Origin of the sequence: Citrobacter sp. RHB25-C09, from assembly GCF_013836145.1 — a bacterium.
Taxonomy (GTDB): domain Bacteria; phylum Pseudomonadota; class Gammaproteobacteria; order Enterobacterales; family Enterobacteriaceae; genus Citrobacter_A.
The window spans coordinates 4,088,761-4,146,431 of sequence record NZ_CP057483.1 but is presented as its reverse complement, the minus strand read 5'-3'; the positions used below and the strand labels follow the sequence as shown (position 1 = coordinate 4,146,431).

Annotated in this window: 43 protein-coding genes, 6 tRNA genes, 3 rRNA genes, 1 pseudogene and 1 riboswitch (2 of these 54 only partly in view); of the genes and pseudogenes, 38 read left to right on the top strand and 15 right to left on the bottom strand. The window is 53.6% G+C overall.

Annotated elements, in window-relative coordinates:
- On the bottom strand, positions 1–1,012 hold the 5' portion of the coding sequence (gene cytR / locus HVY19_RS19580) for a DNA-binding transcriptional regulator CytR (RefSeq protein WP_181682237.1). It extends 14 nt beyond the left edge of the window; only the first 1,012 of its 1,026 coding nucleotides appear in the window; it begins with the start codon at positions 1,010–1,012; its stop codon lies off the left edge, out of view.
- A gap of 156 nt (positions 1,013–1,168) precedes the next feature.
- Positions 1,169–3,367, bottom strand: a complete 2,199-nt coding sequence (gene priA / locus HVY19_RS19575; RefSeq protein ID WP_181682236.1) for a primosomal protein N' — start codon at positions 3,365–3,367, stop codon at positions 1,169–1,171.
- Positions 3,368–3,622: 255 nt separating this feature from the next.
- On the opposite strand from priA, the gene rpmE reads away from it, so the two are divergent.
- Complete coding sequence (rpmE, locus tag HVY19_RS19570) at positions 3,623–3,835, top strand: 50S ribosomal protein L31 (RefSeq protein WP_012907796.1); 213 nt, start codon at positions 3,623–3,625, stop codon at positions 3,833–3,835.
- Positions 3,836–4,012: 177 nt separating this feature from the next.
- On the opposite strand, the gene metJ is transcribed toward rpmE, so the two are convergent.
- The gene (metJ, locus tag HVY19_RS19565) at positions 4,013–4,330 is read right to left on the bottom strand and encodes a met regulon transcriptional regulator MetJ (RefSeq protein WP_042325599.1); all 318 of its coding nucleotides are present in this window, start codon (positions 4,328–4,330) and stop codon (positions 4,013–4,015) included.
- A 277-nt stretch (positions 4,331–4,607) separates the two neighbouring features.
- Here metJ and metB point away from each other — a divergent pair, with 277 nt between their 5' ends.
- Both metB and metL read left to right on the top strand, forming a co-directional pair.
- Positions 4,608–5,768 carry a cystathionine gamma-synthase gene (gene metB / locus HVY19_RS19560; RefSeq protein ID WP_181682235.1) on the top strand — a complete coding sequence of 387 codons (1,161 nt, stop codon included), beginning with the start codon at positions 4,608–4,610 and terminating at the stop codon, positions 5,766–5,768.
- Between the two features lie 2 nt (positions 5,769–5,770).
- Positions 5,771–8,203: a bifunctional aspartate kinase/homoserine dehydrogenase II gene (gene metL, locus HVY19_RS19555; protein ID WP_181682234.1), complete on the top strand. Its 2,433-nt coding sequence runs from the start codon at positions 5,771–5,773 to the stop codon at positions 8,201–8,203.
- Positions 8,204–8,292: 89 nt separating this feature from the next.
- On the opposite strand, the gene HVY19_RS19550 is transcribed toward metL, so the two are convergent.
- Positions 8,293–8,664, bottom strand: coding sequence for a carboxymuconolactone decarboxylase family protein (locus HVY19_RS19550; protein WP_181682233.1), 372 nt, complete (start codon positions 8,662–8,664; stop codon positions 8,293–8,295).
- An 89-nt stretch (positions 8,665–8,753) separates the two neighbouring features.
- On the opposite strand from HVY19_RS19550, the gene HVY19_RS19545 reads away from it, so the two are divergent.
- The 3 genes from HVY19_RS19545 (at position 8,754) to katG (ending at position 13,053) form a co-directional block, all read left to right on the top strand.
- Positions 8,754–9,659, top strand: a complete 906-nt coding sequence (locus HVY19_RS19545) for a LysR family transcriptional regulator (RefSeq protein ID WP_181682232.1) — start codon at positions 8,754–8,756, stop codon at positions 9,657–9,659.
- A gap of 157 nt (positions 9,660–9,816) precedes the next feature.
- Positions 9,817–10,707 (top strand): methylenetetrahydrofolate reductase, encoded by an 891-nt coding sequence (metF, locus tag HVY19_RS19540; RefSeq protein ID WP_181682231.1) that lies wholly within the window; start codon positions 9,817–9,819, stop codon positions 10,705–10,707.
- Between the two features lie 165 nt (positions 10,708–10,872).
- A complete protein-coding gene (katG, locus tag HVY19_RS19535; RefSeq protein ID WP_181682230.1) occupies positions 10,873–13,053 on the top strand; it encodes a catalase/peroxidase HPI in 2,181 nt (726 codons plus the stop codon).
- 133 nt (positions 13,054–13,186) lie between these two features.
- Here katG and gldA read toward each other — a convergent pair whose 3' ends face one another.
- From gldA to ptsP, 3 genes are read right to left on the bottom strand one after another with little or no spacing between them, the layout of a single operon-like run.
- Entirely contained in the window at positions 13,187–14,290 is a 1,104-nt protein-coding gene (gene gldA / locus HVY19_RS19530) for a bifunctional L-1,2-propanediol dehydrogenase/glycerol dehydrogenase (RefSeq protein WP_181682229.1), read from the bottom strand.
- An 11-nt stretch (positions 14,291–14,301) separates the two neighbouring features.
- A complete protein-coding gene (fsa, locus tag HVY19_RS19525) occupies positions 14,302–14,964 on the bottom strand; it encodes a fructose-6-phosphate aldolase (protein ID WP_181682228.1) in 663 nt (220 codons plus the stop codon).
- 11 nt (positions 14,965–14,975) lie between these two features.
- Positions 14,976–17,477 (bottom strand): phosphoenolpyruvate--protein phosphotransferase, encoded by a 2,502-nt coding sequence (gene ptsP, locus HVY19_RS19520; RefSeq protein ID WP_181682227.1) that lies wholly within the window; start codon positions 17,475–17,477, stop codon positions 14,976–14,978.
- 309 nt (positions 17,478–17,786) lie between these two features.
- On the opposite strand from ptsP, the gene HVY19_RS19515 reads away from it, so the two are divergent.
- The 5 genes from HVY19_RS19515 (at position 17,787) to HVY19_RS19495 (ending at position 22,804) form a co-directional block, all read left to right on the top strand.
- Entirely contained in the window at positions 17,787–18,866 is a 1,080-nt protein-coding gene (locus HVY19_RS19515) for a PTS fructose transporter subunit EIIC (protein ID WP_181682226.1), read from the top strand.
- Between the two features lie 14 nt (positions 18,867–18,880).
- Positions 18,881–19,201: a PTS fructose-like transporter subunit IIB gene (locus HVY19_RS19510; protein ID WP_181682225.1), complete on the top strand. Its 321-nt coding sequence runs from the start codon at positions 18,881–18,883 to the stop codon at positions 19,199–19,201.
- A 103-nt stretch (positions 19,202–19,304) separates the two neighbouring features.
- Positions 19,305–21,602, top strand: a complete 2,298-nt coding sequence (locus HVY19_RS19505) for a formate C-acetyltransferase (RefSeq protein WP_181682224.1) — start codon at positions 19,305–19,307, stop codon at positions 21,600–21,602.
- The gene (locus HVY19_RS19500; protein ID WP_181682223.1) at positions 21,568–22,446 is read left to right on the top strand and encodes a [formate-C-acetyltransferase]-activating enzyme; all 879 of its coding nucleotides are present in this window, start codon (positions 21,568–21,570) and stop codon (positions 22,444–22,446) included. Before HVY19_RS19505 ends, HVY19_RS19500 begins: the two co-directional genes overlap by 35 nt.
- Position 22,447: 1 nt before the next feature.
- Positions 22,448–22,804, top strand: coding sequence for a PTS fructose-like transporter subunit IIB (locus tag HVY19_RS19495; protein ID WP_181682222.1), 357 nt, complete (start codon positions 22,448–22,450; stop codon positions 22,802–22,804).
- Here the strand turns inward: HVY19_RS19495 and HVY19_RS19490 are convergent.
- From HVY19_RS19490 to argE, 4 genes are all read right to left on the bottom strand, one after another.
- Positions 22,791–23,642 carry an AraC family transcriptional regulator gene (locus HVY19_RS19490; RefSeq protein ID WP_181682221.1) on the bottom strand — a complete coding sequence of 284 codons (852 nt, stop codon included), beginning with the start codon at positions 23,640–23,642 and terminating at the stop codon, positions 22,791–22,793. The two genes, HVY19_RS19495 and HVY19_RS19490, sit on opposite strands and share 14 nt — an antisense overlap.
- A gap of 154 nt (positions 23,643–23,796) precedes the next feature.
- A complete protein-coding gene (locus HVY19_RS19485) occupies positions 23,797–25,530 on the bottom strand; it encodes a phosphoethanolamine transferase CptA (RefSeq protein ID WP_181682220.1) in 1,734 nt (577 codons plus the stop codon).
- Positions 25,531–25,731: 201 nt separating this feature from the next.
- Positions 25,732–28,383: a phosphoenolpyruvate carboxylase gene (gene ppc, locus HVY19_RS19480; protein ID WP_181682219.1), complete on the bottom strand. Its 2,652-nt coding sequence runs from the start codon at positions 28,381–28,383 to the stop codon at positions 25,732–25,734.
- Between the two features lie 345 nt (positions 28,384–28,728).
- Positions 28,729–29,880 carry an acetylornithine deacetylase gene (argE, locus tag HVY19_RS19475; protein WP_181682218.1) on the bottom strand — a complete coding sequence of 384 codons (1,152 nt, stop codon included), beginning with the start codon at positions 29,878–29,880 and terminating at the stop codon, positions 28,729–28,731.
- A gap of 88 nt (positions 29,881–29,968) precedes the next feature.
- Here argE and argC point away from each other — a divergent pair, with 88 nt between their 5' ends.
- From argC to oxyR, 4 genes are all read left to right on the top strand, one after another.
- Positions 29,969–30,973 (top strand): N-acetyl-gamma-glutamyl-phosphate reductase, encoded by a 1,005-nt coding sequence (gene argC / locus HVY19_RS19470; protein WP_181682217.1) that lies wholly within the window; start codon positions 29,969–29,971, stop codon positions 30,971–30,973.
- 7 nt (positions 30,974–30,980) lie between these two features.
- The gene (gene argB / locus HVY19_RS19465; RefSeq protein ID WP_181682216.1) at positions 30,981–31,757 is read left to right on the top strand and encodes an acetylglutamate kinase; all 777 of its coding nucleotides are present in this window, start codon (positions 30,981–30,983) and stop codon (positions 31,755–31,757) included.
- A gap of 104 nt (positions 31,758–31,861) precedes the next feature.
- Positions 31,862–33,235: an argininosuccinate lyase gene (gene argH / locus HVY19_RS19460; RefSeq protein WP_181682215.1), complete on the top strand. Its 1,374-nt coding sequence runs from the start codon at positions 31,862–31,864 to the stop codon at positions 33,233–33,235.
- 346 nt (positions 33,236–33,581) lie between these two features.
- Complete coding sequence (gene oxyR, locus HVY19_RS19455; RefSeq protein WP_181682214.1) at positions 33,582–34,499, top strand: DNA-binding transcriptional regulator OxyR; 918 nt, start codon at positions 33,582–33,584, stop codon at positions 34,497–34,499.
- Here oxyR and sthA read toward each other — a convergent pair.
- A complete protein-coding gene (gene sthA, locus HVY19_RS19450; RefSeq protein ID WP_181682213.1) occupies positions 34,482–35,882 on the bottom strand; it encodes a Si-specific NAD(P)(+) transhydrogenase in 1,401 nt (466 codons plus the stop codon). The genes oxyR and sthA overlap by 18 nt on opposite strands.
- A gap of 198 nt (positions 35,883–36,080) precedes the next feature.
- Between sthA and fabR the strand changes: the two genes are divergently transcribed.
- Both fabR and HVY19_RS19440 read left to right on the top strand, forming a co-directional pair.
- Positions 36,081–36,731, top strand: a complete 651-nt coding sequence (fabR, locus tag HVY19_RS19445) for an HTH-type transcriptional repressor FabR (RefSeq protein WP_181684335.1) — start codon at positions 36,081–36,083, stop codon at positions 36,729–36,731.
- Positions 36,731–37,090: a YijD family membrane protein gene (locus HVY19_RS19440; RefSeq protein WP_181682212.1), complete on the top strand. Its 360-nt coding sequence runs from the start codon at positions 36,731–36,733 to the stop codon at positions 37,088–37,090. The genes fabR and HVY19_RS19440 overlap by 1 nt, the downstream gene beginning before the upstream one ends.
- A 46-nt stretch (positions 37,091–37,136) precedes the next feature.
- Here the strand turns inward: HVY19_RS19440 and trmA are convergent, their stop codons facing one another.
- Positions 37,137–38,237 (bottom strand): tRNA (uridine(54)-C5)-methyltransferase TrmA, encoded by a 1,101-nt coding sequence (gene trmA, locus HVY19_RS19435; protein WP_181682211.1) that lies wholly within the window; start codon positions 38,235–38,237, stop codon positions 37,137–37,139.
- Between the two features lie 114 nt (positions 38,238–38,351).
- Positions 38,352–38,546: riboswitch (cobalamin riboswitch) on the top strand.
- 64 nt (positions 38,547–38,610) lie between these two features.
- Here trmA and btuB point away from each other — a divergent pair.
- From btuB to birA, 9 genes are all read left to right on the top strand, one after another.
- Positions 38,611–40,449, top strand: coding sequence for a TonB-dependent vitamin B12 receptor BtuB (btuB, locus tag HVY19_RS19430; protein ID WP_181682210.1), 1,839 nt, complete (start codon positions 38,611–38,613; stop codon positions 40,447–40,449).
- Positions 40,394–41,245: a glutamate racemase gene (gene murI / locus HVY19_RS19425; protein WP_181682209.1), complete on the top strand. Its 852-nt coding sequence runs from the start codon at positions 40,394–40,396 to the stop codon at positions 41,243–41,245. Before btuB ends, murI begins: the two co-directional genes overlap by 56 nt.
- Positions 41,246–41,640: 395 nt before the next feature.
- Positions 41,641–43,182: ribosomal RNA gene (locus HVY19_RS19420) — 16S ribosomal RNA — on the top strand.
- Positions 43,183–43,251: 69 nt separating this feature from the next.
- Positions 43,252–43,328 (top strand) — tRNA-Ile (locus HVY19_RS19415).
- 112 nt (positions 43,329–43,440) lie between these two features.
- Positions 43,441–43,516, top strand: a tRNA-Ala gene (locus HVY19_RS19410).
- Between the two features lie 308 nt (positions 43,517–43,824).
- Positions 43,825–46,731 (top strand): 23S ribosomal RNA (locus tag HVY19_RS19405).
- Positions 46,732–46,929: 198 nt separating this feature from the next.
- A 5S ribosomal RNA gene (gene rrf, locus HVY19_RS19400) occupies positions 46,930–47,045 on the top strand.
- Together the 16S, 23S and 5S rRNA genes with 2 tRNA genes alongside form the textbook arrangement of a ribosomal RNA operon.
- 190 nt (positions 47,046–47,235) lie before the next feature.
- Positions 47,236–48,264 carry a UDP-N-acetylmuramate dehydrogenase gene (gene murB / locus HVY19_RS19395; protein ID WP_181682208.1) on the top strand — a complete coding sequence of 343 codons (1,029 nt, stop codon included), beginning with the start codon at positions 47,236–47,238 and terminating at the stop codon, positions 48,262–48,264.
- Positions 48,261–49,223, top strand: a complete 963-nt coding sequence (birA, locus tag HVY19_RS19390; RefSeq protein WP_181682207.1) for a bifunctional biotin--[acetyl-CoA-carboxylase] ligase/biotin operon repressor BirA — start codon at positions 48,261–48,263, stop codon at positions 49,221–49,223. Before murB ends, birA begins: the two co-directional genes overlap by 4 nt.
- Positions 49,224–49,253: 30 nt before the next feature.
- Here birA and coaA read toward each other — a convergent pair whose 3' ends face one another.
- Together coaA and HVY19_RS20850 are read right to left on the bottom strand one after the other, a co-directional pair.
- On the bottom strand, positions 49,254–50,204 hold the full coding sequence (gene coaA, locus HVY19_RS19385; protein WP_181682206.1) for a type I pantothenate kinase: 951 nt from the start codon (positions 50,202–50,204) through the stop codon (positions 49,254–49,256).
- 297 nt (positions 50,205–50,501) lie between these two features.
- Positions 50,502–50,582: pseudogene (locus HVY19_RS20850) on the bottom strand (hypothetical protein); the annotation flags it as partial.
- 19 nt (positions 50,583–50,601) lie between these two features.
- Between HVY19_RS20850 and HVY19_RS19380 the strand changes: the two are divergent.
- The 12 genes from HVY19_RS19380 to rpoB all read left to right on the top strand — a co-directional run.
- A tRNA-Thr gene (locus tag HVY19_RS19380) sits at positions 50,602–50,677 on the top strand.
- Between the two features lie 8 nt (positions 50,678–50,685).
- Positions 50,686–50,770, top strand: a tRNA-Tyr gene (locus tag HVY19_RS19375).
- 116 nt (positions 50,771–50,886) lie between these two features.
- A tRNA-Gly gene (locus tag HVY19_RS19370) sits at positions 50,887–50,961 on the top strand.
- A gap of 6 nt (positions 50,962–50,967) precedes the next feature.
- Positions 50,968–51,043 (top strand) — tRNA-Thr (locus HVY19_RS19365).
- 117 nt (positions 51,044–51,160) lie between these two features.
- On the top strand, positions 51,161–52,345 hold the full coding sequence (tuf, locus tag HVY19_RS19360) for an elongation factor Tu (protein ID WP_042998381.1): 1,185 nt from the start codon (positions 51,161–51,163) through the stop codon (positions 52,343–52,345).
- A 237-nt stretch (positions 52,346–52,582) separates the two neighbouring features.
- Positions 52,583–52,966 (top strand): preprotein translocase subunit SecE, encoded by a 384-nt coding sequence (secE, locus tag HVY19_RS19355; RefSeq protein ID WP_181682205.1) that lies wholly within the window; start codon positions 52,583–52,585, stop codon positions 52,964–52,966.
- A 1-nt stretch (position 52,967) separates the two neighbouring features.
- The gene (nusG, locus tag HVY19_RS19350; protein WP_003862341.1) at positions 52,968–53,513 is read left to right on the top strand and encodes a transcription termination/antitermination protein NusG; all 546 of its coding nucleotides are present in this window, start codon (positions 52,968–52,970) and stop codon (positions 53,511–53,513) included.
- A gap of 158 nt (positions 53,514–53,671) precedes the next feature.
- Entirely contained in the window at positions 53,672–54,100 is a 429-nt protein-coding gene (gene rplK / locus HVY19_RS19345) for a 50S ribosomal protein L11 (RefSeq protein ID WP_012133815.1), read from the top strand.
- Between the two features lie 3 nt (positions 54,101–54,103).
- A complete protein-coding gene (rplA, locus tag HVY19_RS19340; protein ID WP_042326238.1) occupies positions 54,104–54,808 on the top strand; it encodes a 50S ribosomal protein L1 in 705 nt (234 codons plus the stop codon).
- Between the two features lie 411 nt (positions 54,809–55,219).
- Entirely contained in the window at positions 55,220–55,717 is a 498-nt protein-coding gene (rplJ, locus tag HVY19_RS19335; protein WP_042293041.1) for a 50S ribosomal protein L10, read from the top strand.
- A gap of 66 nt (positions 55,718–55,783) precedes the next feature.
- Positions 55,784–56,149: a 50S ribosomal protein L7/L12 gene (gene rplL, locus HVY19_RS19330; protein WP_012133812.1), complete on the top strand. Its 366-nt coding sequence runs from the start codon at positions 55,784–55,786 to the stop codon at positions 56,147–56,149.
- Positions 56,150–56,468: 319 nt separating this feature from the next.
- Positions 56,469–57,671: the 5' portion of a DNA-directed RNA polymerase subunit beta gene (gene rpoB, locus HVY19_RS19325; protein ID WP_181682204.1), read on the top strand. The gene runs 2,826 nt beyond the window's last position; 1,203 of the gene's 4,029 nt are visible here — the first part of the coding sequence; the start codon lies at positions 56,469–56,471; the stop codon falls past the right edge of the window.

Sequence of the window (57,671 nt, the reverse complement as noted above, 5' to 3'; positions counted from 1 at the left end):
GCGTTGTCCCCCGAAGGATTAACTCGCAATCCATCAAACGTGAGCCGCTGCTGACGTTATGCCCCTGCATTTGCTCGAGCAGCAACAGCATAGCCTCGCGACCAATATCGAAGCGCGGTTGGGAGACGGTTGTCAACGGTGGATCGCAAAATTCCGCCAGAGCGATATTGTCAAAACCGATGATGGATAAATCATCCGGAACCTTTAGCCCGTTGCGTTTAGCCCATGAGAGGGCACCGAGCGCCATAACATCGCTATGACAAAAGACCGCTGTCGGCGGCTGTGGCAAGTCAAGCAGTTGCTTCAGCGCGTTTCCCCCCGCTTCAAAGGTAAAATCACCGCGGGCGATGTAATGCGGGTCGACCGCAATGCCGCAGCGGCGCAGCGCCTGTACATAGCCTTGCAGGCGGTAGTGACATAGCGGCATCTCTTCCGGCCCGGCAATACACCCAATGCGCTGATGCCCCAGTTCATGCAGATAGTTAACGGCATTGAAGGCAGCAGTCAGGTTGTCGATATGTACGGTGGGCAGTTCCAGTTCTGGTGCAAATTCATTTGCCATTACCATCGGCGGCAGGTTGCGCTGTTCTTCGATACTGGCATCAAAGGGCAGACGGGAACCGAGCAGCAACATACCGTCAATTTGCTTCGTGATAATCAAATTAACGAACGTTTTTTCCTGCTGGTTTTGATGCGCGCAATCGCCAATAAGCACCAGATAACCGTGACTGGCGGCCGTGACCTCAATCCCACGGATGGTTTCGCTAAAGAACGGATCGCAAATATCCGGGACGATCACCAGGATCGTGCGCGATTCATTACGTTTAACATTGCGTCCCGTTGCCTGTGGTAAATAGCCCACTTCCATCGCCGCCTGTTCTACCCGATTGCGGGTGGTCTGGGAGACTTTATCAGGGTTCATTAGCGCGCGAGATACTGTTGCCGTTGAGACTTTCGCCTTCACAGCAACATCTTTCATTGTAGCGGCAGTAACCTGCTTCTTCGGTTTCACTCTTTCTCCTCGCCTGGTAACCCGGCGCAGCACAATCCCTATGGAATACACATCGGAATTATTTTTATCAGATAGTGAATGGAAGCGGTTACAGAATTTTCATAAAAAGTGTGATGGGTGTTTAATTTTACGATCCGCCTCGCAACATGAGGGGGGTTATCCCTCTATGGGATCGACATCCAGTACCCATTTCACCTTGCGGGAATCCGGTAAGGTGTTGATAAGCGCAAGCGTTCCGCTGACGATATGTTGTAAGCGAACGCGTGACGGATGCTGCAATAGAATCTGCCAGCGATAGCGTCCGCCGCGTTTGGGTGCCAGCGCCGGAACCGGACCAAGCACCCACAGTTTGTCATCCACCAGTGGACTGGCCTGAATCAGGTTGCGTAGTTGCTGCAAAAACAGCGGTGCCTGCTGGTTATTGTGGTCTTCTGCCCGCACGATGACGTGGCTAGTCCACGGCGGCAGTTGCATGGTTTGCCGCTCCGCCAGCGCCTGTTCGGCAAAGGCGTCATAACCCTGATGGAGAAGGGTTTGCAGCAACGGATGTTCCGGATGATGCGTCTGCAAAACCACTTCGCCCTGTTTACCCGCCCGTCCTGCGCGTCCGGAAACCTGAGTGTAGAGCTGGGCAAAGCGTTCTGCCGAGCGGAAGTCTGCGGAGAACAGTGCGCCATCGACATCCAGTAACGCAACCAGCGTGACGTCGGGGAAGTGGTGACCTTTCGCCAGCATCTGGGTGCCGATCAGAATTCGCGCGCCGCCGCGATGGACTTCTGCCAGATGTTGTTCCAGCGAACCTTTACGACTGGTGGTATCGCGATCGATACGCGAAATCGGGACGCCGGGAAAGAAGGGGGCCAGAGCCTGCTCAAGCTGCTCGGTGCCTAACCCAACGGGTACGGTATGCGTAGAACCGCAGGAAGGGCACTGGCGCGGCACCGGACGCTGGCTGTCACAATGGTGGCAGCGTAGATGATGTTGCGCCTGGTGCAGCGTGTAGTAGTGATCGCAGCGCGGACATTCCGCTATCCAGCCACAGTCGTGGCAAAGTAACGCCGGGGCAAATCCTCGACGGTTGAGGAACAAAATCACCTGATTGTCGGCCTGTAAATGCTGGCGCATGCGGGTGATAAGCGCCGGAGCCAGCCCGGCTTGTACCTGCTGACCTTTTAAATCCAGCACATGCTGAGTCGCGGGGCGCGCATTTCCGGCGCGGCGCGTCAGGCGCAGCATGCGGTATTTTTTCTGCCGCACGTTGCACAGCGTTTCCAGCGCCGGGGTTGCCGAGCCGAGGATAATCGGGATTTGTTCACTATGGGCGCGATAAACCGCCAGATCGCGGGCGTGATAGCGCCAGCCTTCCTGCTGTTTATAGGAGCTATCGTGCTCTTCATCGATGACGATCACGCCCAGATTTTTAAACGGCGTAAATAAAGAGGAACGGGTGCCGATGACAATCGCCGCCTCGCCATTTTTGGCTTTCAGCCACGCCGAGAGACGCTCGCTATCATTGAGGCCAGAGTGCAGTACCTCTACCGGTGCGTTAAAGCGTTCGCGAAAGCGGGCGATAGTTTGCGGCGTCAGGCCGATCTCCGGCACCATGACCAGTGCCTGCTTGCCCTGGGCGAGGATGTTTTCCAGTACGCTCAGATACACTTCGGTTTTACCGGAACCGGTGACCCCGGCCAGCAGCCAGGCGGAAAAACAGTCAGAAGCGCTATGGATCGCCCCGACAGCGGTAGCCTGTTCGGTATTCAGACGCAGGCGATCGCCGCAGACGGCGTAATGAGTGCGCCAGTCGCTAAAGCCCGGTGTTTCGCTTGCCAGTTCGCACAGCCCTTTTTTACGTAGCGCCTGGAGCGCGGCATCATTGAATTCGAGTTCCGCCACCTGGTCGCGCCAGATTTTCCCCTGCCGTAAGGCAGCCAGTGCCTGCTGCTGTTTTGGCGAGCGCTTCAGGCTGTTGAGATCGACAGCCTGACCCTCTTCGGTGGCAAACCAGAACCACATCGGCGCGTTGGTAGCGGGTTTCCCCTGACGCAGAAGGATAGGTAAGGCATGAAACAGGACATCGCCAATCGGGTGATGGTAGTAGTCAGCAGCCCATAAGAGCAGACGCCAGACGGAGGTTGAAAAGACCGGTTCGTCATCCAGCGTCTCAATGACGGCTTTCAGTTCATTGAGTGGCAGTTCGCTCTTGTCGCTGACTGACACCACGATCCCGATGCGCTCCTGCTGTTTGCCAAACGGTACGCGCACGCGACATCCGGCTTTGACTTCTATGCCTTCCGGCAAGAGATAATCAAAGGTGCGGGGAAGCGGAACGGGTAAGGCAACGTGCGCAACGGGCATGAACTCATCCTGACTTGAAATCTGGCGGGTTAGTATACACATTGTGGGAAGGGGAGGCGGATCAGTTTGCATCCATTGTGCAAATTCTGTATGATTCGCCGCCTTTGATGCAAATTGATTGTGTCAAACATTGACCATTACCCGAAAATTTCGCGCTGCTGATGTAGAGTGGAAGGTGACGGGAAATAATTAACATCGCGTGGTGTCTGGCGTTAGGGCTGGAAGAGCGACGCGGCCTTAAACTGAGGTTTCCCCATGAAAAAAGATATTCACCCGAAATACGAAGAAATTACTGCTACCTGTTCTTGCGGTAACGTCATGAAAATCCGCTCTACTGTTGGTCACGATCTGAACCTGGACGTGTGCGGCAAATGCCACCCGTTCTACACTGGCAAACAGCGTGACGTTGCAACCGGTGGCCGTGTTGACCGCTTCAACAAGCGTTTCAGCATCCCGGGCAGCAAATAAGTTTCTGCTGTCAAAGAAAAAAGCGCCGAAAGGCGCTTTTTTTGTATCTGTTCTACCACGAAAACAGCGGCCACTCTTTTCCTACGGCTTCAAAAACATATGGTTTGCTGTCGCGCATAACGGCCTTGTTACACAACAAAAAGAGCGACCCGGGATGCGGTATCGCTCTTCTTGCGATCAATATTCCCACGTCTCCGGATCGATGCCCAACTCGCGCATGATCTCTTTCGCTGCTTCCGGGATTTCATCGCTGCGCTCTTTACGCAGGTCTGCATCGTTCGGCAGCGGTTGTCCGGTAAAGGCATGCAGAAACGCTTCGCACAGCAGTTCGCTGTTGGTGGCGTGACGCAGGTTGTTCACCTGACGACGCGTACGTTCATCGGTGAGGATCTTTAACACCTTCAGAGGAATGGAAACCGTAATTTTTTTTACTTGTTCACTCTTCTTACCGTGCTCAGCGTATGGGCTGATATATTCGCCGCTCCATTCAGCCATGAGATACCTTAATCCTCTTCGTCATTAATATGAGGTCAAACCACAAACATTATGTGGATATTGGCCGTAATCCCGCACAGTTTACCGTACAGGCGATACCGTGACACGGATTAAGCACCTGTTGTTGTGCGCTAATGCATGTAATTTTAACGGCTATTTGCTTTTTGCTCAATCTATACGCAAAGAAGTTTAGATGTCCAGATGTATTGACGTCTATTGTGACAATGATTACTCTGAGTCCAGACTTTTCACCGACTCAGCTCAGGACCTCTCTAACATGACGCGTAAACAGGCCACCATCGCAGTGCGTAGCGGGTTAAATGACGACGAACAGTACGGTTGCGTTGTCCCGCCCATTCATCTTTCGAGCACCTATAACTTTACCGGATTTAATGAACCGCGCGCCCATGACTATTCCCGTCGTGGCAATCCAACGCGTGATGTGGTTCAGCGTGCGCTGGCCGAACTGGAAGGTGGTGCGGGGGCGGTGCTGACGAATACCGGCATGTCGGCGATACACCTGGTCACAACGGTGTTCCTGAAACCTGGCGATCTGCTGGTGGCCCCACACGATTGCTACGGCGGCAGCTATCGTTTGTTCGATAGCCTGGCGAAGCGTGGCTGCTATCGCGTGCTGTTTGTCGACCAGGGGGATGAGCGCGCCTTGCAGGCGGCACTGGCGGAAAAACCGAAGCTGGTGCTGATAGAAAGCCCGAGTAACCCATTGTTACGCGTGGTGGATATTGCGAAAATCTGCCAACTGGCACGTGAAGCGGGCGCAGTGAGCGTCGTCGACAACACCTTTTTAAGCCCTGCGCTGCAAAATCCGCTGGCATTAGGCGCCGATCTGGTGTTGCATTCATGCACGAAATATCTGAACGGCCATTCTGATGTTGTGGCCGGCGTGGTCATTGCAAAAGATCCAGATGTGGTCACCGAGCTGGCATGGTGGGCAAATAATATCGGCGTGACCGGCGGCGCGTTTGACAGCTATCTGCTGCTGCGCGGCTTACGTACCCTGTCGCCGCGCATGGAAGTCGCGCAGCGCAACGCTCAGGCGATTGTGGATTTCCTGCAAACCCAGCCGCTGGTGAAAAAGTTGTATCACCCGTCATTGCCGGACAACCAGGGGCATGAAATTGCCGCGCGTCAGCAAAAAGGTTTTGGCGCAATGTTGAGTTTTGAACTGGATGGCGATGAGCAGACGCTGCGTCGTTTCCTGAGCGGGCTGTCGTTGTTTACGCTGGCGGAATCGTTAGGGGGAGTGGAAAGTTTAATCTCTCACGCCGCAACAATGACCCACGCAGGCATGGCGCCGGAAGCGCGTGCGGCTGCCGGCATCTCAGAGACGCTACTGCGTATCTCCACCGGTATTGAAGATGGCGAAGATTTAATTGCCGACCTGGAAAATGGCTTCCGGGCTGCAAACAAGGGGTAAACATGAGTGTGATTGCGCAGGCAGGGACGAAGGGTCGTCAACTGCATAAATTTGGTGGCAGCAGTCTGGCCGACGTGAAATGTTATCTGCGCGTCGCGGGCATTATGGCGGAATACTCGCAGCCTGACGATCTGATGGTGGTCTCCGCCGCAGGCAGTACCACCAACCAGTTGATTAGCTGGCTGAAACTGAGTCAGACCGATCGCCTCTCTGCGCATCAGGTACAGCAAACATTACGTCGCTATCAATGCGAACTGATAAGTGGGTTACTGCCAGGCGATGTGGCAGACAGCCTGACCCGCCTGTTTATCAGCGATCTGGAGCGTCTGGCAAGTCTGCTTGATAGCGGCGTGAATGATGCCATCTACGCGGAAGTGGTGGGCCACGGCGAAGTCTGGTCAGCACGTTTGATGTCGGCTGTCCTGAATCAACAAGGCATGGAATCGGCCTGGCTGGACGCGCGTGAATTTTTGCGCGCCGAGCGTGCTGCGCAGCCGCAGGTTGATGAAGGGCATTCTTACCCTTTACTGCAACAGCTACTGGTTCAGCATCCCGGCAAGCGTCTGGTGGTCACAGGCTTTATCAGCCGCAGCGATGCAGGGGAAACGGTGCTGTTAGGCCGTAACGGTTCTGACTATTCAGCGACGCAAATCGGTGCGCTGGCAGGTGTTTCCCGCGTCACAATCTGGAGCGATGTCGCAGGGGTGTATAGTGCTGACCCGCGTAAAGTGAAAGATGCCTGCCTGCTGCCGCTGCTGCGCCTCGACGAAGCCAGCGAACTGGCGCGTCTGGCAGCTCCCGTTCTGCACGCCCGTACCTTGCAGCCGGTTTCCGGCAGCGATATCGATCTTCAGTTGCGCTGTAGCTACACGCCGGACCAGGGGTCGACGCGCATTGAGCGCGTGCTGGCCTCAGGAACGGGAGCGCGCATCGTCACCAGTCATGATGACGTCTGCCTGATTGAATTTCAGGTTCCTGCGAGCCAGGACTTCAGGCTGGCGTATAAAGACATTGACCAGGTTCTGAAGCGTGCACAAGTGCGTCCGCTGGCCGTGGGCGTCCACAACGACCGCCAGTTACTCCAGTTCTGCTACACCTCAGAAGTGGCCGACAGCGCCCTGAAGATCCTTGATGAAGCGGGCCTGCCAGGCGAGCTCCGTTTGCGTCAGGGGCTGGCGCTGGTGGCGATGGTGGGGGCGGGCGTCACCCGTAACCCGCTGCACTGCCACCGCTTCTGGCAGCAGTTGAAAGGGCAGCCGGTAGAATTTACCTGGCAATCAGAAGAGGGCATCAGCCTGGTCGCTGTGCTGCGCAAGGGCCCAACGGAAAGTCTGATCCAGGGTCTGCACCAGTCGATTTTCCGTGCTGAAAAACGTATCGGCCTGGTGCTGTTCGGCAAGGGCAATATCGGCTCGCGCTGGCTGGAACTGTTTGCTCGCGAGCAAAGCACCCTCTCGGCGCGTACCGGATTCGAATTTGTGCTGGCGGGCGTGGTGGATAGCCGCCGCAGCCTGCTGAACTATGAAGGGCTGGATGCCAGCCGCGCACTGGCCTTCTTCAACGATGAGGCCATTGAACAGGATGAAGAGTCGCTGTTCCTGTGGATGCGCGCGCACCCGTATGACGATTTAGTTGTACTGGATGTCACCGCCAGCGAGCAACTGGCGGATCAGTATCTCGATTTTGCCAGCCACGGTTTCCATGTGATCAGCGCGAACAAACTGGCTGGAGCGAGCACCAGCGACAAATATCGTCAGATCCACGACGCGTTTGATAAAACAGGCCGCCACTGGCTGTATAACGCCACCGTGGGGGCCGGATTGCCGATCAACTACACCGTGCGCGATCTGATCGACAGCGGCGACACCATTCTGTCGATCAGCGGGATCTTCTCCGGCACGCTCTCCTGGTTGTTCCTGCAATTCGACGGCACCGTTCCGTTTACCGATCTGGTCGATCAGGCCTGGCAGCAAGGGCTGACGGAGCCGGACCCGCGCGTGGACCTTTCCGGTAAGGACGTGATGCGTAAACTGGTGATTCTGGCGCGTGAAGCGGGTTATGACATTGAGCCGGACCAGGTACGGGTTGAATCGCTGGTGCCTGCGCACTGTGAGGAAGGGTCTATCGATCACTTCTTTGAGAATGGCGAAGAGCTGAACGACCAGATGGTGCAGCGCCTCGAAGCCGCGCGCGAAATGGGGCTGGTACTGCGCTACGTGGCGCGTTTTGACGCCAACGGTAAGGCGCGCGTCGGCGTGGAAGCGGTGCGTCCGGAGCATCCGCTGGCTGCGTTGCTGCCGTGCGATAACGTCTTTGCGATCGAAAGCCGCTGGTACCGTGATAACCCACTGGTGATCCGTGGACCGGGTGCCGGTCGCGATGTGACCGCAGGGGCGATTCAGTCGGATATCAATCGCCTGGCGCAGTTGCTGTAGTTTGCGTTGCCGGGTGGCGGCTTCGCCTTACCCGGCCTACGGTATAAATACATCTGTAGGCCAGATAAGCGTAAGCGCCATCCGGCACGTTACGACTGCGCAAAAACCTCTTTCGCAGCAAACAGACCGTTCAGCGCGGCCGGGAAACCGGCATAAACCGCCATCTGCATGATCACTTCAATGATCTCATCTTGCGTTAGCCCTACGTGCAGCGCGGCGGCGATATGCACTTTCAACTGGGGTGTCGCGTTAGCCATCGCGGTTAATGCCGCAACGGTGGCAATTTCCCGACTGCGTAAATCCAGCCCCGGACGAGAATAGATATCGCCAAAAGGAAATTCGATGATGAGGCGGGCAAAGTCTGGGGCAATATCTTGCAGACTCTCGACGACGGCCTCGCCGCCTTTGCCATCAACCTTTTGCAACATGTTCTGACCGGTAAGAAAGCGTTCTGAATGCATGGGATATTCCTCGTTTGTGCGATGTATGGCGTGAGGATAGGGTGTGCAGAATGATTTGGATAATACCGTTTCCGTGATACCTTTTGGGTATGACAACCTCGCCTCTGCATTCTCTGGATATTCGCCTGCTACGCTATTTTGCCGTGGTGGCGGAAGAGAACAACATGAGCCGCGCGGCACAGCGACTCTTTATGTCGCAGCCGCCGCTCAGCCGCCATATTCGCCAGCTTGAAGAACGTCTGGGGCTGACGCTTTTTGTCCGTCATACCAGAGGACTCACGCTGACAGCGGAAGGTGGTCGGGTGCTGGACATCGTTCGCCCCCTGCTGGCGCAGCAGGACGAAGCGTATGCAGCCCTGAGCCAGCTTGCGCAAAATGGTGTACAGACGCTACGGCTGGGCTTAACGACCGCATTTGAGCAGGGGGGGTTCGCCTCGCTGGAAACGCAGCTAAATGCCAGTGTGGATACTCTGCGTATCGTGCGGCACGCTTCTCCCGATCTGGTTCGCCTGGTGCGACGAGGAAAACTCGATGCCGCCGTGGTGGCCTTGCCGCTTGAGACCGCAGAATTATCGGTGACACCACTTGCCTGGCAGGAACCGCTTATTGCTGCACTACCAGCCATCTGGCCAGAAGCAACCCTGGAGCCTCTCTCTTTAGCCGCACTGAATCACCGTCCCCTTTTTTGGTTCAGCCGTGAACGTAATCCTGCCTTCTTTGACCACACGCGAGAGACGTTTCACCGCGCGGGTTATGCGCCTGTCTGTATTGAAGAACCGCTGGAACATGATGTGCTGCTCGCGCGTATTGCTCACGGCGACGGTCTGAGCTTACTTCCTGCCTCCTTTGCCGCCATTCAGCGGCAAGGCGTAACGTTTCGCCCACTGAGCGACGATGCGCTCACTCTTCAGGCGGGGCTGATTATGCTACCGGAGCACGCCGCGCGGTTGCAGTGGCTGTATCAAAGGATCTCGTTCCTTAGCATGGCCCGCTAACATGAATTTTTTTCACCTTCCCTGACTTTTCCTCACCATTAACGATGATTTTTCAGTTGACGCCATCGCGCTTTTCCGTCATTTTTACATCTGGACGTCTAAACGGATAGATGTTCACAACACAACATATAAATACAAGAGATTGAAGAGGTAAGGTATGAGCTTTTTTCACGCCAACCAGCGGGAAGCCCTGAATCAGAGCCTGGCGGAAGTCCAGGGTCAGATTAACGTTTCGTTCGAGTTTTTCCCGCCGCGCACCAGTGAAATGGAGCAAACCCTGTGGAACTCTATCGATCGTCTGAGCAGCCTGAAGCCGAAGTTTGTCTCTGTGACTTATGGCGCGAACTCTGGCGAGCGCGACCGCACGCACAGCATCATTAAGGGCATTAAGGACCGTACCGGTCTGGAAGCAGCTCCGCACCTGACCTGCATTGATGCAACCCGAGACGAGCTGCGCACCATCGCCCAGGACTACTGGAATAACGGTATTCGCCATATTGTTGCGCTGCGCGGTGACCTGCCGCCGGGTAGCGGAAAGCCGGAAATGTATGCGGCTGACCTGGTGAGCTTGCTGAAAGAGGTGGCGGATTTCGATATCTCCGTCGCCGCCTATCCGGAAGTGCACCCGGAAGCGAAAAGCGCGCAGGCGGATCTGCTGAACCTGAAGCGCAAAGTGGATGCCGGTGCTAATCGTGCTATCACCCAATTTTTCTTCGACGTTGAAAGCTACCTGCGTTTTCGTGACCGCTGTGTTTCTGCGGGCATCGATGTGGAAATTATTCCGGGCATACTACCCGTCTCGAATTTCAAACAGGCTAAAAAGTTCGCAGACATGACCAACGTGCGCATTCCGGCATGGATGTCACAGATGTTTTCAGGCCTGGATGACGATGCGGAAACCCGCAAGCTGGTAGGAGCGAATATTGCCATGGACATGGTTAAAATTTTAAGCCGGGAAGGGGTAAAAGATTTTCACTTTTATACACTTAACCGCGCCGAAATGAGTTACGCAATTTGTCATACACTGGGTGTCAGACCCGGTTTATAAGAGGCCCCGGCCCTCTACGGAGGGCTTTTTTACACTCATTTTGATCTACATCTCTGTAACGTAAAATATAAAAGGTATCGGCTATCGAATCTGTGGGTTAATTCGACTATATCTTATCTCTGAGTGTGTTTATCGTAACGACAACACTGCAAAGGGAGCATAGAGATGAGTACGCCAGAAGATACAAATAAAACGACGTCCGCCGGAAAATGTCCTTTTCATCAGGGCGGTCACGACCAGAGCGCAGGCGCGGGAACCAGCAGTCGCGACTGGTGGCCTAATCAACTTCGGGTTGATCTTTTAAACCAACACTCCAACCGTTCTAACCCATTGGGTGAAGACTTCGACTACCGCAAAGAATTCAGCAAACTCGATTACTCCGCATTAAAAGGTGATCTCAAAGCGCTTCTCACCGAATCTCAACCGTGGTGGCCTGCCGACTGGGGAACCTATGCCGGTCTGTTTATTCGTATGGCATGGCACGGCGCCGGTACCTATCGCTCAATAGACGGACGCGGCGGCGCCGGGCGCGGTCAACAGCGTTTTGCCCCCCTGAACTCGTGGCCGGATAACGTTAGCCTGGACAAGGCGCGCCGTCTGCTGTGGCCAATTAAGCAAAAATACGGGCAAAAAATTTCCTGGGCCGACCTGTTTATTCTGGCGGGTAACGTGGCGCTGGAAAACTCAGGCTTCCGTACCTTTGGTTTTGGTGCGGGACGCGAGGATGTCTGGGAGCCGGATCTGGATGTGAACTGGGGTGATGAAAAAGCGTGGCTGACTCACCGTCATCCGGAGTCGCTGGCGAAAGCACCGCTGGGCGCGACCGAAATGGGGCTTATCTATGTGAACCCGGAAGGGCCGGATCACAGCGGCGAACCGCTTTCTGCGGCGGCGGCCATTCGTGCCACCTTCGGTAACATGGGTATGAATGATGAAGAAACCGTGGCGCTGATCGGCGGCGGGCATACGCTGGGTAAAACGCACGGTGCGGCGGCGGCCTCGCATGTGGGTGCCGATCCAGAATCTGCGCCTATCGAAGCACAGGGTTTAGGCTGGGCCAGCAGCTACGGCAGCGGTGTGGGGGCAGATGCCATCACCTCCGGGCTGGAAGTGGTATGGACGCAAACGCCAACCCAGTGGAGCAATTACTTCTTTGAGAACCTGTTCAAATATGAATGGGTGCAGACCCGTAGCCCGGCGGGTGCGATCCAGTTCGAAGCAGTTGATGCGCCAGAGATTATTCCCGATCCGTTCGATCCGTCGAAGAAACGCAAGCCGACTATGCTGGTGACCGATCTGACACTGCGTTTCGACCCAGAATTTGAAAAGATTTCCCGTCGTTTCATGAACGATCCGCAGGCATTTAATGAAGCCTTTGCCCGCGCGTGGTTCAAACTGACGCACAGAGATATGGGACCGAAATCGCGTTACATTGGTCCGGAAGTGCCAAAAGAAGATCTGATTTGGCAGGATCCGCTGCCGCAGCCAGTCTTTAGCCCAACTGAGCAGGATATTATCAACCTGAAATCGGCGATTGCCGCTTCCGGACTGTCGGTTGGCGAGTTGGTTTCCGTTGCCTGGGCTTCGGCATCCACCTTCCGTGGCGGCGACAAACGCGGTGGCGCCAACGGTGCGCGTTTAGCTCTGGCCCCTCAGCGTACCTGGGACGTTAATGCCACAGCGGCACGCGTACTTCCGGTGCTGGAAGAGATCCAGAAATCGACCAACAAAGCGTCTCTCGCCGATATTATTGTGCTGGCGGGCGTCGTCGGGGTTGAACAAGCGGCAAGTGCTGCGGGCGTCAGCATTCGCGTACCGTTCACGCCGGGTCGTGTCGATGCGCGTCAGGATCAGACCGATATTGAGATGTTCGAACTGCTCGAACCTATCGCTGACGGCTTCCGTAATTATCGTGCAAGACTGGATGTCTCGACCACCGAATCACTGTTGGTTGATAAAGCACAGCAGCTTACCCTGACCGCACCGGAAATGACCGTGCTGGTGGGCGGTATGCGTGTGCTGGGTACCAACTTTGATGGCAGCCAGCATGGTGTCTTCACCGATCGCCCGGGCGTACTCAGCAATGACTTCTTCGTCAACCTGCTGGACATGCGTAACGAATGGAAGCCGACTGATGAGTCTAACGAACTGTTCGAAGGGCGCGATCGTCTGAACGGTGAAGTGAAATATACCGCTTCTCGTGCAGACCTGGTGTTTGGTTCTAACTCTGTGCTACGTGCGCTGGCTGAAGTTTATGCTTGCAGCGACGCGCATGAGAAGTTCGTACAGGACTTTGTGGCGGCATGGGTGAAAGTGATGAACCTGGACCGTTTCGACCTGCTGTAAGCGGTTATGCCGGATAGCGCTAACGCTTATCCGGCCTGCAATAGCCACGTTTTATCGCAAAAAAATCCCCGCAATCGCGGGGATTTTCGTAGGCAGGATAAGACGCGTTAGCGTCGCCATTCGGCAAACAACACTATTCCCATTCTTGCAGATAGCGCTGACCGTACTGGTCGGCAACCAACAGTGCGGCGTAAACCTGATCCGGCGTTGCACCGCCAGGCATGTTGTGGATGGTTTCACCTTCCGCGCAGGATGCTTCGGCGACGATACGCATTTTCGCCGGAATATCCTGTTTGATATCCAGCTGTGCCAGCGTAATCGGCAGACCAACGGAGTGGCACAGCGCCGCAACGGTTTCAATCTCTTCAACCGGGGCGTTTTCCAGCACCAGTTGAGTCAGCGTCCCAAACGCCACTTTTTCACCGTGATAATAATGATGCGCGTCCGGAATCGCCGTCAGGCCGTTGTGAACCGCATGGGCTGCCGCCAGACCGCCGCTCTCAAAGCCTACGCCGCTGAGATAGGTATTGGCTTCGATCACGCGTTCAAGCGCCGGAGTGACGACGTGCTGTTCGGCCGCCAGCATCGCTTTTTCGCCCTCTTCCAGCAGCGTGTTGTAGCACAGTTCAGCCAGCGCCAGCGCGGCCTGAGTACATTTACCGCCTGCCATGGTGATGGCGCCGCTGCGTGAACAGGCGCGCGCTTCAAACCAGGTCGCCAGCGCATCGCCGATCCCTGCGGCTAACAGACGCGCCGGTGCGCCAGCAACGATTTTGGTATCGACGATAACCATATGCGGGTTATGCGGCAGCAGCAAATAACGGTCAAACTCACCAGCATCGGTATAGATAACAGACAGGGCGCTACACGGCGCATCGGTAGAAGCAATGGTTGGGGCAATGGCAACCGGCAAATTCATAAAGTGGGCAAGCGCCTTGGCAGTATCCAGCGTTTTACCGCCGCCGATGCCGAGCACTGCGCCACACTGCGCGCTTTCCGCAACGCCACGCAGACGGTCGATCTCATTTTGCGAACATTCGCCGCCAAACGGCGCAATTTCCAGCGCCAGCCCGGCATCCCTGAAGCTTTTTTCCAGTGCGCCCTGGGCAAATCCTAAAACAAACTTGTCGCCGACAACCAACCAACGTTCTGCCAACGGCTTGAGGTACTCGCCAAGACGAGTGATGACATCTGCACCCTGGATGTATTTACCAGGTGATTGAATAATGCGATCCATACGTTATTTCCTCACAAGTTGATGGTATTAAATGCTTTTTCCCAGTCTTGCTCGAACTTCTCTATAGCCGACTGTACCGCAGGGGTATCCAGCATTTGTTGCGCTACATCTAAAGGAAGGGTGATAGCTTCGCAACCAGCCAGTAGACAATCCAGCGCCTGACGCGGCGTTTTAAAGCTGGCCGCCAGTACCATGCTGTCTGGCGCATGCATTTCCAGCAGGGCCTGGAGCTCCTGTACGGTGCGAATGCCGTCACCGCCCTGGGCGTCAACGCGGTTGACGTAGGGGGCGACATATTTCGCCCCAGCCAGTGCGGCAAGCAGACCTTGTGATGCGCTGTACACCGCGGTGCCCAGCGTGGTGATCCCCTCTTTTTTCAGTAACTTGATGGCGGCGAGACCTTCCGAGGTGACCGGAATCTTTACCACGATCCCCGGCACGGCGTTGTTCAGGCGTTTAGCTTCCGCCACCATACCCTGCGCGTCGCGGCTCATGGTTTGAGCGAACAGAATGCCGTCTTCGCCAATCGCTTTTTGCAGGCGCGGTAGCACGTCCCAGATCGATTCCTTGCTGGCGGCGACAATGCTTGGGTTAGTCGTCACTCCGGCAATCGGGAAGATGCGGGCCAGACGTTCAACTTCAGCCACGTTGGCAGTATCCAGATACAGTTCCATATCACTTCCTCTTAAAGTTCAAGCTCATGTTGCAGCAGGCTGGCGATAGCGTCGGCAGAGGCGGCGTTCACCAGTGCGCTGCGGAATTCTTCGTGCATGATGCGTCGGGCGAGGCGCGAAAAAATGCGCATGTGCTGGTCGCCAGCCGCGTGTTTGTTGAGTGTCAGCATGATGATGAACTGCGCGTCGTCATCGCCCCAGCGGACGGGAGACTGCAATCTCGCCACGCTGATGGTGGACTGCTCAATGTGTTCAGATTTGCTGTGCGGAATAGCGAAGCTGAAGCCAAGACCGGTGGAAAAGACCGCTTCGCGCGCCCACAGATCCGCTTCCAGTTTGCGCGGGTAGCGGCAGCGGCCCGCCAGCAGCAGGTTGTCGGTCATCCCTTTGATCGCTTCTTCTTTACTGCGCCAGTCGCTGTCGAGCGTGATGCATTGGGCGGTGACCAGCGGCGCATCCTGCTGCGTCATGCGGAACTGCGCCAGCAAATGCTCCACCTCCAGCGAGGTGCGACAGGCCATCGCCTGATTCAACAACTGGCGGCAAGCGCGGCTGTCGAGTTGTGCCATCCGCGCTTTGGCGGCGGGGATAGAGGGTGCACTCATGCTGATTTCATCCAGCCCCAGACCCACCAGCAGCGGCAGAACGGAGCCTTTAGCGCCGAGTTCTCCACACAGGCCGATCCATTTCCCCTGACGATGCACCGCCTGTACGGCGAAATCGAGCGCGCGCAGAAATGCCGGGTTCAGGCTGTTGTAATGGCGGGTCACTTTCGCGTTGTCGCGATCAACGGCCAGCAGGTATTGCGTCAGGTCATTACTGCCGATGCTAAAGAAATCAATCTCTTCACAGCACTGGTCGATAATAAACATCACCGACGGCACTTCCAGCATAATGCCGAGCGGGATTTTCTCATCAAACGGGATATGCTCGTTGCGTAATTGCTGTTTAGCTTCAGAGAGCTTCTCTTTGACCCACAGGATCTCTTCCATCGAGGAGATCATCGGGATCATGATCTTCAGGCTGCCGTGCGCCGAGGCGCGGAGGATCGACCGTAGCTGGGTAGTAAACAGCGCAGCGTACTCTTCATAGATACGAACCGCGCGATAGCCGAGGAACGGGTTAGCTTCGGCTGGGATATTCAGATAATCAACGGGTTTGTCGCCGCCAATGTCCATGGTGCGCACAATAATGCTGCGTCCCTGTGCGGATTCCAGCGCCTGACAAAAAATGTTGTATAGCTCGTTTTCATCCGGGGCGCAGGGGCGGTCCATATAAAGCATTTCGGTGCGAAACAGGCCGACCGCTTCTGCGCCGTTGCCGAATGCGGCCTGGGCTTCTACAGAGTGCGCAATATTGGCGGCGACTTCTATGCGAATACCGTCAGCGGTACGTGCCTCCTGCGTGAGCCAGATACGCTGTTGCTCGCGCAACGCTGCCTGGACGCGGGCTTCCTGTTGATAATAGCGGGCAACCGCGTCGTCCGGTGCGACCACAACCGCACCTGCATTCCCGTCGATATAGACCTCTTGTTGCAGCCATGGGGTTAAGGCATCGATATCCACACCGACCAGCGTTGGGATATTGAACGAACGGGCAAGAATGACGGTGTGCGAAGTGGTGCCGCCGCTTTTTAACAGCAGGCCCTTGAGCAAGGTTTTGTCCAGTTCGAGAAACTGGCTTGGCGTTAGTTCGTCGGCCATACAAACGGTTGGCTGCGTCAGTTTGCCCGGCGCGGGGAAGCGCTGCTCGCCGTAAATGTGTTGCAACAACTGGAAGCAGACGTCCCGCACATCCAGCGCACGTTCCTGTAAATAGCTACTGCTGGAGCGGGCAAACTCATCGCAGAAATGGCCAGCGCTTTCCACAATCGCCTCGGCGCAACTCAGGCCGCGTGAAACGCCCGCCAGCAGATGCTGACGCAGGGAGGTGTCACTCGCCAGTGAGCGATGGGCTTCCAGTATGGCGCTGGTGGCACCGTCGCTGTCGAGCAAGCGAAACTCGATGTTTTTCACCAGCAGGGTTAAGCCGCGATCCAACGCTGACTGCTCTGTTTCTACATTGTTCGCCGCTGGTAGATCGCCGAGCGCGTTAAGATCTAACGCGCAGAGAAGGGTCAGGACGCCGCCCGCGCTGCCGTTGCAGACGGTGCGGGCGCGAAAAAGCTGGGGATTCAGGTTAGTGAGCGAGGCGGGAAGTGGTTCTGGCTCACTGTTTTTGACTTCTGCCAGCGGCGCATCGCAGAGGGGGAATTCGTCGAGCAGCCACTGGCTCAGGCGCTGGTGGGCTTCTGCTTCATCCGCTCCGCTAATCAACAACTGGCAGCTATCGCCCACCAGCGTATCGGTGCCAATCAGCGCCAACGCACTCTTGGCGTTACCTTTACGGTCGGTCCGCAGGTTGTGCCACTCAATCTGTGAAGTAAAGGTATTACACAATGTCTCAACGTGGCTTGCCGGGCGTGCATGGACGCCATTGGGCAACTCACAGGTAAATTCCACAATCAGGGGCATAGCCTCTCTCCCAAAATGGTTCATTGCCTACAGGATAAAAGGCCTTCGCCGTTTGCTGCCATGTGACAAATCTGCCAAAAGCTGGACAAATGTAATGTAAGGTGAAAAGTGGGAGATGCTTCACAAGTCGGCATCATGTCTGTGATTTCTCATTTTTCACAACATATGAGGCGGATCGCATTTTTGTACTGACATTACAAAAATCCAGTAAATGGCCTTTTTATCCACTGTCTGCGCCGCCGTGGATTGCCTATTGTTTGCCACAACAATGTTATGGATAAGGGCAAACCGTTGCCCGGGAGCGACGTTATGAAAGAGTTGGTACAGATCCTGAAAAATACGCGTCAGCATCTGATGACGGGTGTGTCGCATATGATCCCCTTTGTGGTAGCGGGTGGCATATTACTGGCGGTTTCCGTCATGCTGTATGGCAAAGGCGCGGTGCCCGACGCCGCAACGGATCCCAACCTCAAGAAACTGTTTGATATTGGCGTTGCCGGGTTGACGCTGATGGTGCCTTTCCTCGCCGCGTATATCGGCTATTCCATTGCGGAGCGTTCCGCGCTGGCGCCTTGTGCCATTGGTGCCTGGGTGGGTAATAGCTTCGGCGCGGGGTTCTTCGGTGCGCTCATCGCCGGGATTATTGGCGGCATCGTGGTGCATTACCTGAAAAAAATACCGGTGCATAAAGTGCTGCGTTCGGTGATGCCGATCTTCGTGATTCCTATTGTCGGAACCTTTATCACTGCCGGGATCATGATGTGGGGGCTGGGTGAGCCGGTTGGCGCACTGACGGCTAGCCTGACCCAGTGGTTACAGGGAATGCAGCAGGGCAGCATTGTGATGTTGGCGGTCATTATGGGGCTGATGCTGGCCTTCGATATGGGTGGCCCGATTAACAAAGTGGCCTATGCCTTTATGCTGATTTGCGTGGCGCAGGGGGTTTACACCGTTGTGGCAATCGCCGCTGTGGGTATCTGCGTACCGCCATTGGGCCTGGGACTGGCGACGCTGATTGGGCGCAAAAACTTCTCTTCAGAAGAACGTGAAGCGGGCAAAGCGGCGCTGGTAATGGGCTGCGTGGGTGTGACGGAAGGGGCGATTCCTTTTGCCGCCGCTGACCCGCTGCGCGTGATCCCCTCCATTATGCTTGGTTCTGTTTGCGGGGCGGTCACTACTGCGTTGTTCGGTGCCCAGTGCTATGCCGGGTGGGGCGGGCTGATTGTGCTTCCTGTTGTCGAAGGTAAGTTGGGCTATATCGCAGCGGTTGCCGTGGGTGCGGTGGTCACGGCCGTCAGCGTGAACGTACTGAAAAGTCTGGCACGCAAGAATGTCACTCAGGTTGATGCGAAAGAAGACGACCTGGATTTAGATTTCGAAATTAATTAAGTAAGGAACGAGCCATGACAAAAATTATCGCAGTAACCGCATGTCCTTCCGGTGTCGCGCACACCTACATGGCAGCCGAAGCGCTGGAAAGTGCCGCAAAAGCGAAAGGTTGGGAAGTGAAGGTAGAAACTCAGGGCTCGATTGGCCTGGAAAATGAACTCACGGCGGATGATGTGAGTGGAGCAGATATCGTCATTCTGACCAAAGACATCGGCATTAAATTTGAAGAGCGCTTTGCGGGTAAAACCATTGTGCGCGTCAACATCAGCGATGCAGTAAAACGCGCTGACGCCATCATGAATAAGATCGACGCGCATCTGGCGCAAACCGCGTAATTGTTTTGTTTGCCGGATGGTCGACCTACGACGCCAAAGTCCGTAGGCCGGATAAGACGTTTACGTCGCCATCCGGCAATCAGCGTTCCCAATGGAGTTCCTCATGACTAATCGCATTCAACGTCTCAAAACCGCTCTTTTCCAGACTCAGCGTGAAATCTCTCTTGAACGCGCGCTGCTTTATACCGCCAGCCATCAGCAAACGGAAGGGGAACCGGTGATCCTGCGGCGCGCGAAAGCGACGGCGTATATTCTGGAGCATGTTGAAATTTCGATTCGTGATGAGGAACTGATTGCCGGTAACCGTACCGTAAAACCGCGCGCCGGTATTATGTCGCCGGAAATGGACCCGTACTGGCTGCTAAAGGAGCTGGATCAGTTCCCGACGCGTCCGCAGGACCGCTTTAACATTAGCGAGGAAGATAAGCGCCTTTATCGCGATGTGCTATTCCCCTACTGGGAAAAACGGTCGATGAAAGACTTCATCAACGGCCAGATGACCGACGAGGTAAAGGCCGCCGTCAGCACACAAATTTTTAGCGTTAACCAGACGGACAAAGGGCAGGGGCACATCATCATTGATTATCCGCGCCTGTTGAATCACGGGTTGGGCGAGCTGGTCGCGCAGATGCGTACCCACTGTCAGCAGGCACCCGATAACCCATTTTACCAGGCCGCATTGCTGCTGCTTGAGGCATCGCAAAAGCACATTCTGCGCTATGCGCTGCTGGCGGAAAGAATGGCCGATGTCTGCCAGGACGCGGCGCGTCGCCAGGAGCTGCTCGCTATTGCCGCCAACTCGCGACATAACGCGCAGCATAAACCGCAAACCTTTTGGCAGGCGTGTCAGTTGTTCTGGTATATGAACATCATTCTGCAATACGAATCCAACGCCAGTTCGCTGTCGCTGGGGCGTTTTGACCAGTACATGCTGCCGTTTTATCAGGCATCGCTGACGCAGGGAGAAGACCCGGCTTTTCTGAAAGAGTTGCTTGAATCCCTGTGGGTGAAATGTAACGACATCGTGCTGCTGCGCTCGACCAGCAGTGCGCGCTATTTTGCCGGATTCCCGACCGGGTATACCGCGCTGCTTGGCGGCCTGACGGAGAATGGACGCAGCGCAGTGAACGTGCTGTCGTTCCTGTGTCTGGATGCCTACCAGAGCGTGCAACTGCCACAGCCAAATCTTGGCGTGCGCACCAATGCGCTCATCGATACGCCATTCCTGATGAAGACCGCAGAAACCATTCGCCTTGGTACCGGGATCCCACAAATTTTCAATGACGAGGTGGTGATCCCGGCGTTTCTGAACCGTGGAGTATCGCTGGAAGATGCGCGCGATTACGCGGTGGTCGGTTGCGTAGAACTGTCGATACCGGGCAGAACTTATGGACTACACGATATCGCCATGTTCAACCTGCTGAAGGTGATGGAGATCAGTCTGTATGAAAACGAAAATAACGCGGTACTGACCTACGAAGGTCTGCTGGCGCACATTCGCGCCAAAATCAGCCACTACATCACGCTCATGGTCGAGGGCAGCAATATTTGCGATATCGGCCACCGCGACTGGGCACCGGTGCCGCTGCTCTCCTCGTTTATCAGCGACTGTCTGGACAAAGGCCGTGATATTACCGACGGTGGTGCGCGTTATAACTTCTCAGGCGTTCAGGGCATCGGTATTGCTAATCTGAGCGACTCTTTGCACGCGCTGAACGGGCTGGTGTTCGAACAGCAGCGCTTAGGTTTCGATGAACTGCTGGCGGTGCTGAAGGCCAACTTCGCCACGCCTGAAGGAGAGAAGATCCGCGCCAGATTGATCAACCGTTTTGAGAAATACGGTAATGATATCGACGATGTGGATAATATTAGTGCCGAACTGCTGCGACATTACTGCAAAGAGGTGGAAAAATACCAAAACCCACGCGGTGGACACTTTACGCCGGGTTCCTATACCGTTTCCGCACATGTGCCGTTGGGCGCGGTCGTCGGGGCGACTCCGGACGGGCGTTTCGCCGGAGAGCAACTGGCGGATGGCGGCCTTTCTCCAATGCTTGGGCAAGATATGCAGGGTCCGACAGCGGTACTGAAATCGGTCAGCAAACTGGATAACACGTTGCTTTCCAATGGCACTTTGCTGAACGTGAAGTTCACTCCGGCTACGCTGGAAGGAGAGGCAGGCCTGCGTAAGCTGGCGGACTTCCTGCGTGCCTTTACGCAACTGAAATTGCAGCATATTCAGTTTAACGTGGTGAACGCCGAAACCCTGCGGGAAGCACAACTGCGTCCGCAGGACTACGCCGGGCTGGTGGTGCGAGTGGCGGGCTATAGCGCCTTCTTTGTCGAGCTGTCGAAGGAGATTCAGGATGACATCATTCGCCGCACCGCGCATCAGCTGTGAAGTTGTTGAGCCCCGCGGTGACGAGGTCGCGCGGATCTTCAATATTCAACGCTATTCGCTGAATGACGGGCAGGGTATTCGCACGGTGGTCTTTTTTAAAGGCTGCCCGCATCGCTGTCCGTGGTGCGCAAATCCGGAATCCATTTCTCCACAGATAGAAACGGTGCGGCGGGAAAGCAAATGTCTCCATTGTGCGCCCTGTCTGCGTAATGCCGACGAGTGTCCGTCCGGCGCGTTTGAGCGGATTGGTCGAGAGATCGGCCTGGACGAGCTGGAACGTGAGGTGATGAAGGATGACATTTTCTTTCGTACCTCGGGTGGCGGAGTGACGCTTTCAGGCGGTGAGGTGCTGATGCAGGCACCTTTCGCCACCCGATTCTTACAACGTCTGCAACGCTTAGGCGTTCGCTGTGCGATTGAAACCGCTGGTGATGCTCCTGCCAGTCGTTTGCTGCCGCTGGCGAAAGCGTGTGATGAAGTGCTATTCGATTTAAAAATCATGGAGCCTGAGCGGGCCCGTGAGATTGTGAATATGAATCTGCCCAGGGTGCTGGATAATTTCAGGATGCTGGTTGAGGAGGGCGTACAGGTGATTCCCCGACTGCCGCTGATCCCCGGCTATACGCTCACGCGCGAGAATATGCAGCGTTCACTCACACTGCTGGCTTCTCTGGGGATTCATCAGGTACATCTGCTGCCGTTTCACCTGTACGGCGAACCGAAATACCGTTTGCTTGGTCAGTCGTGGTCGATGAAGGATGTTCCTGCGCCCTCGGCGCAAACTATCGCAAAAATGCGCGAAATGGCAGAGAACGCCGGCTTTCAGGTCACCACAGGAGGTTAATATGTCCGTCTCATCGGGGCGATATCTGGTTGCTGTAACGGCCTGCGTCAGCGGCGTCGCGCATACCTATATGGCAGCGGAACGGCTGGAAAAGCTCTGCCAGCAGGAAAAATGGACCATCAAAATTGAAACCCAGGGCGCACTGGGGACAGAGAACCGGTTAACGGAAGAGGATATCAGCCGTGCTGATGCCGTCTTGCTGATCACCGATATCGAACTGGCGGGAGCAGAGCGTTTTACCCGGAGTCGCTACGTCCAGTCCGGGATTAGCGCTTTTCTGCGCGAACCGCAGCGGGTAATGAGCGCGGTACGTAAGCTACTTTCAGCCCCACAGCATACTCATCTTATTCTTGAATAACCTGCTTTTCCGTGAGCTGGCTGTGGTACTGGCGACGGTATTCAGACGGTGAGCGTTCGGTATTTTTACGGAACAGGCGACAAAAGTAGTTACTGTCCATAAATCCGCAGGTATGCGCCACTTCTTTGACCTTTAAGTCGTAGCCCTTCAGCAGCGTTTTGGCATGTTCCAGCCGGGTATAGTTCAGATATTCGTTAAAGCCAACGGCACCGGTTTTTTGAAACAGATGCGAGAGATAGTTAGGTGAGATGTAAAAAGCCTGAGCAACGGATTCTCGCGTCAGCGGTGACGCGTAGTGTTCGTCGATATATTCACGAATGGCCTCAAACAGCGCCTGGCTGCGGGATGCGGTTTGGATCTGGCTGCCGAGCAGGTCGCGGCAATGGCTCAGCAGGCTGGCAACAATCAGTCTTGCCGTTTGCTGCTCCTGCGGCTGCATCTGCATTTCATTAAGCGTTTGCAGCAGAAAAGATCCGATACGTGGGCCTCGACGCGCAACATGCTGTTTTGCCAGGTTCTGGTACGTTTTCCCGTCCCATTGCACAACGCTGAAGCCCAACTGCTGTTTGCCAAACAGAATACTGAGCGTCACGGCGGGAGTATGCCATCGAGGAAGGTTCCAGCCGCCAGAAGGGACATAGAGAACGTCGCAGGGGAGTAGCGTATCGGCAATGCTGGCATCTGTCAGTTCGCCTTCCAGCACGATTTCCAGACGGGGAAAATCCACCTGATACGCCAGTTCCGGCGTGGGTGCGCTGGCACTGCCGAAGAAAACCTGGCGTAACAGCGAGGGGCCGTTAATCAGACGGGAAAGAAGATGGCTGACGTCTTGATACATGTTGTTCCCTTACCTGGCGCAGACTACGGAACAGTATCGTTGAACGTGCATTGTCACAAGGGGAAATTGCCGGGGGCGCTGCGCTTGCCCGGCCTACGACAGTGCATACAGGTAGGCAGGATAAGGCGTCAGCCGCCATCCGGCAAAACAATAATTATTGGTTCCCGACCCGATCGCCGTACGGCAGCGTGTCGTAATCAATCAGCGCGTTTTTCTTGTACGGGTTGCCAATCCAGCGCGGAGTTTCCTTAAACTGCGGGCTGGTAAGCGAACGCGTTGCGTCATAGCCGTCGTAAGTTAAACCCGCTAAGTCAGACCAGGTGTGGATCAGCTCTGAGCTACTGTATTTACGGTTGAGATCCTGGGTGAAGTCACGCGGATGTGCCGCCTGCCATTTCTCAGAAGTCCACAGAATGAACGGTACCGTATACATATGGCGCGTCGGGTTATCCTCATTGCGGCCCTGGGTTTTATGCGGCGGCGTGTCATACACCTCTTCACCGTGATCGGAGAAGTAAAGCAGGAATCCATTCGGATCGGTCGCTTTATAGTCTTTAATCAGGCTTGCGATAACATGGTCGTTATACAGATTGGCGTTATCGTAATCGTTATATGACTCCAGTTCCTCAGCACTCAGACCCGGCGGAACATTTGCCGTACTGCCGTCGAATTTGCCTGCATTTTCCGGATAGCGGAATTTGTATTTAATGTGCGTGCCCAGCAGATGAACAATGATGAATTTCTTCGGTGCCGGGTCGGCCATCACTTCTTTAAATGGTGCCAGCACGTTGGTGTCATATTCACGCGCGCTCTGTGTACGCTGCTGGTTCATATAGAACTGCTTGTCGGTCTGCTTGGAGAACACCGTAAGCATGGTGTTGCGGGCGGTCATCGTCTGCTGGTTGGTGATCCAGAAAGTCTTATAACCGGCCTGCTTCATCATATTCATCAGGGACGGTTTAGTCAGGTACAGGTCTGGGTTCTTCTCATTAGCGAAGGTCAGCGCCTGCTGCAAGATTTCAATGGTGTACGGACGTGAGGTCACGACGTTGTTGAAAACGGACAGATTCGGATCGGATTTATGCAGTGCATCCAGTTCCGGCGTGGTTTCACGCGGGTAACCGTACAGGCTCATGTGGCCACGCTGGGTAGACTCGCCGATGACCAGTACCAGCGTGCGCGGTGCTTCACCGGAATTGTCTTTTAAATTCTCCAACGGAGGGAGGGCGTTATTCTCACTTAACAGGCTGTTGAGTGCGGTCAACTGGCGTTGATACTGGTAGTAGCCAATGACAAATTGCCACGGCGCCGCAGGCTCCATTCGTGAGGTCAGCCCGCTGAAGGTGTTCTCATACGGGGAACCGCCAATGGCTGAACGAATAACAAACGGGTTCAGGATCAGTCCGTAAAGCAGCGCGAACGAGACGAGCCAACGCCAGGGTGTCGGGATATAAACCGGACGCAGACGTGTCCAGAGCAGCACCGCGATAATGGTGTATGCCAGGGCAACGGCGACGATTTTGAGGCTGAAATATTGACTCAGATACTCGCCAGCTTCGTTAGCGTTAGTTTCAAACATCACGAACAGAACGCTCTGGGAAAACTCCTGACCGTAAATCACGTAATAACAGAGCGTAGCCAGCGAGGTTGCCCACAACACGATACCGATAACGGCAGCAATCGCACGGGTTCGGCTTGGGAACAGGAAAACGGGAATGAGCCAGAGGGAGCTATAAAGCAAGGAATCGCGCAGCCCGTTTGTTCCACTGAACCCCGTAAAGCAAATAATGACCTGGAGTAATGAAGAGAAGAACCAGAAGTACAGCAGCGCCCAGCCAAGGGCTTTCCAGCTAAAGGTTGGTTTTGACTGGATAGAAGTGGATTGCATGTTGTCAGCCTGTCTTGAAATATACCGCTTAACATAGCGATAAAACCTTAAGAGAAGCTGAAGCATCGCTCGTCAGGTTACTCGCCAGGATAAATTTTCGTAGGGATGAGAAAAACAGGAATATATGCAATGCGAAGGATTTATGACAGCAGTATTTCAACCGCCCCCGCTAAAATGCGAGGGCGGTCAGATTAGCTAAAATTAGCCGGTATTACGCATCCCTGCCGCGACCCCGGCGATGGTGACCATGAGCGCCTGTTCGACGCGTGGATCCGGCTCTTTGCCCTGATCTTCTGCCAGACGCGAGCGGTGCAGCAGCTCTGCCTGGAGAACGTTCAGCGGGTCAGTGTAGATATTACGTAACTGGATAGACTCGGCAATCCACGGGAGGTCGGCCATCAGGTGCGAGTCGTTAGCGATGGCCAACACCACTTTGATGTCCTCTTCCTGAAGGTCACGCAGTTCTTTACCCAGCGGCCAAAGTTCTTTTGCTACCAGACGCTGGTCGTAATATTCCGCCAGCCACAGGTCTGCTTTCGAGAACACCATTTCCAGCATGCCAAGACGCGTGGAGAAGAACGGCCAGTCGCGGCACATTGCCTCCAGTTCACTCTGCTTGCCGTCTTCAACCACTTTTTGCAGCGCGGTACCCGCTCCCAGCCAGGCAGGAAGCATCAGGCGGTTTTGCGTCCAGGCGAAAATCCACGGAATGGCGCGCAGCGACTCGACGCCACCGGTCGGACGACGTTTCGCCGGGCGTGAGCCAAGAGGCAGTTTACCCAGTTCCTGTTCCGGCGTTGCGGAGCGGAAATAGGGGACGAAATCTTTGTTTTCGCGCACATAGCCGCGATACAAGTCGCAGGAGATGACCGACAGTTCGTCCATGATATGACGCCAGGCGTCTTTCGGCTCCGGCGGCGGCAGCAGGTTCGCTTCGAGAATTGCGCTGGTGTAAAGCGACAGGCTGCTGACGGTCACTTCCGGCAGCCCATATTTAAAGCGGATCATCTCGCCCTGTTCGGTCACGCGCAGGCCGCCTTTCAGGCTGCCCGGTGGTTGCGAAAGGAGAGCTGCATGGGCAGGCGCGCCGCCGCGACCGATAGAACCGCCGCGACCGTGGAACAACGTTAGTTCAATCCCGGCTTTTTCACAGGTCTTGATTAACGCATCCTGCGCCTGATACTGCGCCCAGGACGCAGCCATAACCCCTGCGTCTTTAGCGGAGTCAGAATAGCCGATCATCACCATTTGCTTGCCCTGGATCAGGCCGCGATACCAGTCGATGTTCAGCAGTTGCGTCATGACGTCGTCGGCGTTGTTCAGGTCATCCAGCGTTTCAAACAGCGGAGCAACCGGCATAGCGAAACCGATACCCGCTTCTTTCAGCAGCAGGTGTACCGCCAGCACGTCGGACGGCGTTTTCGCCATGGAGATGACGTAGGCGGCGATCGAACCTTTCGGTGCTTCGGCAATCACCCGGCAGGTATCAAGCACTTCGCGGGTATCGTTGCTTGGTTCCCAGTTACGCGGCAGCAGAGGACGTTTGGAATTCAGTTCGCGGATCAGGAAAGCCTGTTTGTCGGCTTCAGACCAGCTTTCGTAATCGCCAATACCGAGATAGCGGGTCAGTTCGCCCAGCGCTTCGGTGTGGCGAGTGCTCTCCTGGCGGATATCGATGCGCACCAGCGGTACGCCGAAGCACTTCACGCGGCGCAGAGTGTCGAGCAGTTCGCCGTTGGCGATGATCCCCATTCCGCAGGCTTGTAAAGACTGGTAGCAGGCGTACAGCGGTTCCCACAACTGCTCGTTTTGTGTCAGCAGCCCTGCAGGTTTTGGCAGTTTTTCGCCTTTCAGACGCGCTTCCAGCCAGGCCTGCGTCGCCATCAGACGGGAGCGAAGCATCTTCATCAGATAGCGGTAAGGCTCAGCGGCACCTTCTTCGCCGACCATCGCCAGCAGTTCTGGCGTGGCGTCAACCATCGACAGTTCAGAAACCAGAACATGAATATCTTTCAGGAACAGATCGGTCGCTTTCCAGCGGCTTAGCAGCAGGACGTGGCGGGTGATGTCAGCAGTAACATTCGGGTTGCCGTCACGGTCGCCACCCATCCATGAGGTAAAACGAACCGGGACGAAATCAACGGGCAATTTATAGCCGAGATTCTCTTCCAACTGTTCGTTCAGTTCACGCAAATAGTTCGGTACACCCTGCCACAAGCTGTTTTCAACGACCGCAAAGCCCCATTTGGCTTCATCAACCGGACTTGGACGCAGCTTACGGATCTCATCCGTATGCCAGGATTGTGCAATCAACTGGCGTAGACGACGCATTAACTGGTGGCGTTCGTAATCGACAATATCTTTGTTATCAAGCTGCTTCAGGCAGGCGTTGATTTCACCCATTTTGTGGATCAGGGTGCGACGGGTAATTTCCGTTGGGTGAGCGGTTAGCACCAGCTCCAGAGACAATGATTCCACCGCTTTTTTAATGGTGGCTTCGTTCAGTTCTGGCTGATTTTTGAGTTTACGCAGGGTGCGGGCAATCACTTCCGGGTTGCTGGCGGCTTCGCCTTTCGGCGAAATGCTGTGGTATTGCTCAGCGGTGTTGGCCAGATTCAGGAACTGGCTAAAAGCGCGGGCGACCGGTAGCAGCTCGTCGTTCGACAGATTCTGTAACGTGCTGAGCAACTCCTGGCGATGAGCTTCATTGCCAGCGCGTGAAGATTTGGACAGCTTACGGATTGTTTCAACGCGATCAAGAATGTTCTCTCCCAGCGCATCCTTGATGGTTTCTCCCAGCACTTTGCCGAGCATACTGACATTACTACGCAACGCGGAATATTGTTCGTTCATATGACCCCAGACACCCCATCTTTACTCTATGAGTCCTGTATCTTTCGCGCCACAGCGGCGCTCGCCCACCCAGGTTACTTACTTATGTAAGCTCCCTGGGATGAGCTCGTTTGCCGCCTTGCTGTGACACGAAATCTTTCGGACTTTGTTTATTAGTCGTCTTTTATAAAGCCACGTAAAACCCGTGCCGTCAATTGTGGCGAAATCGTTTCAGCAAACGAATAAATGGCGGCTAATTTATGAAAGTTAATTCGCATCTTGTCCGATAAGTATTGCTTATGAAAATGTGAAAAAACGCGAATGTTTTCGGTAAGCCCGGTAAGCGGAATGCCACCGGGCAAACCACTAATGCCAGCAGAAGTGATGCACGACCTGTGTGATCAATTCCCGGGTTGGCTTAATAAATCGTGTTTCCAGATATTCATCAGGTTGATGCGCCTGATTGATCGAACCCGGACCAAGCACCAGCGTCGGGCAGAGCGTCTGGATAAACGGCGCTTCGGTGCAGTAATTCACCACGTCAGTTTTCTCACCCAGCAGTTTTTCAACGACCTCAACCAGTTGGTGATCTGCCGGGCACTCATAGCCAGGAATTGGCGGGTGCAGTTCAGATACGGTTAATCGACCTGGCCAGCGTTCACTCACGGGCGCCAACGCGTCGTTGAGCAAGCCATTGAGATCGTTAAGCGTCATCCCGGGTAATGGACGAATATCCATATGCAACTCACAACAGGCGCAAATTCGGTTCGCCGCATCGCCACCGTGGATATGCCCAAGGTTTAACGTTGGATACGGCACGGTAAACGCATCGTAGTGATAACGTTCTTTAAGAGAATCCCTTAGCTGCATAATTCGGCCAATGGCGTCATGCATCAGTTCAATGGCATTCACGCCGCGCGCCGGATCGCTGGAATGCCCGGATTGCCCCAACACGCGAATGGCGTTGGAAATATGCCCTTTATGCGCGCGTACCGGTTGCAGTGAGGTGGGTTCGCCAATGATTGCGCAGTCCGGGCGCAGCGACGTTGTTTCGGAAAAATAGCGCGCCCCTGCCATGCTGGTTTCTTCATCAGCGGTTGCCAGAATATAGAGTGGCTTTTTCAACGTCGTCACATCAACGTCACGCAGCGCGTCAAGAATAAAGGCGAAAAAGCCCTTCATGTCCGCCGTTCCCAGACCGTAAAGCTTATTGTCGTGTTCGGTCAGGGTGAACGGATCGCGCGTCCAGCGTCCATCATCAAAGGGGACCGTATCGGTATGCCCCGTCAGCAATAAACCACCTGCACCGTGCCCCGTACTCGCCAGCATATTGAATTTATTACGCGTGCCGGGGACGGGCTGCACCTCAACCGTGAAACCCAGATCTTTAAACCAGTCCGCCAGTAGAGTGATTAAACCCGCATTACTTTGATCGAGTGATTCTTCCGTTGCGCTAATCGACGGTGTGGCAATCAGGGCGCGGTAAATCTCGATAAATGGCGGTAAATTGTTTTTCATTGTTGACACACCTCAGGTCATGATAGTATCAATATTCATGCAGTATTTATGAATAAAAATACATTAACGTGGAGCATAAAGGAACCCGATGTTGAATACGCTGATTGTGGGCGCTAGCGGTTATGCGGGCGCAGAGCTTGTAAGCTACGTGAATCGCCACCCTCATATGACCATAACCGCTTTGACCGTCTCAGCGCAAAGCAATGATGCAGGAAAGTTAATTTCCGATTTGCATCCACAGTTAAAAGGCATTGTCGATCTGCCGCTGCAACCGATGTCGGATATCAGCGAGTTTAGCGCAGGCGTGGATGTTGTGTTTCTGGCGACTGCTCATGAAGTGAGTCACGACCTGGCACCGCAGTTTCTGGCCGCAGGATGTGTCGTCTTCGATCTCTCCGGTGCCTTCCGCGTTAATGATGCCGGGTTCTACGAAAAATATTACGGTTTTACCCATCAACACCCAGAACTGCTGGAGCAGGCGGTATACGGCCTGGCCGAGTGGTGCGGAAGTAAACTTAAAGAAGCGAATCTGATTGCGGTGCCGGGGTGCTATCCCACGGCGGCGCAACTCTCTCTGAAGCCGCTGATTGATGCGGGTCTGTTAGACCTGAGCCAGTGGCCGGTCATTAACGCCACCAGCGGTGTCAGTGGGGCAGGACGCAAAGCGGCGCTCTCAAATAGCTTCTGCGAAGTGAGCCTGCAACCGTATGGCGTGTTTACTCACCGCCATCAGCCGGAGATCGCCAGCCATCTGGGGGCGGAAGTGATCTTCACGCCGCATCTGGGCAATTTCCCGCGCGGGATTCTGGAAACCATTACCTGCCGCCTGAAAACGGGGGTAACCCATGCGCAGGTTGCGCAGGCTTTGCAGCAAGCGTATAGCGATAAACCGCTGGTGCGTCTGTACGACAAAGGCGTTCCGGCGCTGAAAAATGTGGTAGGGCTGCCATTCTGTGACATCGGCTTCGCCGTGCAGGGCGACCATTTGATCGTCGTGGCGACCGAAGATAACTTATTGAAAGGTGCGGCAGCGCAGGCTGTGCAGTGCGCCAACATTCGTTTTGGCTTTGCTGAAACGCAGTCTCTTATTTAAGGGTGCAATGATGAATCCATTAATTATCAAGCTGGGTGGCGTATTACTGGATAGCGAAGAGGCGCTGGAGCGTCTCTTTACCGCGCTGGTGAATTATCGCGAGTCGCATCAGCGTCCGCTGGTCATCGTGCACGGCGGCGGTTGCGTGGTAGACGAGTTGATGAAAGGGCTCAATCTGCCGGTGAAGAAGAAGAACGGCCTGCGTGTTACGCCTGCAGACCAGATTGACATTATTACCGGCGCGCTGGCGGGTACGGCGAACAAAACCCTGCTGGCGTGGGCGAAGAAGCATCACATTGCGTCCGTTGGTCTGTATCTGGGCGACGGTGACAGCGTAAAAGTGACCCAGCTCGACGAAAAGTTAGGCCATGTTGGACTGGCGCAGCCGGGTTCGCCTAAGCTCATCAACACGCTGCTGGAAAGCGGGTATCTTCCGGTGGTCAGCTCGATTGGGGTGACAGACGAAGGCCAGTTGATGAACGTGAATGCGGACCAGGCGGCGACGGCGCTGGCGGCAACGCTGGGTGCGGACCTGATTTTGCTCTCCGACGTGAGCGGGATCCTCGACGGCAAAGGTCAGCGGATAGCCGAAATGACCGCCGCGAAAGCGGAGCAACTGATTGAGCAGGGCATCATCACCGACGGTATGATCGTGAAGGTGAACGCGGCGCTGGATGCCGCGCGTACGCTCGGTCGCCCGGTGGATATCGCCTCCTGGCGTCATGCGGAGCAGCTTCCGGCACTGTTTAACGGCACGCCGATCGGCACGCGTATTCTGGCTTAAGATTGTGTGCCGGATGGCGCTTCGCTTATCCGGCCTGCCTGGATTTTGTAGGCCCGGTAAGCGCAGCGCTACCGGGCAAAAATTGATTATTAAGGAAATTCGTTATGGCACTTTGGGGTGGGCGTTTTACTCAGGCAGCAGATCAGCGGTTCAAACAGTTCAACGATTCGTTGCGTTTTGATTACCGTCTGGCGGAGCAGGATATAGTTGGCTCTGTGGCCTGGTCTAAAGCGTTAGTCACGGTTGGCGTATTAACCGCAGATGAACAGCTTCAACTCGAAGAGGCGCTGAACAACCTGCTGGAAGAAGTGCGTCTGAACCCGCAGCAGATCCTCGAAAGCGATGCGGAAGACATTCATAGCTGGGTGGAAAGCAAGCTAATTGATAAAGTCGGTCAGTTAGGTAAAAAGCTGCACACCGGGCGTAGCCGTAATGACCAGGTTGCTACCGATCTCAAGCTTTGGTGCAAAGATACCGTCACCGAACTACTTACCGCCAATCGTCAGCTACAAAGCGCGCTGGTGGAAACCGCGGAAAATAATCAGGATGCGGTGATGCCGGGATACACTCACCTGCAACGCGCGCAGCCGGTGACGTTTGCCCACTGGTGTCTGGCGTATGTCGAAATGCTGGCGCGGGATGAAAGCCGTTTACAGGACGCGCTGAAGCGTCTGGACGTTAGCCCGTTGGGCTGCGGCGCACTGGCGGGTACAGCGTATGAAATCGATCGTGAGCAACTGGCCGGCTGGCTGGGTTTTGCTTCAGCGACCCGCAACAGTCTGGACAGTGTTTCCGACCGCGATCACGTGCTTGAACTGCTGTCTGATGCTTCCATCGGTATGGTGCATCTGTCGCGTTTCGCTGAAGACCTGATCTTCTTTAATACCGGTGAGGCGGGCTTTGTGGAGCTTTCTGACCGTGTAACATCCGGCTCTTCATTGATGCCGCAAAAGAAAAACCCGGACGCGCTGGAGCTTATTCGCGGCAAATGTGGTCGCGTACAGGGCGCGTTAACCGGCATGATGATGACGCTGAAAGGCCTGCCGTTGGCTTACAACAAAGATATGCAGGAAGACAAAGAAGGCCTGTTCGACGCGCTTGATACCTGGCTGGACTGTCTGCATATGGCCGCGCTGGTGCTGGACGGTATTCAGGTGAAGCGCCCGCGTTGCCAGGAAGCGGCTCAGCAGGGCTACGCCAATGCGACTGAACTGGCGGATTACCTGGTTGCTAAAGGCGTGCCGTTCCGTGAAGCGCACCATATTGTTGGCGAAGCGGTGGTAGAAGCGATTCGCCAGGGTAAACCGCTGGAAGATTTATCACTGTCGGACCTGCAGAAATTTAGCAATGTGATGGGTGATGATGTTTACCCAATCCTCTCTTTGCAGTCCTGTCTGGATAAGCGTGCGGCAAAAGGCGGCGTTTCTCCGCAGCAGGTAGCGCAGGCGATTAGCGACGCAAAAGCGCGTTTGAGCTAACCCGCGGGTTATGCCGTTGTATGCCTGATAAGCGAAGCGCCATCAGGCGGCATAACGCACATTGCCGGATGGCGCTTTGCTTATCCGGCCTACAGTTAATACCGAGCCCAGCCTTGTGCCGGGTTTTTTATGCAAAAAAAATGCGGACCATGGGTCCGCAAAAGTTCACGTTGGCTTTAGTTATTCGAGTTAGAAAGTAACTCTTTGAACGGGCAGTGGCTTCAAGGGTTAAAGGGGTACCGCTCCGTTTCTGTGTTGTATTATTAGACAGAAAGCTTGATAGGGATAATCGTTCGTTGCTATGCTACCTATCGCCATGAACTATCGTGGCGATGGAGGATGAATAATGAATATTCGTGATCTTGAATACCTGGTGGCATTAGCCGAGCACCGCCACTTTCGGCGTGCGGCGGACTCCTGTCACGTGAGTCAGCCGACGCTTAGCGGGCAAATTCGCAAGCTGGAAGACGAACTGGGCGTGATGCTACTGGAGCGTACGAGTCGTAAAGTCTTGTTCACCCAGGCCGGCTTGTTGCTGGTGGATCAGGCGCGTACCGTGCTGCGTGAGGTCAAAGTGCTCAAGGAGATGGCAAGCCAGCAAGGCGAGACGATGTCCGGCCCATTGCACATTGGTTTGATCCCGACCGTTGGGCCTTATCTGCTACCGCTTATTATCCCTATGCTGCACCAGACGTTCCCGAAGCTGGAAATGTATCTGCATGAAGCGCAAACGCATCAGTTGCTGGCGCAGCTCGATAGCGGCAAACTGGATTGCGTAATTCTGGCGCTGGTAAAAGAGAGCGAAGCATTTATTGAAGTGCCGCTGTTCGATGAGCCGATGCTGCTGGCGATCTACGAAGATCACCCGTGGGCAAATCGCGAATGCGTGCCGATGTCCGATCTGGCTGGCGAAAAACTGCTGATGCTGGAGGACGGTCACTGTCTCCGTGACCAGGCGATGGGCTTCTGCTTTGAAGCGGGGGCTGACGAAGATACCCACTTCCGCGCAACCAGTCTGGAAACGTTGCGTAACATGGTGGCGGCAGGAAGCGGTATTACCTTACTGCCTGCGCTGGCGGTTCCGCAGCAGCGTAAGCGTGATGGCGTCGTCTATCTGCCTTGCATTAAGCCTGAGCCACGCCGCACGGTAGGTCTGGTTTATCGTCCGGGTTCCCCGCTGCGCAGCCGCTATGAGCAGCTGGCAGAGGCCATCCGTGGTTCGATGGATGGCCATTTTGATAAAGCGTTAAAACAGGCGGTTTAAGCCATTGAGCGCTGCTACCCGATAGGCTTCCGCCATGGTTGGGTAGTTAAAGGTGGTGTTCACGAAGTACTCAATCGTGTTGCCACCTCCTTTCTGCTCCATAATGGCCTGACCGATATGAATAATCTCGGCAGCGCGCTCGCCAAAGCAGTGGATCCCCAGAATCTCTTTCGTCTCCCGATGGAACAAAATCTTCAGCGTGCCCACGTTCATGCCGACGATTTGCGCCCGCGCCAGGTGTTTAAACTGAGCGCGTCCCACTTCGTAAGGCACTTTCATCGCTGTGAGTTGCTGCTCGGTTTTGCCGACGGAACTGATTTCCGGGATGGTATAAATGCCGGTGGGGATATCTTCAATCAGATGCGCGGTGGCTTCGCCTTTCACTAACGCCTGAGCAGCAATTCGTCCCTGGTCATAGGCGGCTGAAGCCAGACTTGGGTAGCCAATCACATCACCTACGGCATAAACGTGCGGAAGGGCGGTCTGGTACATGCTATTGACCTTAAGCTGGCCGCGGCTGTCGGTTTCCAGCCCAATGTTCTGCAAGTCCAGCGAATCGGTATTCCCGGTACGACCATTAGCATAGAGCAGGCAATCGGCTTTCAGCTTTTTGCCGGACTTCAGATGCATGATGACGCCGTCATCACACCCCTCAATCTTCTCGTACTCTTCATTGTGGCGAATGACAACGCCACTGTTCCAGAAGTGGTAAGAGAGAGAGTCCGACATTTCCTGATCGAGGAACGCCAGCAGGCGGTCGCGGGTGTTAATCAGGTCAACTTTTACCTGCATACCGCGGAAGATCGATGCATATTCGCAGCCAATTACCCCTGCGCCATAAATAATGACGTGGCGAGGTTCGTGGTGCAGGCTGAGGATGGAGTCGCTGTCGTAAATGCGCGGGTGCGAGAAATCGACGTCAGTCGGATGATAAGGACGCGAGCCGCAGGCGATGACAAACTTCTCTGCCGTCAGGGTTTCAACCGAGCCGTCGGGGCATTCCAGCGCCAGTGTGTGTTGGTCAACAAAATGGGCGTTACCTTGCAGGATTTCGCAATGGTTACGCTCATAAAACCCCTGCCGCATCCGCGTTTGCTGATTAATCACGTTATCGGCATGATTGAGGATATCGGCGAAAGAGGAACGAAGCAGGCGGGAATGATCGCTGTAAAGAGGGTTCTGATTGAACTCGATAATACGGCTGACGGCGTGGCGGAGTGCTTTTGAAGGGATGGTACCCCAGTGGGTGCAACCGCCGCCAACGTTATGATAGCGCTCTATAACGGCGACGCGCGCTCCTTGCTTAACCAGACCCATTGCAGCACCTTCGCCGCCGGGGCCGGAACCTATTACTATGGCATCGTAATCGTAGGAATGTGGCATGGTAAGGCTTACCTGTTCTTATACATAAAAGCAACAGAATAGTAACATCATTGCAGGGATAACCCAATTATCGTTGTGCTTTTTTGCGAAGCCGAAGCACAAACTGCGCGTAAACAATCATTCACAAAGCTGAGTAAACAGATTAACTTTGAACTCTGGTATAGTGCCGGACTCGGCATGAGGAAGGATTCAGACATCGTGATGGGCGTTAGAGCGCAGCAAAAAGAAAAAACCCGGCGTTCGCTGGTAGAAGCCGCATTTAGTCAACTGAGTGCGGAGCGTAGCTTTGCCAGCCTGAGCTTGCGTGAAGTCGCACGTGAAGCGGGTATTGCGCCCACCTCGTTTTATCGTCATTTCCGTGATGTAGATGAGCTCGGCCTGACCATGGTCGATGAAAGCGGTTTGATGCTGCGTCAGCTGATGCGTCAGGCGCGTCAGCGTATCGCCAAGGGCGGGAGTGTGATCCGCACCTCCGTCTCGACATTTATGGAATTCATCGGTAACAACCCCAACGCCTTCCGTTTATTATTGCGTGAGCGTTCAGGCACCTCAGCCGCGTTTCGCGCCGCCGTGGCGCGCGAAATTCAGCACTTCATCGCGGAACTTGCGGATTATCTCGAACTCGAAAACCATATGCCTCGAGCGTTCACAGAAGCGCAAGCGGAAGCGATGGTGACGATTGTCTTCAGCGCAGGTGCTGAGGCACTGGATGTAGGCGCTGAACAACGCCGACAATTAGAAGAGCGACTGGTACTGCAACTGCGCATGATTGCGAAAGGGGCATATTACTGGTATCGCCGTGAACAAGAGAAGATGACCCTCATCCCGGTTAATGTGAAGGAAGAGTAATGAAACAGTCAGTTCAGGATAAAGGTACGCTGCTGCTGGCGCTGGTCGCTGGCTTGTCGATCAATGGCACATTCGCGGCGCTGTTTAGCTCCATCGTGCCATTCTCTGTTTTCCCCATTATTTCGCTGGTGCTGACGGTGTACTGTCTGCATCAACGCTATCAGAATCGCACCATGCCCGTGGGGTTACCGGGACTGGCGGCGGCCTGTTTTATCCTTGGCGTTCTGCTGTACAGCACCGTGGTGCGCGCGGAATACCCGGATATCGGTTCCAATTTCTTCCCGGCGGTTCTATCGGTGATTCTGGTGTTCTGGATTGGCGTGAAAATGCGTAACCGTAAGCAGGAAGCCGCTGAATAATATTTGTATGCCGGATAAGGCGGTTACGCCGCCATCCGGCAACGTATCACTTCGCGGTTAATAACACGCCGCACTCCATGTGGTGCGTATAGGGGAACTGATCGAACAGCGCGAGGCGTTCCACCTTATGCGTCTGGCTTAATGTTTCCAGGTTTTTGCAGAGTGTTTCTGGATTGCAGGAGATATACAGAATACGTGGATACGCCTGCACCATTTTCTCTGTCTCATTATCCAGCCCGCTACGTGGTGGATCGACAAAAATGGTTTCGCACTGATAGCTTTTCAGGTCGATGCCCTGGAGACGGTTAAACTCGCGGACTCCGTTCATCGCCTGGGTAAACTCTTCTGCCGCCATCCGGATAATCTGGACATTCTCGATATGATTCGCCGCGATGTTGTACTGCGCAGCGGCAACGGACGGTTTGGCGATTTCTGTCGCCAGAACGCGGTCAAAGTTGCGCGCCAGTGCCAGTGAAAAGTTGCCGTTACCGCAGTACAGTTCCAGCAAATCCCCTTTTGATTCTTTGGTGGCATCCAGCGCCCATTCCAGCATCTGAATATTCATCGCCGCGTTTGGCTGGGTGAAGCTGTTCTCGACCTGGCGGTAGATCATCTCTTTACCCGCCACCGGCAGGCGTTCATCGATGTAATCCTGATCCAGTTCGATTTTAGTTTTCGTTGCCCGGCCAATCAGATGCACGTTCAGGTTCTGCGCACGGAGGGCATCACGCAGGGCGATGGCGGCTTCACGCCACTCATCATCTAACTTTTTATGGTACAGCAGCGAAACCACCGCCTGATTACTCATCGTGGTGAGGTAATCGATCTGGAACAGCTTATGGCGCAGGACGGGGTTGTCACGCACCCCGGCGATCATCGCCTGCATCAGGTCGTTAATCAGTTCGCTCGCTGCCGGGAAGCTGTCGACGCGAATTCGATTCTTGGTTTGGCTGTCAAAGATGATGTGATACAGGTCATCGCCGTCATGCCAGATGCGGAACTCAGCACGCATACGGTAGTGACTGACCGGTGAGCGAAACACTTCCGGAACCAGGCCAGAATAGGGCGCCATCATACTCTGTAAGCGCACCACTTTTTCGGCGAGCTGCGCGTCATACTGTTCTGTCGGAAGGTGTTCTGGGGTCATGATCTTTCCTGAAAAATAAAAGTACGCGGGGATTGTAGGGATTGCTCAACAGATGTCCAGTCATTGATGATTTCCGATATTTAACAATCGGTCTGGACAGCAAGTTGTTACAGACTGTAGCATCCGTGTGCCGGTCCTGTGAGTTAATAGGGAATCCAGTGTGAATCTGGAGCTGACGCGCAGCGGTAAGGAAAGGTGAAATGAAAGCGTAAGCAGACACTGCCGAACGGTGGGAAGTCATCATTTTGCGTATCTCTAAAAGAGATAACTTTCCAAGCCCGAAGACCTGCCGGCTTACGTCGCAACTGGTTTTCATCATCGCGTACTATCGATGGGACCTGCGGCATCCTTCTTATATTGTGGATGCTTTACAATGATTAAAAAAACGACGCTGCTGACGGCGCTTTCCGTCACGGCTTTTTCTGGTTGGGCACAGGATGCCTCGCCTGACACGCTTGTTGTCACGGCAAATCGTTTTCATCAACCCGTCAATACTGTGCTGGCCCCTACGGATATCGTCACCCGTGAGGATATCGACCGCTGGCAGTCCCGAACCGTCCTTGATGTTATGCGTCGTCTGCCTGGTGTCGACGTGGCACAGAACGGTGGCATGGGGCAAAGCTCGTCTCTCTTTGTGCGAGGAACTGAAGCAAAACACGTACTGGTGCTAGTGGATGGCATCCCGGTGGCGCGTCCCGGCATTACCAACAATTCCGATATCGACCAGATCCCTGTCTCGTTGGTCCAGCGCATCGAATATATTCGCGGTCCGCGCTCGGCGATTTATGGCTCGGGGGCAATTGGCGGTGTTGTTAACATCATCACCATGACCGGTGAAGAGCGTTCGCAAATTAATGCTGGCGTCGGTTCGAAAGGTTATCAGCAATACGATGGGACTTATCGTCAGCGTTTTGGTGACACCGTATTGACCGCTGCAGGCACTTATCAGACGACGAAAGGCTTCGACGTGCAACCGCACTCCAGCTATAGCGGGGATGGCGATCGCGATGGTTATCGCAATAAGCTGTTCTGGGGCGGGGTAGAGCACAAATTTAATGAGCAGTTCGATGGCTACTTCCGTGGCTACGGCTATGCCAGTAATGCCGATTATGACCAGGGGAACTGGGGATACGACGGGGGAAACGATGAGCATCAGAATTACACCCAGTCGTGGGATACGGGGCTGCGCTTCAACTCGGGTATTTATTCTTCACAACTGGTGGCTAACTACCAGCGTATTAAAGACTACAACTACAGCAGCCTGAATGGACGCTACGCGACGGGCTATTCGCTGGATGATATGGAACAGCGCTACATCCAGTGGGGCAATAATCTCATTGTAGGACATGGCGCTATCAGCGCCGGTGCCGACTGGAAGCAAGAAAAGCTCATGTCCTTTGGCGAGTATGGCACCGACAATTATAAGCGCGATAACACAGGGCTGTATCTGACCGGACAGCAGCAGATTGACAGCGTAACGCTGGAGGCCTCTGGTCGTGAAGACCATGACGACCAGTTTGGTTGGCACGGCACCTGGCAAACGGCAGCGGGATGGCAGTTTGTTGATGACTATAAAGTCACGCTCTCCTACGGCACAGGGTTCCTTGCGCCTTCACTTGGGCAACAGTTTGGCGCGGAGCGATTCGGCATTGCCTCTAACCCTAACCTGAAGCCGGAAGAGTCGAAGCAGTGGGAAGCCGGGCTGGAAGGGCTTACCGGTCCGGTTGACTGGCGTTTGTCGACCTATCATTACAAAATCCAGAATCTGATCGACTACAACAATAGTACCTACTTCAATGTGAAATCCGCGACCATCAAAGGCCTTGAATGGACGGGGAACCTGACGACCGGTCCGGTCGATCATCGCTTAACGTTGCAATACGTCGATCCGCGCGATGATGAAACCGATCAGTTGCTGTACCGTCGGGCAAAACAGCAGGTGAAGTATGAGCTGAGTGGCCAGGTCTACGAACTGGGCTGGGATGTCACCTATCAGTACATCGGCGAACGCTACGATTATGACTATGACAATTCCCGTAAAGTCAAAATGGGTGGGCTGAGCGTGTGGGATATTGGACTTTCATATCCGGTCACCTCACATCTCACAGTTCGTGGTAAAATAGCCAACCTGTTCGACAAAGATTACGAGACAGTTTATGGCTACCAAACTGCAGGACGGGAATACACCTTGTCTGGCAGCTACACGTTCTGATCCACGCCCCACCGTGCTGGTATTTGATTCCGGCGTCGGTGGGTTGTCGGTCTATGATGAGATTCGGCACCTCCTGCCGGATCTCCACTATATATACGCTTTCGATAACGTGGCTTTTCCTTATGGGGAGAAGAGTGAAGAATTTATCGTTGAACGCGTTGTTGAGATAGTGACTGCGGTTCAGCAGCGTTATCCTCTTTCACTGGCCGTTATTGCCTGCAACACCGCGAGTACCGTCTCGCTGCCTGCGTTACGTGAAAAATTCGCCTTTCCGGTTGTGGGGGTTGTTCCTGCCATTAAACCGGCGGCTCGTCTGACGGCGAATGGTGTCGTGGGGCTGCTGGCGACGCGCGCGACGGTGAAACGTCCTTATACCCATGAGCTGATTGCCCGCTTTGCAAATGAATGTCAGATAGCGATGTTGGGTTCAGCAGAGCTGGTGGAACTGGCGGAAGCTAAGCTGCATGGCGAGCCTGTTCCTCTGGATGAGTTACAGCGCATTCTGCGGCCGTGGCTACGGATGCCGGAACCGCCGGATACGGTTGTGCTGGGATGTACCCATTTCCCTCTATTACAGGAAGAGCTGCTACAGGTTCTGCCTGAAGGGACGCGACTGGTTGATTCCGGCGCAGCGATTGCACGTCGTACGGCCTGGTTGTTAGAGCATGAAGCGCCAGACGCAAAATCCACAGATGCCAATATTGCTTTTTGTATGGCACTGAAGCCTGGTACTGCTCAGTTATTGCCCGTTTTACAACGTTACGGCTTTGAAACGCTCGAAAAACTGGCGGTTTAACCGCGTTTTGGGTAAATATCGCGCACTCGGAAAATTATTTTAAATTTCCCCTTGTCAGCCCGAAATAACTCCCTATAATGCGCCTCCACTGACACGGAACAACGGCACGCAAGCCGCCGGGTCAGCAGGGTTCTCCGGTGAAAACCAGTGATGAATGCCGACAGAGAAAAGCGAAAATAAATGCTTGACTCTGAATGAGGAAAACGTAATATACGGGACCTCGCGACAGAGCGCTGAAGCGCGTCGCAACTGCTCTTTAACAATTTATCAGACAATCTGTGTGGGCACTCAAAGTGACATGGATTCTTAATGTCCTCGGACACTAAATGAATACCAAGTCTCAAAGAGTGAACACGTAATTCATTACGAAGTTTAATTCTACGAGCATCAAACTTAAATTGAAGAGTTTGATCATGGCTCAGATTGAACGCTGGCGGCAGGCCTAACACATGCAAGTCGAACGGTAACAGGAAGCAGCTTGCTGCTTTGCTGACGAGTGGCGGACGGGTGAGTAATGTCTGGGAAACTGCCCGATGGAGGGGGATAACTACTGGAAACGGTAGCTAATACCGCATAACGTCGCAAGACCAAAGAGGGGGACCTTCGGGCCTCTTGCCATCGGATGTGCCCAGATGGGATTAGCTTGTTGGTGAGGTAACGGCTCACCAAGGCGACGATCCCTAGCTGGTCTGAGAGGATGACCAGCCACACTGGAACTGAGACACGGTCCAGACTCCTACGGGAGGCAGCAGTGGGGAATATTGCACAATGGGCGCAAGCCTGATGCAGCCATGCCGCGTGTATGAAGAAGGCCTTCGGGTTGTAAAGTACTTTCAGCGGGGAGGAAGGTGTTGAGGTTAATAACCTCAGCAATTGACGTTACCCGCAGAAGAAGCACCGGCTAACTCCGTGCCAGCAGCCGCGGTAATACGGAGGGTGCAAGCGTTAATCGGAATTACTGGGCGTAAAGCGCACGCAGGCGGTCTGTCAAGTCGGATGTGAAATCCCCGGGCTCAACCTGGGAACTGCATTCGAAACTGGCAGGCTAGAGTCTTGTAGAGGGGGGTAGAATTCCAGGTGTAGCGGTGAAATGCGTAGAGATCTGGAGGAATACCGGTGGCGAAGGCGGCCCCCTGGACAAAGACTGACGCTCAGGTGCGAAAGCGTGGGGAGCAAACAGGATTAGATACCCTGGTAGTCCACGCCGTAAACGATGTCGACTTGGAGGTTGTGCCCTTGAGGCGTGGCTTCCGGAGCTAACGCGTTAAGTCGACCGCCTGGGGAGTACGGCCGCAAGGTTAAAACTCAAATGAATTGACGGGGGCCCGCACAAGCGGTGGAGCATGTGGTTTAATTCGATGCAACGCGAAGAACCTTACCTGGTCTTGACATCCACAGAAGAATCCAGAGATGGATTTGTGCCTTCGGGAACTGTGAGACAGGTGCTGCATGGCTGTCGTCAGCTCGTGTTGTGAAATGTTGGGTTAAGTCCCGCAACGAGCGCAACCCTTATCCTTTGTTGCCAGCGGTCCGGCCGGGAACTCAAAGGAGACTGCCAGTGATAAACTGGAGGAAGGTGGGGATGACGTCAAGTCATCATGGCCCTTACGACCAGGGCTACACACGTGCTACAATGGCATATACAAAGAGAAGCGACCTCGCGAGAGCAAGCGGACCTCATAAAGTATGTCGTAGTCCGGATTGGAGTCTGCAACTCGACTCCATGAAGTCGGAATCGCTAGTAATCGTGGATCAGAATGCCACGGTGAATACGTTCCCGGGCCTTGTACACACCGCCCGTCACACCATGGGAGTGGGTTGCAAAAGAAGTAGGTAGCTTAACCTTCGGGAGGGCGCTTACCACTTTGTGATTCATGACTGGGGTGAAGTCGTAACAAGGTAACCGTAGGGGAACCTGCGGTTGGATCACCTCCTTACCTTAAAGAACCTGCCTTTGTAGTGTCCACACAGATTGTCTGATGAAAAACGAGCAGTAAAACCTCTACAGGCTTGTAGCTCAGGTGGTTAGAGCGCACCCCTGATAAGGGTGAGGTCGGTGGTTCAAGTCCACTCAGGCCTACCAAATTTTTACTGATGCTGCGTTGCGGCGACACTCACATACCTGAGTATGCTTCGTGTCACCACGCCTTGCCTCAGCAAAAATTATCGGTAAAGAGGTTCTGACTACACTGTATGGGGCTATAGCTCAGCTGGGAGAGCGCCTGCTTTGCACGCAGGAGGTCTGCGGTTCGATCCCGCATAGCTCCACCATACTGTAGAACATTTACTTAAGAAAACTTCAGAGTGTACCTGAAAGGGTTCACTGCGAAGTTTTGCTCTTTAAAAATCTGGATCAAGCTGAAAATTGAAACGACACACAGCTAATGTGTGTTCGAGTCTCTCAAATTTTCGCAATCAGAAGATAACCTGTAAAAGGTGAAGTGAGCGAAGTGAAGACAAGGCGTACCGCACGCAGCGAGCGCAGTGGACTTAATGTCCATGAGCATCGCGAGTACGGAACAACGCAGTATTCACAACGCGCAACAAACCGGACAGAACAAGACATCTTCGGGTTGTGAGGTTAAGCGACTAAGCGTACACGGTGGATGCCCTGGCAGTCAGAGGCGATGAAGGACGTGCTAATCTGCGAAAAGCGTCGGTAAGGTGATATGAACCGTTATAACCGGCGATGTCCGAATGGGGAAACCCAGTGCAATTCGTTGCACTATCGTTAACTGAATACATAGGTTAACGAGGCGAACCGGGGGAACTGAAACATCTAAGTACCCCGAGGAAAAGAAATCAACCGAGATTCCCCCAGTAGCGGCGAGCGAACGGGGAGCAGCCCAGAGCCTGAATCAGCATATGTGGTAGTGGAACGGTCTGGAAAGGCCGGCGATACAGGGTGACAGCCCCGTACACAAAATCACACATGTTGTGAGCTCGATGAGTAGGGCGGGACACGTGGTATCCTGTCTGAATATGGGGGGACCATCCTCCAAGGCTAAATACTCCTGACTGACCGATAGTGAACCAGTACCGTGAGGGAAAGGCGAAAAGAACCCCGGCGAGGGGAGTGAAAAAGAACCTGAAACCGTGTACGTACAAGCAGTGGGAGCCTCTTTTATGGGGTGACTGCGTACCTTTTGTATAATGGGTCAGCGACTTATATTCTGTAGCAAGGTTAACCGAATAGGGGAGCCGAAGGGAAACCGAGTCTTAACTGGGCGTTAAGTTGCAGGGTATAGACCCGAAACCCGGTGATCTAGCCATGGGCAGGTTGAAGGTTGGGTAACACTAACTGGAGGACCGAACCGACTAATGTTGAAAAATTAGCGGATGACTTGTGGCTGGGGGTGAAAGGCCAATCAAACCGGGAGATAGCTGGTTCTCCCCGAAAGCTATTTAGGTAGCGCCTCGTGAATTCATCTTCGGGGGTAGAGCACTGTTTCGGCTAGGGGGTCATCCCGACTTACCAACCCGATGCAAACTACGAATACCGAAGAATGTTATCACGGGAGACACACGGCGGGTGCTAACGTCCGTCGTGAAGAGGGAAACAACCCAGACCGCCAGCTAAGGTCCCAAAGTCATGGTTAAGTGGGAAACGATGTGGGAAGGCTCAGACAGCCAGGATGTTGGCTTAGAAGCAGCCATCATTTAAAGAAAGCGTAATAGCTCACTGGTCGAGTCGGCCTGCGCGGAAGATGTAACGGGGCTAAACCATGCACCGAAGCTGCGGCAGCGACACTATGTGTTGTTGGGTAGGGGAGCGTTCTGTAAGCCTGTGAAGGTGTACTGTGAGGTATGCTGGAGGTATCAGAAGTGCGAATGCTGACATAAGTAACGATAAAGCGGGTGAAAAGCCCGCTCGCCGGAAGACCAAGGGTTCCTGTCCAACGTTAATCGGGGCAGGGTGAGTCGACCCCTAAGGCGAGGCCGAAAGGCGTAGTCGATGGGAAACAGGTTAATATTCCTGTACCTGGTGTTACTGCGAAGGGGGGACGGAGAAGGCTATGTTGGCCGGGCGACGGTTGTCCCGGTTTAAGCGTGTAGGTGTGTGTACCAGGTAAATCCGGTTCACTTTAACACTGAGGCGTGATGACGAGGCACTACGGTGCTGAAGTGACAAATGCCCTGCTTCCAGGAAAAGCCTCTAAGCATCAGGTAACATCAGATCGTACCCCAAACCGACACAGGTGGTCAGGTAGAGAATACCAAGGCGCTTGAGAGAACTCGGGTGAAGGAACTAGGCAAAATGGTGCCGTAACTTCGGGAGAAGGCACGCTGATATGTAGGTGAAGCGACGTGCTCGTGGAGCTGAAATCAGTCGAAGATACCAGCTGGCTGCAACTGTTTATTAAAAACACAGCACTGTGCAAACACGAAAGTGGACGTATACGGTGTGACGCCTGCCCGGTGCCGGAAGGTTAATTGATGGGGTTATCCGTAAGGAGAAGCTCTTGATCGAAGCCCCGGTAAACGGCGGCCGTAACTATAACGGTCCTAAGGTAGCGAAATTCCTTGTCGGGTAAGTTCCGACCTGCACGAATGGCGTAATGATGGCCAGGCTGTCTCCACCCGAGACTCAGTGAAATTGAACTCGCTGTGAAGATGCAGTGTACCCGCGGCAAGACGGAAAGACCCCGTGAACCTTTACTATAGCTTGACACTGAACACTGGTCCTTGATGTGTAGGATAGGTGGGAGGCTTTGAAGCGTGGACGCCAGTCTGCGTGGAGCCGCCCTTGAAATACCACCCTTTAATGGCTGGTGTTCTAACGTAGGCCCGTGATCCGGGTTGCGGACAGTGTCTGGTGGGTAGTTTGACTGGGGCGGTCTCCTCCTAAAGAGTAACGGAGGAGCACGAAGGTTAGCTAATCCTGGTCGGACATCAGGAGGTTAGTGCAAAGGCATAAGCTAGCTTGACTGCGAGCGTGACGGCGCGAGCAGGTGCGAAAGCAGGTCTTAGTGATCCGGTGGTTCTGAATGGAAGGGCCATCGCTCAACGGATAAAAGGTACTCCGGGGATAACAGGCTGATACCGCCCAAGAGTTCATATCGACGGCGGTGTTTGGCACCTCGATGTCGGCTCATCACATCCTGGGGCTGAAGTAGGTCCCAAGGGTATGGCTGTTCGCCATTTAAAGTGGTACGCGAGCTGGGTTTAGAACGTCGTGAGACAGTTCGGTCCCTATCTGCCGTGGGCGCTGGAGAATTGAGGGGGGCTGCTCCTAGTACGAGAGGACCGGAGTGGACGCATCACTGGTGTTCGGGTTGTCATGCCAATGGCACTGCCCGGTAGCTAAATGCGGAAGAGATAAGTGCTGAAAGCATCTAAGCACGAAACTTGCCCCGAGATGAGTTCTCCCTGAGACTATAAGTCTCCTGAAGGAACGTTGAAGACGACGACGTTGATAGGCCGGGTGTGTAAGCGCAGCGATGCGTTGAGCTAACCGGTACTAATGAACCGTGAGGCTTAACCTTACAACGCCGAAGATGTTTTGGCGGAATTGAGAGAATTTTCAGCTTTGATTACAGATTGTAGTGCGCAATAGTTTGCGCAGCGGCAAGGCGGCAAGTGAAGCGACGGAAGGAGCATACATAAGTATGTGACTGAGGTTCGCGAATGCGGCCAACGCAGCTGATGCGATAAAATATTGCGTACTGAGCACAAAGAATTTGCCTGGCGGCTTTAGCGCGGTGGTCCCACCTGACCCCATGCCGAACTCAGAAGTGAAACGCCGTAGCGCCGATGGTAGTGTGGGGTCTCCCCATGTGAGAGTAGGGAACTGCCAGGCATCAAATAAGTGAAGAGCCCATCCTGACGGATGGGCTTTTTGCGTTTTTTCCCCGCAGAGCAGAGTTGCCGGATGGCGGCTCCGCCTTATCCGGCCTACAGGGCACCCTCCTGCAACATACCGCCATAAAACAAGCCATACTGCTGCATATGCGGTAAACTACCCGCGATTTTGCATCAGGAAAGCGTCTATGAATCACTCCCTTAAACCCTGGAATACGTTCGGCATCGATCAAAATGCCAACGAAATTGTTTGTGCTGAAAATGAACAACAACTATTGAATGCCTGGCAATCAGCCAATGCATTGCATCAACCGATACTGATACTGGGTGAGGGGAGTAACGTCCTGTTTCTGGACGATTTTCACGGCACCGTGATCGTCAATCGTATCAAGGGTATTGAAGTGACAGAACAGCAAGATGCATGGTGCTTGCATGTAGGTGCTGGTGAAAACTGGCATCATCTGGTTCAGCATACGCTACAACTGGGTATGCCAGGGCTGGAGAATCTCGCGCTCATCCCTGGCTGTGTTGGCTCATCTCCGATCCAGAATATTGGTGCTTATGGCGTCGAACTTAAGCATGTGTGTGAATACGTCGACTGCGTTGAGCTGGCGACAGGCAAGGCACTGCGCGTCAGTGCGGCAGAGTGCCGCTTTGGCTACCGTGACAGCATCTTTAAACATGAATATCAGGATCGTTTCGCCATCGTTGCCGTTGGGCTGCGTCTGGATAAGCAATGGCAGCCGGTATTAACCTATGGTGATTTAACCCGACTGGATCCCGAGACAGCCACACCCCGGCAGGTATTTGACTCCGTTTGCCATATGCGAACAACGAAACTGCCAGATCCAAAAGTGAATGGCAACGCCGGCAGTTTTTTTAAAAACCCGGTTGTCTCTGCAGAGGCTGCCCAGGCATTGTTATCGCAATTCCCCAACGCGCCGCATTATCCTCAGGCAGACAATACGGTAAAACTTGCCGCTGGCTGGCTTATCGATCAATGTGAGCTGAAAGGCGTGACTATCGGCGGCGCAGCGGTTCATCGTCAGCAGGCTCTTGTATTAATTAATGCAAGTCATGCAACAAGCAATGATGTCGTTAAACTTGCGCATCATGTACGAGAGAAAGTGGGTGAAAAGTTTAATGTGTGGTTGGAGCCTGAAGTGCGGTTCATCGGATCGGCAGGTGAAGTCAATGCGGTGGAGATCATCGCATGAAGGATAACACCGTCCCCCTGACGCTGATCTCACTGCTGGCCGATGGTGAATTTCATTCTGGCGAACAGTTAGGTGAAACGCTAGGAATGAGCCGTGCCGCCATCAATAAACATATCCAGACGCTACGTGACTGGGGTGTGGACGTATTTACCGTTCCCGGTAAAGGATATAGCTTACCGGAGCCTATTCAGCTTCTGAATGCAGAACGTATTCTCAGCCAACTCGATAGCGGCACAGTGGCAGTTCTGCCAGTGATCGATTCCACCAACCAGTATTTGCTTGACCGGATCGAAGAGTTACAGTCAGGCGACGCCTGCGTGGCTGAATATCAACAGGCAGGTCGTGGGCGTCGTGGACGCAAATGGTTCTCGCCGTTTGGCGCAAACCTTTATCTCTCAATGTTCTGGCGTCTGGAGCAGGGCCCGGCAGCAGCGATTGGCCTAAGTCTGGTCATTGGTATCGTCATGGCAGAAGTGCTCAAAGATCTCGGCGCTGAGAAAGTCCGGGTGAAGTGGCCGAACGATCTTTACCTGATGGATCGTAAACTTGCCGGAATTCTGGTTGAGCTGACCGGTAAAACCGGCGATGCCGCGCAAATTGTTATTGGTGCCGGAATCAACATGGCGATGCGTCGTGTAGAAGAAAGTGTAATAAACCAGGGGTGGATCACGCTTCAGGAAGCGGGCATCACCCTCGACAGAAACACGCTTGCCGCCAGACTGATCCGCGAACTGCGTAACGCGCTGGAAATATTTGAGCAGGAAGGACTAGCACCGTATCTTGCTCGTTGGGAAAAACTGGATAACTTTATCAATCGACAGGTAAAACTGATAATTGGCGATAAAGAGATATATGGTATTTCACGAGGAATTGATGCACAGGGTGCGTTATTACTTGAGCAGGACGGTATAGTAAAACCCTGGATGGGGGGAGAAATATCCCTGCGCAGTGCCGAATAACAAAAAAGGGAGCAATAGCTCCCTTTTTATTTATTTACGCAGCCGAACCTGTTCAACCGCATGATTGGCGCTCTTGGTCATAATCAAGCTTGCTCTTTCACGCGTAGGCAGGATGTTTTGTTTTAAATTCAGCCAGTTAATTTCTTTCCATAATGATGTCGCTGTATTAATAGCTTCATCTTCTGACAACTTTGCATAGTTATGGAAATACGAATCGGGATCGGTAAATGCACCCTCGCGGAATTTGAGGAAGCGGTTGATATACCATGTCTGAAGTAAATCTTCTGGCGCATCAACATAAATAGAAAAGTCGACGAAATCAGAGACAAATACATGATGCGGATCGTGAGGATAGTCCATTCCGCTCTGCAGAACATTGAGTCCTTCAAGGATTAATATATCAGGCTGGGCGACAGTTTTGTCCCCTTCCGGGATGACATCATAAATCAGGTGCGAATAGACTGGCGCAGTCACATTCGGGACACCTGACTTCAGGTCAGAAACAAATTTAACCAGACGGTGCATATCGTACGATTCAGGGAAGCCTTTCTTCTTCATTAATCCACGATCTTTCAACACCTTGTTGGGGTGAAGAAACCCATCTGTGGTAATCAGTTCAACACGACGGTGCTCTGGCCAGCGACTCAGCAAGGCCTGCAATACACGTGCTGTCGTGCTTTTTCCGACCGCCACGCTACCAGCAATACTAATAATATAAGGAATACGCTCGCCGTTAGTCCCCAGGAACTGCTCAAGAACAGCCTGACGGCGCAGGTTAGAACTGATATAGAAGTTAAGCAAACGCGACAGGGGCAAATAGATCTCTGCAACCTCTTCCAGCGACAGATCTTCATTTATACCTTTCAGCCGCGCGATCTCTTCTTCAGTCAGAGTCATCGGCACGGAGTCGCGAAGTGCAGCCCACTGGTTGCGGTCGAACTGTAGGTAAGGCGTCATTAACGTTTGCTCTTTTTTACTCATAAGCATGTTTCTGGCTGTCATTGCTGTATCGGAAGAATGGCCGGAAAGGAGGGCATCTCCAAAACGCAATGGCACGTCACATTTAAGTTAATTTGGACAATGGGCAGGAGGGTAACACCAGATGGAGGGGAATAATAAGAAAAAATCTCTCCCGCATGTCTTTCCTCGAAAAGCAATGTGACGGATATTGCAGATGTCACCACGACGGCTTGCGCTGAGAATGCTAATCAAGAAGAAAAGCGAAAGCATGCCCCAGAAGTGTCGAAATATTATGCTAAGCTGACTGAAAAGACGTCATTTATTGGCCGTATAGCGCAAAATGTGTCCGATAGAACATTTTATGCAATTTTTTAGTTGCATGAGCTCGCAGGACTCCATAGAATGCGCGCTACTTGATGCCGACTTAGCTCAGTAGGTAGAGCAACTGACTTGTAATCAGTAGGTCACCAGTTCGATTCCGGTAGTCGGCACCATCAAGTCCGGTGGGGTTCCCGAGCGGCCAAAGGGAGCAGACTGTAAATCTGCCGTCACAGACTTCGAAGGTTCGAATCCTTCCCCCACCACCACTTTCTGGCAGCGTAATCGCCGCCGGAGCTGGTTAAAAAATTAATCAGCTCGAACTTAAAAAGAGAGAAATCTCTTTTTTTGTTACAGAAAGAACTGGGTAGCCGAGTTTCAGGATGCGGGCATCGTATAATGGCTATTACCTCAGCCTTCCAAGCTGATGATGCGGGTTCGATTCCCGCTGCCCGCTCCAATACGTGCTGATATGGCTCAGTTGGTAGAGCGCACCCTTGGTAAGGGTGAGGTCCCCAGTTCGACTCTGGGTATCAGCACCACTTCACTTCTCCTCCCGTTTCTCTCTGTTTCAAAGTAAATGTATTCAACTGTTCAGGCATATCGCCTGGTTGATGTGGTGATATCACCGATTTATCCGTGTCTTAGAGGGACAATCGATGTCTAAAGAAAAGTTTGAACGTACAAAACCGCACGTTAACGTCGGTACTATCGGCCACGTTGACCATGGTAAAACAACGCTGACCGCTGCAATCACTACCGTTCTGGCTAAAACCTACGGTGGTGCTGCTCGCGCATTCGACCAGATCGATAACGCGCCGGAAGAAAAAGCTCGTGGTATCACCATCAACACGTCTCACGTTGAATATGACACCCCGACTCGCCACTACGCACACGTAGACTGCCCGGGCCACGCCGACTATGTTAAAAACATGATCACCGGTGCTGCGCAGATGGACGGCGCGATCCTGGTTGTTGCTGCGACTGACGGCCCGATGCCGCAGACTCGTGAGCACATCCTGCTGGGTCGTCAGGTAGGCGTTCCGTACATCATCGTGTTCCTGAACAAATGCGACATGGTTGATGACGAAGAGCTGCTGGAACTGGTAGAAATGGAAGTTCGTGAACTTCTGTCTCAGTACGATTTCCCGGGCGACGACACTCCGATCGTTCGTGGTTCTGCTCTGAAAGCGCTGGAAGGCGACGCTGAGTGGGAAGCGAAAATCATTGAACTGGCTGGCTTCCTGGATTCTTACATCCCGGAACCAGAGCGTGCGATTGACAAGCCGTTCCTGCTGCCGATCGAAGACGTATTCTCCATCTCTGGTCGTGGTACCGTTGTTACCGGTCGTGTAGAGCGCGGTATCATCAAAGTTGGTGAAGAAGTTGAAATCGTTGGTATCAAAGAGACTGCGAAGTCTACCTGTACTGGCGTTGAAATGTTCCGCAAACTGCTGGACGAAGGCCGTGCTGGTGAGAACGTTGGTGTTCTGCTGCGTGGTATCAAACGTGAAGAAATCGAACGTGGTCAGGTACTGGCTAAGCCGGGTTCCATCAAGCCGCACACCAAGTTCGAATCTGAAGTGTACATTCTGTCCAAAGACGAAGGCGGCCGTCATACTCCGTTCTTCAAAGGCTACCGTCCGCAGTTCTACTTCCGTACAACTGACGTGACCGGTACCATCGAACTGCCGGAAGGCGTAGAGATGGTAATGCCGGGCGACAACATCAAAATGGTTGTTACCCTGATCCACCCGATCGCAATGGACGACGGTCTGCGTTTCGCAATCCGTGAAGGCGGCCGTACTGTAGGTGCGGGCGTTGTTGCTAAAGTAATGAGCTAATTGCCGATAACATTTGACGCAATGCGCAATAAAAGGGCATCATTTGATGCCCTTTTTGTACGCTTTCGAACCAGAACCTGGCTCATCAGTGATTTTTTTTGTCATAATCATTGCTGAGACAGGCTCTGAAGAGGGCGTAACCCGAAATGCCCCTGTGCGTTTCGGCACAAGGTAGATAGGTTAGCCTCGCTTTCGCGGGGTGAAATTATTTGTAGAATTCTTCTGACAGGTTGGTTTATGAGTGCGAATACCGAAGCTCAAGGGAGCGGGCGTGGCCTGGAAGCGATAAAGTGGATCGTGGTTGCGGCACTGCTGCTTGTGGCAATTGTTGGCAACTATCTTTATCGTGACATGATGCTGCCGCTGCGTGCGCTGGCCGTAGTAATTCTGATTGCTGCAGCGGGTGGTGTCGCGCTGTTGACGACAAAAGGTAAAGCAACCGTTGCTTTTGCCCGCGAAGCGCGTACTGAAGTACGTAAGGTCATTTGGCCGACTCGCCAGGAAACATTGCACACCACGCTGATTGTGGCTGCGGTTACCGCAGTAATGTCACTGATCCTGTGGGGACTGGATGGTATTCTGGTTCGCCTGGTTTCCTTTATCACTGGCCTGAGGTTCTGAGATGTCTGAAGCTCCTAAAAAGCGCTGGTACGTCGTTCAGGCGTTTTCCGGTTTTGAAGGCCGCGTAGCAACATCGCTGCGTGAGCATATCAAATTACACAATATGGAAGAGTTGTTTGGCGAAGTCATGGTGCCGACCGAAGAAGTGGTCGAAATCCGTGGTGGTCAGCGCCGTAAGAGCGAGCGTAAATTCTTCCCGGGCTACGTACTGGTCCAGATGGTCATGAACGATGCGAGCTGGCACCTGGTGCGCAGCGTACCGCGTGTGATGGGTTTCATCGGCGGAACATCCGACCGTCCGGCTCCGATCAGCGACAAAGAAGTTGATGCGATCATGAACCGCCTGCAGCAGGTGGGTGATAAGCCGCGTCCGAAAACGCTGTTTGAACCGGGTGAGATGGTTCGTGTCAACGATGGTCCGTTCGCAGACTTCAATGGCGTCGTAGAAGAAGTTGACTACGAGAAGTCCCGACTGAAAGTGTCTGTTTCTATCTTCGGTCGTGCGACCCCGGTAGAACTGGACTTCGCTCAGGTTGAAAAAGCCTAAGTAGCGATCAAAAAAGCGGCGATTTAATCGTTGCACAAGGCGTGGAATTGGAATACAATTTCGCGCCTTTTGTTTTTATGGGCCTGGCCCGTAAAGCGAATATTTTATATCACGGGGAGCTTCTCTGAAGCGCTATTACCCAATTCGAGGAATTTAGAATGGCTAAGAAAGTCCAAGCCTACGTCAAGCTGCAGGTTGCAGCTGGTATGGCAAACCCGAGTCCGCCGGTTGGTCCTGCTCTGGGTCAACAGGGTGTTAACATCATGGAATTCTGCAAAGCGTTCAACGCGAAGACTGATTCCATCGAAAAAGGTCTGCCGATTCCGGTTGTTATCACCGTTTACGCTGACCGTTCTTTCACCTTCATTACCAAAACGCCTCCGGCAGCAGTTCTGCTGAAAAAAGCGGCTGGTATTAAGTCTGGTTCCGGTAAGCCGAACAAAGACAAAGTAGGTAAAATTTCCCGCGCTCAGCTGCAGGAAATCGCGCAGACCAAAGCTGCCGACATGACTGGTGCCGACATTGAAGCGATGACTCGCTCCATCGAAGGTACTGCACGTTCCATGGGCCTGGTAGTGGAGGACTAAGAAATGGCTAAACTGACCAAGCGCATGCGTGTGATCCGTGAGAAAGTTGATGCGACCAAACAGTACGACATCAATGAAGCTATCTCTCTGCTGAAAGAACTGGCTACCGCTAAGTTCGTTGAAAGCGTAGACGTTGCCGTTAACCTCGGCATCGACGCGCGTAAATCTGACCAGAACGTACGTGGTGCAACTGTACTGCCGCACGGTACTGGCCGTTCCGTTCGCGTAGCCGTATTTACCCAGGGTGCAAACGCTGAAGCTGCTAAAGCTGCTGGCGCAGAACTGGTAGGTATGGAAGATCTGGCTGACCAGATCAAGAAAGGCGAAATGAACTTTGACGTTGTTATTGCTTCCCCGGATGCAATGCGCGTTGTTGGCCAGTTGGGTCAGGTTCTGGGCCCACGCGGCCTGATGCCAAACCCGAAAGTGGGTACTGTAACGCCGAACGTTGCTGAAGCGGTTAAGAACGCTAAAGCGGGCCAGGTTCGTTACCGTAACGACAAAAACGGCATCATCCACACCACCATCGGTAAAGTGGATTTTGACGCTGACAAACTGAAAGAAAACCTGGAAGCTCTGCTGGTTGCGCTGAAAAAAGCGAAACCGACTCAGGCGAAAGGCGTGTACATCAAGAAAATCAGCATCTCCACCACCATGGGTGCTGGCGTTGCCGTTGATCAAGCTGGTCTGAGCGCTTCTGCGAACTAAGATTAGCTTTACGTGGGCGGTGGATTTGTCTACAATTTCACCCCCACGATTCTGTTGAAATATTACAGAGCACTATGCGAGTCATTTGAATTGCAGCAAGTGAGTGAATCGCCAGGAGCATAGCTAACTATGTGAATGGTGTGAGCGAGCACAGCTAACACAGTTGCGGTTCAAAGGACGATGTCATAGAAAGAATTTGTTCGTTGGAGCCTGGCCTATCCAGGCCTCCGTCGAAGACCGCAGGTGTTTCGTAAGAAACTTAATGCCCTGCGTAGACGGTGACAGAACGCTAAGAATATTTTTGGATACTCTGGCTTGTTTCTGCTCACCGTATTAAGACGCTCTTTCCGTTGGGAAGAGTGAAGTGAGTTCCGGAACATGAGTTCCGGCAAACATCCAGGAGCAAAGCTAATGGCTTTAAATCTTCAAGACAAACAAGCGATTGTTGCTGAAGTCAGCGAAGTAGCCAAAGGCGCGCTGTCTGCAGTAGTTGCGGATTCCCGTGGCGTTACTGTAGATAAAATGACTGAACTGCGTAAAGCAGGTCGTGAAGCTGGCGTATACATGCGTGTTGTTCGTAACACCCTGCTGCGTCGTGCTGTTGAAGGTTCTCCGTTCGAGTGCCTGAAAGACACGTTTGTTGGTCCGACCCTGATTGCATACTCTATGGAACACCCGGGCGCTGCTGCTCGTCTGTTCAAAGAGTTCGCGAAAGCGAATGCAAAATTTGAGGTCAAAGCCGCTGCCTTTGAAGGTGAGCTGATCCCGGCGTCTCAGATCGACCGCCTGGCAACTCTGCCGACCTACGAAGAAGCAATTGCACGCCTGATGGCAACCATGAAAGAAGCTTCGGCTGGCAAACTGGTTCGTACTCTGGCTGCTGTACGCGATGCGAAAGAAGCTGCTTAATCGCAGTTCTTTTTATAAAGCATCCGCTTACGTATAAACTTATTCTGATATTCAGGAACAATTTAAATGTCTATCACTAAAGATCAAATCATTGAAGCAGTATCCGCTATGTCCGTAATGGACGTTGTAGAACTGATTTCTGCAATGGAAGAAAAATTCGGTGTTTCTGCTGCTGCTGCTGTAGCTGTAGCTGCTGGCCCGGTTGAAGCTGCTGAAGAAAAAACTGAATTCGACGTAATTCTGAAAGCTGCTGGCGCTAACAAAGTTGCTGTAATCAAAGCAGTACGTGGCGCAACTGGTCTGGGTCTGAAAGAAGCTAAAGACCTGGTAGAATCTGCTCCGGCCGCTCTGAAAGAAGGCGTGAGCAAAGATGACGCAGAAGCTCTGAAAAAATCTCTGGAAGAAGCTGGCGCTGAAGTTGAAGTTAAATAAGCCAACTTTTCTGGTTGCAGCCTAAGAAATTAGGCTGATGGCTGGTGACTTTTTGGTCACCAGCCTTTTTGCGCTGTAAGGCGCCAGTAGCGTTTCACACTGTTTGACTACTGGCTGTCCTGACAATGCTTGTTTCTATCGACGACTTAATATACTGCGACAGAGCGCCTGCTCTGTGTAAATCGCAATGAAATGGTTTAAGCGTGATAGCAACAGGTATTGCGGAAAGTATTCGATTTTCCGGTCAACAAAATAGTGTTGCACAAACTGTCCGCTCAATGGACAGATGGGTCGACTTGTCAGCGAGCTGAGGAACCCTATGGTTTACTCCTATACCGAGAAAAAACGTATTCGTAAGGATTTTGGTAAACGTCCACAAGTTCTGGACATACCTTATCTCCTTTCTATCCAGCTTGACTCGTTTCAGAAGTTTATCGAGCAAGATCCTGAAGGGCAGTATGGTCTGGAAGCTGCATTCCGTTCCGTATTCCCGATTCAGAGCTACAGCGGTAATTCCGAGCTGCAATACGTCAGCTACCGCCTTGGCGAACCGGTGTTTGACGTTCAGGAATGTCAAATCCGTGGTGTGACCTATTCCGCACCGCTGCGCGTAAAACTGCGTCTGGTGATCTACGAGCGCGAAGCGCCGGAAGGCACCGTAAAAGACATTAAAGAACAAGAAGTCTACATGGGCGAAATTCCGCTCATGACGGACAACGGTACCTTTGTTATCAACGGTACTGAGCGTGTTATCGTTTCTCAGCTGCATCGTAGCCCTGGCGTCTTCTTTGACTCCGATAAGGGTAAAACCCACTCTTCGGGTAAAGTGCTGTATAACGCGCGCATCATTCCTTACCGTGGTTCCTGGCTGGATTTCGAATTCGATCCGAAAGACAACCTGTTCGTACGTATTGACCGTCGCCGTAAACTGCCTGCGACCATTATTCTGCGTGCGCTGAACTACACCACTGAGCAGATCCTGGATCTGTTCTTTGAAAAAGTGATCTTCGAGATCCGCGACAACAAGCTGCAAATGGAACTGGTGCCGGAACGCCTGCGTGGTGAAACCGCCTCCTTTGACATCGAAGCTAACGGCAAAATCTATGTCGAAAAAGGCCGTCGTATTACTGCGCGCCACATTCGCCAACTGGAAAAAGACGATATCAAACATATCGAAGTTCCGGTTGAATATATTGCTGGAAAAGTATCCTCGAAAGATTACGTTGACGAATCCACTGGCGAGCTGATCTGCGCAGCGAACATGGAGCTGAGCCTGGATCTGCTGGCTAAGCTGAGCCAGTCTGGCCACAAGCGTATCGAAACGCTGTTCACTAACGATCTGGATCACGGTCCGTACATCTCTGAAACCGTACGTGTCGACCCAACTAACGATCGTCTGAGCGCGCTGGTAGAAATCTATCGCATGATGCGCCCTGGTGAGCCGCCGACTCGTGAAGCTGCTGAAAGCCTGTTTGAGAACCTGTTCTTCTCCGAAGACCGCTATGACTTGTCTGCGGTAGGT

Bases quoted from the DNA above. Each gene is read 5' to 3' on its own strand.
- rplK (WP_012133815.1), top strand. From the start codon at position 53,672: ATGGCTAAGAAAGTCCAAGCCTACGTCAAGCTGCAGGTTGCAGCTGGT.
- birA (WP_181682207.1), top strand. From the start codon at position 48,261: ATGAAGGATAACACCGTCCCCCTGACGCTGATCTCACTGCTGGCCGAT.
- murB (WP_181682208.1), top strand. From the start codon at position 47,236: ATGAATCACTCCCTTAAACCCTGGAATACGTTCGGCATCGATCAAAAT.
- rplJ (WP_042293041.1), top strand. From the start codon at position 55,220: ATGGCTTTAAATCTTCAAGACAAACAAGCGATTGTTGCTGAAGTCAGC.
- HVY19_RS19550 (WP_181682233.1), bottom strand. From the start codon at position 8,664: ATGCATTCAGAACGCTTTCTTACCGGTCAGAACATGTTGCAAAAGGTT.
- fsa (WP_181682228.1), bottom strand. From the start codon at position 14,964: ATGGAACTGTATCTGGATACTGCCAACGTGGCTGAAGTTGAACGTCTG.
- metJ (WP_042325599.1), bottom strand. From the start codon at position 4,330: ATGGCTGAATGGAGCGGCGAATATATCAGCCCATACGCTGAGCACGGT.
- rplL (WP_012133812.1), top strand. From the start codon at position 55,784: ATGTCTATCACTAAAGATCAAATCATTGAAGCAGTATCCGCTATGTCC.
- HVY19_RS19490 (WP_181682221.1), bottom strand. From the start codon at position 23,642: ATGTATCAAGACGTCAGCCATCTTCTTTCCCGTCTGATTAACGGCCCC.
- HVY19_RS19500 (WP_181682223.1), top strand. From the start codon at position 21,568: ATGACATCATTCGCCGCACCGCGCATCAGCTGTGAAGTTGTTGAGCCC.
- tuf (WP_042998381.1), top strand. From the start codon at position 51,161: ATGTCTAAAGAAAAGTTTGAACGTACAAAACCGCACGTTAACGTCGGT.
- metL (WP_181682234.1), top strand. From the start codon at position 5,771: ATGAGTGTGATTGCGCAGGCAGGGACGAAGGGTCGTCAACTGCATAAA.
- trmA (WP_181682211.1), bottom strand. From the start codon at position 38,237: ATGACCCCAGAACACCTTCCGACAGAACAGTATGACGCGCAGCTCGCC.
- oxyR (WP_181682214.1), top strand. From the start codon at position 33,582: ATGAATATTCGTGATCTTGAATACCTGGTGGCATTAGCCGAGCACCGC.
- metB (WP_181682235.1), top strand. From the start codon at position 4,608: ATGACGCGTAAACAGGCCACCATCGCAGTGCGTAGCGGGTTAAATGAC.
- HVY19_RS19515 (WP_181682226.1), top strand. From the start codon at position 17,787: ATGAAAGAGTTGGTACAGATCCTGAAAAATACGCGTCAGCATCTGATG.
- argH (WP_181682215.1), top strand. From the start codon at position 31,862: ATGGCACTTTGGGGTGGGCGTTTTACTCAGGCAGCAGATCAGCGGTTC.
- coaA (WP_181682206.1), bottom strand. From the start codon at position 50,204: ATGAGTAAAAAAGAGCAAACGTTAATGACGCCTTACCTACAGTTCGAC.
- ptsP (WP_181682227.1), bottom strand. From the start codon at position 17,477: ATGCCCCTGATTGTGGAATTTACCTGTGAGTTGCCCAATGGCGTCCAT.
- nusG (WP_003862341.1), top strand. From the start codon at position 52,968: ATGTCTGAAGCTCCTAAAAAGCGCTGGTACGTCGTTCAGGCGTTTTCC.
- argE (WP_181682218.1), bottom strand. From the start codon at position 29,880: ATGAAAAACAATTTACCGCCATTTATCGAGATTTACCGCGCCCTGATT.
- argB (WP_181682216.1), top strand. From the start codon at position 30,981: ATGATGAATCCATTAATTATCAAGCTGGGTGGCGTATTACTGGATAGC.
- rpmE (WP_012907796.1), top strand. From the start codon at position 3,623: ATGAAAAAAGATATTCACCCGAAATACGAAGAAATTACTGCTACCTGT.
- katG (WP_181682230.1), top strand. From the start codon at position 10,873: ATGAGTACGCCAGAAGATACAAATAAAACGACGTCCGCCGGAAAATGT.
- btuB (WP_181682210.1), top strand. From the start codon at position 38,611: ATGATTAAAAAAACGACGCTGCTGACGGCGCTTTCCGTCACGGCTTTT.
- rplA (WP_042326238.1), top strand. From the start codon at position 54,104: ATGGCTAAACTGACCAAGCGCATGCGTGTGATCCGTGAGAAAGTTGAT.
- secE (WP_181682205.1), top strand. From the start codon at position 52,583: ATGAGTGCGAATACCGAAGCTCAAGGGAGCGGGCGTGGCCTGGAAGCG.
- HVY19_RS19510 (WP_181682225.1), top strand. From the start codon at position 18,881: ATGACAAAAATTATCGCAGTAACCGCATGTCCTTCCGGTGTCGCGCAC.
- sthA (WP_181682213.1), bottom strand. From the start codon at position 35,882: ATGCCACATTCCTACGATTACGATGCCATAGTAATAGGTTCCGGCCCC.
- ppc (WP_181682219.1), bottom strand. From the start codon at position 28,383: ATGAACGAACAATATTCCGCGTTGCGTAGTAATGTCAGTATGCTCGGC.
- HVY19_RS19495 (WP_181682222.1), top strand. From the start codon at position 22,448: ATGTCCGTCTCATCGGGGCGATATCTGGTTGCTGTAACGGCCTGCGTC.
- metF (WP_181682231.1), top strand. From the start codon at position 9,817: ATGAGCTTTTTTCACGCCAACCAGCGGGAAGCCCTGAATCAGAGCCTG.
- HVY19_RS19440 (WP_181682212.1), top strand. From the start codon at position 36,731: ATGAAACAGTCAGTTCAGGATAAAGGTACGCTGCTGCTGGCGCTGGTC.
- gldA (WP_181682229.1), bottom strand. From the start codon at position 14,290: ATGGATCGCATTATTCAATCACCTGGTAAATACATCCAGGGTGCAGAT.
- murI (WP_181682209.1), top strand. From the start codon at position 40,394: ATGGCTACCAAACTGCAGGACGGGAATACACCTTGTCTGGCAGCTACA.
- HVY19_RS19485 (WP_181682220.1), bottom strand. From the start codon at position 25,530: ATGCAATCCACTTCTATCCAGTCAAAACCAACCTTTAGCTGGAAAGCC.
- priA (WP_181682236.1), bottom strand. From the start codon at position 3,367: ATGCCCGTTGCGCACGTTGCCTTACCCGTTCCGCTTCCCCGCACCTTT.
- argC (WP_181682217.1), top strand. From the start codon at position 29,969: ATGTTGAATACGCTGATTGTGGGCGCTAGCGGTTATGCGGGCGCAGAG.
- HVY19_RS19545 (WP_181682232.1), top strand. From the start codon at position 8,754: ATGACAACCTCGCCTCTGCATTCTCTGGATATTCGCCTGCTACGCTAT.
- HVY19_RS19505 (WP_181682224.1), top strand. From the start codon at position 19,305: ATGACTAATCGCATTCAACGTCTCAAAACCGCTCTTTTCCAGACTCAG.